A 57,671-nucleotide genomic window follows, 5' to 3' on the forward strand; every position below is an offset into this window, starting at 1 on the left:
GAGCGCTGATGAATGGATTAAGTATTTTTACGAGCAATCAAGAACCAAAGCAGCTGCAAGTGGCTTAAATATGCCAAGTTTTGAAGAATTTTGGAAAGTTGGCTATGTAGAATTTAAAGCTCCTGAAGAAGCAAAAAATTTCGTAAAAATGAAAGATTTTAGAGATGACCCTATTACAAATCGTTTAGGAACTCCAAGTGGTAAGATCGAGATATTCTCTAAAAAAATAGAAAAATATAATTTAGATGATTGTCAAGGTTTAGTTCAATTCTATGAACCAGCAGAGTATTTAGGCAATGCTAAAAAATATAAATTAAATATGGTTACACCACATCCAAAATATCGCTTACACTCACAACTTAACAATACAATAGTAAGGGATTTTGAAGAAGTTGATGGTAAAGAAGCTTTATGGATGAATCCAGTTGATGCAAAAGCTCGTGGTATTAAAAATGGCGATATTGTTAGAATTTATAATGATAGGGGCGAGATTTTAGGTGGTGTTTTAGTAACTCCTTATGTTAAACCTGGTGTAATTAGAATGCAAGAAGGCTCATGGTATAACCCTGATAAAAAAGGCTTATGCTTACACGGAGATGTGAATGTGCTTATAGCTGATATTCCTAGCTCTAAGCTTGCATGCGGTAACCAAGCTACAGCTTTAGTAGAAGTTGAAAAATATACTAAAGATATACCAACTCTTGATTTATTTAGACAACCAAAATTTAAAGCATAATTTAAACTCACTGCTTTTTAGCAGTGAGTAATTTTTATAAAGGAAATGAATGAAAAAATTAATAATTATGAGTTTAGTTGCAAGCTCGCTTTTAGCAAATACTTATGTAATGCAAAACTCATCAATAAATCAAAAAAATAAAGAAATAGGAACAATAATTATCGGAACAAAAGTTGATATTGTTAAAAAAGATAATAAAAATAGTGAAATAAAGCTTAAAGGCTATCGTCCTAAAGGTGGAAAAATTATTTATGATACTCTAGGTGTTTTATCATCTAGCGTAAATCTTAATGATGCAAAAGTTGCTAAGGTTTTAGGAGTAGAAACTGATGAATACGAAAACGAATGGGAAGTAGTAGAATTAGTTGCAAATATTGATAATGCTAATTTAGGTGAAAAAGATGTGATAAATGAGGGTAAAGAGCTTTTTGAAGAACGCTGTGGCACCTGCCATGCCCTGCATCCTTATGATGAATTTAGTAAAAACGTATGGCCAAGCACAATAAAATCAATGCAAGATAATGCAAGTTTAGATGAAAATGAATATTATAAAATGGTAAAATACTTACAAAGAGTTGCTCCTGGTGATGAATAAAAATTAAGGAATTTGAAATAGGAATTAGTTTGAAAACTAAATTCCGAATTCAAATTCTTTTTGATTTTTTATAAAAAATACACAAAATAAAAAGAATTTAAAATAGGAATTATAAATATAAATTACAAAGAGCTATTATAATTAAGCTATGCAAAGTAATTTTAAGTTTATGTTAATTATCGTATCTTTAGGCTCATTTTTAAGCACTTTAGCAATGAATCAAATCCTACCTTTGTTACCTTTTATAATGCAAGAATACGGAGTTAGCAAAGACAAAATCAGCCTTTATAGTGGCTTAGCCTACGCAGGTAGCACACTTATGATGGCACTATTTGCACCTATTTGGGGAATATTAGCTGATAAATATGGTCGCAAAAAAATGCTACTTCGTGCAAGTCTTGGAATGGGATTATGTTTATTAGTTAGCGTATTTTTAAAAACAGCAGAATCATTTATAATCTTAAGATTTATAATGGGCTTTTTCTCAGGCTTTAATTCAGCTTGTATAGCCTTAATAGCAGTTAGTGCTCCTAAAGATGAAGTTAATTATTCTTTAGCAAAACTAAGCTCATCTCAAATTACAGGCTCATTACTTGGACCTTTGTTTGGTGGGGTTTTAATGCACTTTTTTGATTTTAGAGTGCAGTTTGCAATATCGGGATTTTTATTAATTAGCATATTTTTACTTATATTATTTTTTGTAAAAGAAGAATTTAGCCCTATTAAAAAAGAAGAAAAAATAAGCCTTGGTCGTAATTTATATTTTTTCGTAATTATTTTATGTATAGCTTCATTTTTGGTTCAATATTCTCAAACTTTCATAGGTCCAATAATCGGACTTTTTGTATCAAATTTAGTTGAAAACAAAGAACTTGCAACTGGATTTTGCTTTAGCCTCGCAGGAATTGCAAGTGCAATATTTGCTCCAAGGCTTTCAAAATTAGCAAAAATCTATGGAGAAATTAATCTTATTTTAATAAGTGTTTTTTGCTTGTTAATTTGCTTAATTTTGCATTATTTTACTTGCAATAATTATATTTTATTTTGCATTACTCGTTTTATTACAGGCATTAGTTTTTGCTCAATCATGCCTAGTATCTATTCTCTAATTCGCAAAAATATCCCAAAGCAAATTAATTCAAGAATATTTGGAATTAATCAAAGTTTTTTTGGAATAGGAGCTTTTTTAGGGAGCTTAAGCGGTGGATATTTTTATAATATTTATGAAGCAAAAGTGTTTTTTATCTGCTCGGCTTTTATGTTTGTATGCTTACTTTTAATATATTTTTACAAAAAAACTAAAAGCTAATTCCTAATTCAAATTCTTACCAAATAATTATTTAATAATGCTAAAGTTTTAGCCATTAATTTATTAGGATTTGCATTGAAAAAGATTATATTTTTATTAATTAGTGCTTTTGTTTTTTCAAAGGAATTAAGTGATGAAAAGGTGTTTAAGCTAGCAGAAACAATTAGCGGAAGAAATGTTGAATGCAATGGACATGATTATTTTGTAATTTTAGATAATTATGTAAATGATTTAAACAAAGCTTACAATGATAAAAATCTTGAACCTATAAAAGATTATGATAAATATTATGATTATTTTAAATACTGGGCTTATCAGAGTTTAGGTAATAAAAGACTTTTTGATGAGTTTAATAAGCAAGCGAATAATTTTTGTAAATTACATAAAGAGCATTTCATAAAATTATCAAAAACAAATTATGAAAAATCATGCGAAAACTTCATTCAAAGATTTGGAATGAGAGCATTTGGTTCAATAAATAAATTTATTAAACTAGATGATATTTATACAGAATTTTTAAAAATTGATAATGCTGAAGATAGTATCGCTTATCTTAACGAAATTAGCCCTAATTATTATCAATTAGACTTTTTATTAAAACTAGCATTACTTGATAAAAAAGATATGAAAATAATTGAGTTTTTAACAAAAAATAATACTAATATAAATTCAGGCTATGAGAGTGCGATTTTTTATGCGCTTGATTATTACGAAGCTTTAGAATATTTATTAGAACATAATGCAAATGTAAATTATTTGAATGGTTTTGGAAAAAGTGCGATTTTTTATGCAGTAGAAATAAGCGATATTAAAACCATAAAATTATTAATCAAATATGGAGCAAATCTTAATTTACAGCAAATTGAAAGCGAAGAAGAATTAAAAACTAATCTTCCTTATTATATTTCTTTTTGCTCGTATATTCATCCATCAAAAACCTTAGTAATTCATGCAGCATCTTTGGCTGATTTAAAAACCCTAAAATTATTAATTGAAAATAATGCAGATTATAAAGTTAGCGATAATTTTGGTTTAAATGCTCTTGATTACGCAATTATTTACGATAATAAAGAAAATATAAAATATTTAAAAGAACTAGGATTAAAGGAGAAAGAAGAATGAAAACAGCTTTTGTAACTGGTGCAAGTAGTGGCTTTGGTAAGGCATGTGCTATAAAACTTTTAGAAAATAATTATAAAGTAGTTGTTCTTGCAAGACGCAAAGAAAAATTAGTTGAATTAGAAAAAACTTATAAAGATAATGTTTGCATTATTGCTTGTGATGTAAGAGATTATAAAGCTATTAAAAAAGCTGTTGATAATTTGCCTGATGATTTTAAAACAATAGATGTTTTAATTAACTCAGCAGGACTAGCGCTTGGTCTTGGAGAATTTCATAATTTAAGTATAGAAGATATGGAAACTATGGTAGATACTAATATCAAAGGTCTTTTATATGTAACTCATGAGATTTTACCTAGAATGCTTGAAAACGGCGGACATATATTTAATTTTGGTTCAGTTGCTGCTAATAACCCTTATTTTGGTGGAAATGTTTATGCAGGAACTAAGGCTTTCGTAGGACAATTTTCTCACGCATTAAGAAATGATGTAAGAAAAAATAATATAAAAATTACTGATATTGCACCAGGTTTATGCAAAACTGAATTTAGCGAAGTTCGTTTTAAAGGCGATAAGATTGCAGCAGATAAGGTTTATGAAAATACAAAATACTTAAGTGCTGATGATATAGCCGATACTATTATGAGTATAATTAATCTAAAAGATCATGTAAATATAAATAGAATAGAACTAATGCCTGTTACTCAAACTTGGGCTGGATTTTATATACAAAAGGATAAAGAATGAAATATTTAAAAATAAAAGGCAATGCAAAACTTAGTGGAAGTGTAGAGATTAGCGGAGCTAAAAACGCTGCTTTACCGCTACTTGCTGCTGCTTTGCTTATTAAAGGAAAATGCACTTTAACAAATCTTCCTTTAGTATCAGATATTAAAACAATGTTAAGACTACTTGAGAATTTAGGTGCAACCTATGAATTAAATAATCATAGCGTTACAATCGATTCAAGCAATGTTTTTAATACTAAAGCTCTTTATGATATTGTTCGCAAAATGCGTGCAAGTATTTTAGTGCTTGGACCATTGCTTAGTAGATTTAATACTTGCGAAGTATCACTTCCAGGTGGTTGTGCGATAGGTCAGCGTCCGATTGATTTGCATTTAAGTGCTTTAGAAAAAATGGGAGCTAAGATTGAATTAGTTGATGGCTATGTTAAAGCTAGTGGAAAATTAGTTGGGGCAAAAATACATTTTGATAAAATCTCAGTAGGAGCTACCGAAAATACAATTTTAGCCGCAGTTTATGCAAAAGGTAAAACCACTATTATAAATGCAGCTTGTGAGCCTGAAATAGTTAATTTATGCGATTTTTTAATGAAAGCTGGTGTAGAAATTAAAGGAATAGGGACAAATACTTTAGAAATTAACGGAGTTGATAGTTTAAAGAGTGATTTTACTTGCGAAATTATTCCTGATAGAATAGAAGCAGGAACCTATCTTTGTGCAGGTGCAATCACAAAATCAAATATAGAAGTTAAAAATATAACTCCTGAGCATTTAGGCGCATTACTTGCTAAATTTGATGAAATGGGCATTAAATACGAAAGTTTAAATAATTCTATAAAAATGTTTTCATCAGATTATAAAGCAGCAAATATTCAAACTTCTGAATATCCAGGCTTTCCAACTGATATGCAAGCACAATTTATGGCACTTTGTCTTAAAGCAAATGGAGAAAGCATTATTGATGAAAGATTATTTGAAAATCGCTTTATGCATGTAAGTGAGCTAAATCGCATGGGAGCAAACATTAAGCTAAATGGACATATTGCTAATGTTAAAAACTCTAATTTACAAGGCACACATGTAATGGCAACTGATTTAAGAGCTAGTTCAGCATTAATCTTAGCAGCACTTGCAGCAGAAGGTATAACTTATATTCACAGAATCTATCACTTAGAGCGTGGGTATGAGAATTTATGCGAAAAACTTAGCAAATTAGGTGCAGATATTACCGAATTAAAGGAAGAAGAATGAAAATTCAAGATGCCTTAAATAATATAGAATTAATTAAAGAAATAAATAATACTGAAATAATAAATTTATTTGAAGCAAAAGGAAGAGTTTTAGCAAATGATTTTTATGCTAAATGCAATGCTCCTTTATTTACAAACTCAGCAATGGATGGCTATGCCTTAAAAGCAAGTGAGTTTAATAAAGGTCTTAAAGTTATAAAAACTATTTTTGCAGGCGATATGAGTGAATGCGAAATTAAAAGTGGCGAATGCGTTAAGATTATGACAGGAGCAAAATTACCAAAAGGTGCTGATAGTGTTTTGATGGTTGAAAAATCAATCATTAAAGATGATTTAATGTATGCTACAAGCGATAGTTTAAGAGTTGGCGAAGCTATAAGATATGAAGGCGAAGAATACAAAGTAGGTGATTTAATCATTAAAAAAGGTGTAATTACTGATGAAATCATAATGATGTTAGCTAGCAACGGAGTTTTTAATATTGAAGTATTAAAAGAAATTAAAGTAGGAATTTATGCAAGTGGCTTAGAAATAATTGAGCCATATTCAAAAGGGTTTGGAGTATATAATTCTAATGCTTATGGTATTTTTTCAGCGTTTAAAGATTTTTCAAAACCAACTTATTTGGGTATTTTAAAAGATGAATATGAATATGTTAAAAATGCTTTAATAGGTGCTTTTGATAATTTTGATTTAGTAGTAAGCATTGGAGCTGCAAGTGTAGGTGATGCTGATTTTATCAAAAAGGCTTTAAATGAATTAGGCTTTACTCCTATTTTTACAAAGGTAAAAATGAAACCTGCAGGTCCTGTTAGCTTGTATCATAAAGATAATAAATATATTTTAGTTTTACCAGGTAATCCTATGAGTGCTTATATAGGAGCTTTAATTTATGCTAGAAAAATTATTTATAAAATGCTTGGAATTTCATTTAGGAATTTATCTTACGAATGTCCTATTTCACAAGATTTGAGTATTAAAAATGCTAAAGAAAATATTGTAATAGGTAATATTATTGATGATTGTTTTGTGCCTTTTAATAACGCAAAGCTTAGCAGTGGTCAAATTAGTCCATTAAGCAAATGCACTCATTATATAATTTGCGATATTGATTGTGATATAAAACAAGGCGAAAAAGTAAGAGTTTATGAACAAAACATTTAGCCTATTTATACTAAGCCTTAGCTTGTTTGCAAATAATATAAGCGAAGATTTGATAAAACACTGGAAAAAACAAGATAGTTTTTTAGAAGTTACTAGCCTTAGTTTTAAACCTGAACTTAATAATAATTGCAAAATAATTAGCTACCCAGCTCTTAGTAAGCAAGGTTTTTTTAAAGTAAATTGCGGTGAAGAAACTAAGCAAATTTCTTTTAAATTACAAGCTTTAAGCAAGGTTTATATACTTAAAAAGAATGTTTTAAAAGATGAGCTTATAAGCATTCTTGATTTAAAAAGTGAAAAGATTGATTTTTCTAAAGTTCCTTTTAATGCTTTAAGGGATTTAAATCAAGAAATTAGATTTAAAACCAAAGCAAATGCAGGAAGTATTGTAAAGTATTCAATGCTTATGCCAAATTATTTAATCAATAAAGATGATAGTGTTGTGGGGATTTTAGATGATGGGGATTTGAGTGTTTTTATTGACTTAATAGCTTTACAAAGTGGCGTAAAGGGTCAAAAAATACGCCTTAAAAATACTCAAGGACATAATCTAACAGGCGAAATAATAAATGAAAAACAGGTTTTAATAAAATGAGATTTTTAGTAGCAATCAATGGAGCTAGTGGGGTTAATCTTGCTTTAAAATTAGCAAAAGTTTTAAGTAAAGAAAATGAAGTATATTTAATCCTTAGTAAAGGTGCTTTAAAGGTTTTAAAAGAAGAAAACAATAAAAAATTAAAAAAATATATAAAAAATACAAATATTACTCTTTTAAAAAACGATGATTTAGCTGCTTCTGTTTCAAGTGGAAGTTTTAAGCTTGATGCGGCTTTTTATTATGCAAGTAGCGATTTTTTAGCAAAGGCTAGTTATGGTTTTAGCGATACTTTAATATTAAGAAGTCTTGCAGTAAATCTTAAAGAAAATAGAAAAATAATAATAGCACCAAGAGAAATGCCACTTAATGAAATAATGCTTAAAAATATTTTAAAATTAAATAAATTAGGCTGTATAATAGCCCCTGCAATTTATGCTAAATATTCAAAGAGTTCTTTTAAAGAATTTGTAATAGGAAAATGGTGTGACTTGCTTGGTGTTGAATATAAAAAATTTAAAAGATGGAAGAGCGAATGAAAAAAGCAATTTATCCAGGGACTTTTGATCCTATCACTAACGGACATTTAGATGTAATTACAAGAGCACTTAAGATAGTTGATAAATTAGTAATTGCAGTTGCTAAAAATGATAAAAAACAACCTAGCTATGATTTAGAAACTAGATTAAATTTAGTAAGAAGTGCTACAAAAAATTTAAATGTAGAAGTAATAGGCTTTAATAATTTATTAGTTGATTTTGCAAAAGAGCAAAAGATTTTTACGATAGTAAGAGGACTTAGAGCGGTTAGTGATTTTGAATACGAATTACAAATGCACTATGCAAATGCTGAATTAAACGAAGAAATAGATACTATTTATTTAATGCCAAGTCTTAAAAATGCTTTCATATCAAGCTCAATTGTAAGAAGTATAAAAGCTCATGGCGGAGATATTTCAAAGCTAGTTCCTGCAAGTATTTTAAAGGATTTAAAATGAATTATTACGCATTTGAAGGAATTGATACTTTAGGTAAAAGCACTCAAATTGAGCTATTAAAATCTTTGCCAAATTCCTATTTCAAATTCCAGCCGATTTTTGTAAAAGAGCCAGGTGAAACTAAGCTAGGAATAAAATTAAGAGAATTGATATTAAACGAAAAAATGAGCAAAAGAGCTAGAATGTTTTTGTTTTTAGCAGATAGAGCTGAGCTATTTTCTACGATTGATTTTAAAAAAGAATTTATAATAGCCGATAGAAGTTTAATATCGCATTTAGCATATGAAGTTGATAGTGATTATAAACAATTGCTAGATTTTAATCTATTTGCAACTAATAATATTTTGCCAAATCATATAATATTTTTTAAAGGCGATAAAGATTTATTAAAAGATAGATTAGCAAATAAATCTCTTGATATGATAGAGCAAAAAGGCGTAGAATACTTTTTAAAAGTTCAAGAAAATTATGAAAAAATAATAAAAGCTTTAAATATTAATGTTTTAAATATAGATGCAAGATTAAGTATAGAAGAAATAAATAAGATTGTTAAGGAGTATATAAATGATACATGCAATTAAAGGAATGAATGATTTATTAGATGAAGATGCGTTAATTTATGAAAAGATTATAAAAACTAGTGAAGAAGTAGCAAAAACTTATGGTTATAGTTATATTGAAGTGCCACATTTAGAAGTTACTCCTTTATTTAAAAGGAGCGTAGGAGAAAGTAGCGATATTGTAGGCAAAGAAATGTATGAGTTCTTAGATAAAGGCGGAGATAGCGTATGTCTTAGACCTGAAGGAACTGCTGGGGTCGTAAGAGCTTTTATTGAGCATAAAATGGATAAAGCTGGAGTTGTTAAAAGATGGTTTTATCATGGTTCAATGTTTCGCTATGAAAAGCCACAGCGTGGAAGATATAGAGAATTTCATCAATTTGGCTTAGAATGTTTTAATATAGCAAGTGTTTATGAAGACGCTAGTGTTATTATGATACTTGCTAGAATTTTTGAAAAGCTTGATATTGCTTATACTCTTAAAATTAATTCTTTAGGCTCGCCTGAATGCTTACAAAATTATAGAGCAGCACTTAGAGATTATTTAACAAAGGTTGAATCAAATTCCGATTTTAAATTCTGCGAAGATTGTGCAAAAAGAAGGCTTACGAATGTAATAAGAGTGCTAGATTGTAAAAACGATAATTGTTCAAAACATTTAGTTAATGCACCTAAATTAAGTGAGTTTTTAGATGATGAGAGTAGGGCTGATTTTGCTAAATTACAAGAGATTTTAAAAGATAATGGAATTAGTTTTGTAATTGATGAAAGATTAGTTCGTGGGCTTGATTATTATTCAAAAACAGCATTTGAGTTTGAAAGTAGCGAAATAGGTGCAAAGGCAGCAATAGCAGGCGGTGGAAGATATGATTATTTGGTTGAGTATTTAGGTGGAGCTAAGAGTTATGGAGTAGGTTTTGCTATGGGTGTTGAGCGTGTAATGGATATTTTAAAAAGCAAAAAATTAGAGCAAAAACCACAAAATACTTATTTTTGTGTGCTTGATACAGAATTATTAGAGCTCGCTTATAAATTAGTTGATGATCTACGCAAAGCAGGTAAAATAATAAACCTAAGCTATGATGCAAAAAAACTAATAAAACACTTAAATACAGCTGATAAACAAAATTATAAATATTTTATAGCAATCGGTAGCGATGAAGCTAGTAAAAATGAAGTGTTTTTTAAAGACTTAGAAAGTGGCGAACAAAAAAGCATAAAATATGAAGTTTTAAAGGAAATTTTATGAACGATTATGGCATAGATATTTGGGGAGATGATAATTTTATTATAAAAAATGGAAAGGTTTGTTTAAAATACGGAAGTGAGCCTGCTATTATTGATATAGTAAATACTCTTTTAGATGATGGTTATAAAGGTCCTATAATTTTAAGATTTAATCATTTAATCAAAAAACAAATAGAACAAATTTATACAAATTTTAATAACGCTATAAAAGAATTTGATTATCGTGGGAGCTTTAATGCTGTTTATCCATTAAAAGTTAATCAATTCCCAGGCTTTGTAAAAAGTCTTGTAAAGCTTGGAAAAAATTTAAATTATGGTCTTGAAGCTGGAAGTAAAGGTGAATTACTACTTGCTATGGCTTATAATAATGAAGGCGCTCCAATTACTGTTAATGGCTTTAAAGATAAAGAATTAATTACTATGGGCTTTATTGCTGCTGAAATGGGGCATAATATAACTTTAACTATTGAAGGTATTAACGAGCTTGAAGTAATTATCAAAACAGCAAAAGAGCGTTTTGGAATAAAACCAAAAATAGGGCTTAGAGTAAGGCTTCATTCTTTAGGAAGTGGAACTTGGGCTAAAAGTGGTGGAATTAATTCTAAGTTTGGATTAACTTCAACAGAATTAATCGAAGCAGTAGGACTATTAAAAGAAAATGATTTGCTAGATTGCTTTACTATGATACATTTTCATATAGGCTCACAAATAAATGATATTCATCCACTTAAAAAGGCTTTAAGCGAAGCAGGAAATATCTATTTTGAATTACGCAAAATGGGTGCAAATAATCTTGAAAATATTGATATAGGTGGTGGTTTAGCTATTGAATATTCTCAATTTCAAAAAACTTCACAAAGAAACTATACTTTAAGCGAATATGCAAACGATATTGTATTTATTTTAAAAACTCTAGCAGCACAAAAGCAAGAAATAGAACCTAATATTTACATAGAAAGTGGTCGTTTTGTAAGTGGCTCTCATGCTGTTTTAGTTGCTCCTGTGCTTGAGCTTTTTTCTCAAGAATACTCAGAAAGCAAAATGCAGCTAAAAGAAAAAAATCCACAATTAATAGATGAATTATGCGATTTATATAAAAACATAAAACCTAGCAATGCAATTGAATATATGCACGATAGTTATGATCATTTAGATAGCATTTTAACTTTATTTGACTTAGGTTATGTGGATTTACAAGATCGCTCAAATGCTGAAATATTAACCCATTTGATAGGCAAAAAAGCTGTTTCTATGCTTAGCCCAAAACACTTATTAAGAACTCAAAAAGAAGTTCAAGAAAGATATTTAGTGAATTTTTCAATTTTTCAAAGCTTGCCTGATTTTTGGGGCTTAGGACAAGAATTCCCTGTAATGCCACTTGATAGATTAAACACTCCGCCTACAAGATCAGCTAGTATTTGGGATATTACTTGCGATAGTGATGGCGAGATTTCTTATGATGCTAATAAAAGACCATTATTTTTACACGATGTTGATGTTGAACAAGAAGATTATTTCTTAGGATTTTTCTTAGTTGGAGCTTATCAAGAAGTTTTAGGAATGAAACATAACTTATTTACTCATCCAACGCAAGTAAGTATTGATATAGATGAAAAAGGTTATGAGATTGAAAGCATTATTGAAAGTCAATCAATTAGAGATATTTTAGAAGATTTAGATTATGATATTCGTGAAATTGATGAAAAAATTCAAGATAAAATCAATTCTTCAGAATTAATAAACGAAAAAACTAAAAAGCATATTTTAGGAGAGCTTTTTATATTTATGCATGATAATGGATATTTAAAGAAAATTTAAAAGGAGAGAGAATGCAATTTTCACAAAAAATTAAAGGTTTGGAAGAATCAATAACTTTAGCAATTACAGCTAAAGCAAAATTACTTAAAGAACAAGGTGTTAAAGTTATTAGTTTTAGTGCAGGAGAGCCTGATTTTGATACTCCACAAATAGTAAAAAATGCAGCAATTAAAGCTATTAATGATGGTTGTGGTAAATACACTCCTGTTGCAGGAACTACTGAAGTTTTAAAAGCAATTTGCACAAAACTTAAAAGAGATCATAATTTAGATTATGAAATAAGCGAAGTTATAGCTAACGTTGGAGCAAAGCATAGTTTATTTAACGCTATTCAAGCTCTTGTTTGTGATGGTGATGAAGTAATAATTCCAGCTCCATACTGGGTAACTTATCCTGAGCAAGTTAAGTATTCTGGCGGAGTTCCTGTAATCATAACTCCAAAAAATAATTTCAAATTAAGCGCTGAAGAACTAAAAGCAGCTATTACGCCTAAAACAAAAATATTAATTTTAAACAACCCTAGCAATCCTACTGGTGCTTTATATACTAAAGATGAATTAATGGCTTTAGCAAAAGTTTTAGAAGGCACAAATATTGTAGTATTAGCTGATGAAATGTATGAAAAATTAGTTTATGATGGAGAATTTGTGGCGTTTGCGAGTTTAAGTGAAGATGCGCTAAATCGCACCGTTACTATTAATGGACTTAGCAAGTGTGCTGCTATGCCAGGCTATCGTTTTGGTTATAGTGCAAGTAAAAATAAAGAATTAAATAAACTTATGAAAAATCTTCAAGGACAATGCACAAGTAATATTTGCAGTATTACTCAAGCAGCTGCAATTCCTGCTTTAGTAGGAGAAATTGATAGTGACATTGCTATGATGAAAGAAGAGTTTAAGAAAAGAAGAGATAAAGCTTGTGAAATGATAAGCGATATTAAAGGGCTTAAATTACTTTCAAAACCTAGCGGAGCGTTTTATTTATTTATAGATTGCTCTAGCATTAATCCTGATGATGTTGAGTTTTGTGCTAAGCTTTTAGATGAGAAAAAAGTAGCTTGCGTTCCTGGAAGTGGCTTTGGTATGAAGGGTTATTTTAGAATATCTTATGCAACTTCAATGGAAAATATCATAGCAGGTATAGAAAAAATAGCTGAGTTTGTTAAGGAATATAAGTGAGTAAAATTGCTATAAGTATTTTAAGTGGTGGGCTTGATAGTTGTGTAAGCACTGCTTGTGCTATTCGTGATGGTTATAAGGTTATTGCAATTCATTTTAATTATCATCAAAGAACAGAGCAAAGAGAGCTAAAAGCATTTAATGATATTTGTGATTTTTATAAAATACAAAAAATGGCAATAGATATGGATTTTTTTAAACAAATTGGTGGCTCAAGTCTAACAGATATTAGTTTAGAAGTTCCAAAAGGCACTTTAGGAGAAAATGGAAAAGTGCCTAATACTTATGTGCCGTTTAGAAATGGTATTTTTTATAGTATTGCAGCAGCAATTGCACAAAGATTTAATGCAAGTGCTATATATACAGGTTTAGTTAGCGAAGATTCTAGCAATTATCCTGACACTACTTTAGATTTTATAGAAAAAACTGCAGCATTTATTAAAGAAGGAAGTGGAGAAGATATAAAAATCATTACTCCACTAATTAAACTTAAAAAATCTGAAATCGTAAAACTTGGAATGAGTTTAAAAGCACCTTTGGAGCTTAGTTATAGTTGTTATGATAGCAACGAATTAGCTTGTGGCAAATGCGAATCTTGTCAATTAAGATTAAAAGGTTTTAGCGAAGCAGGATTTAAAGATTTAATAAAATACGAAAGTAATTCCTAATTCAAATTATTTAAATTATATATAGATTGTTTAAGTTATTTAGGTTTATTATATTTGTTAGCTATTGTAGTTTTATCTAGTTTAGACAGCAAACCTAATTCCTAATTCAAATTCTTTTTTTTGGATTAGGAATTTGAATTAGGAAATTAAAATAAAGCTTCTTTATTTTCTTCTACTTTAGGTATGAATAATTTAAGCCCACCTAACATATGAAAATGTAAATGAAATACTTCTTGTCCTGCATCAGCACCAACATTTGTAAGTAGTTTATAACCACTCTTATCAAGGCCTAGTAATTTTGCAACTTCATGAATAAAATTAGTCATTTTAGCCATTGTAGCACCATCAACTTCTTGAAAACTTGTAAATCTTTTTTTAGGAATAATCAAAATATGAACAGGAGCTTTTGGATCAATATCATGAAAAGCTAAAAATTCATCATTTTCTAATACTTTACTTGAAGGAAGCTCTCCGATAACAATTCTTTCAAAAACATTTAAATCACTCATTTTCTTTCCTTTTTTAATAATTTTAATCGTTTATTTATGTAATTTACACTAAAATTGTAAAAAATCAACAAAAAGGCTAACTCTTGGAAGATATTTTAAAAAGTTTAAATAATTGTTCTTCGCTTGAAGAATTAGAGCAAATTAAGGTGCAAATTCTTGGTAAAAAAGGATATTTAACAAGTGAATTTGCTAAGTTAAAAGACTTAGAAGGCGATGAAAAGAAACAAAGAGCAGAAATTTTAAATAAGCTAAGAGATGAATTTAATGATAATTTTGCTCAAAAACAAAAGGTTTTAAAAGATGAGTTTATAAAAGCAAAAGCTAAAAAAGATGCTTTTAACTTTGCTTATTTTGATGAAAAATCAAGTTCAGGAGCACTTCATCCTGTAATGAGCACAATGGATAAAATCATTGATTATTTTGTAAGACAAAATTTTAGCTTAGAAGAAGGTCCATTAATTGAAGATGATTTTCATAATTTTGAGGCTTTAAATTTACCTAAATCTCACCCTGCAAGAGATATGCAAGATACTTTTTATTTCATTGATAAAATGCTACTTAGAACACAAACAAGCCCAGTTCAAATAAGAACAATGCAAAAACAAAATCCACCTATTAGAATGATTGCACCTGGTGCTGTGTTTAGAAGAGATTTTGATATGACTCATACACCGATGTTTCATCAAATTGAAATGCTTGTAGTAGAAGAGGGTGATAAAATATCTTTTGCTAACTTAAAATATGTATTAGAAGAGTTTTTAAGATATATGTTTGGTGATGTTAAAGTTAGATTTCGTCCTAGCTTTTTCCCATTTACTGAACCTAGTGCTGAAGTTGATATTTCTTGTGTATTTTGTGGCGGTTGTGGTTGTAGAGTATGTAAAAAAACAGGCTTTATAGAAGTTATGGGTTGTGGAATGGTGCATCCTAATGTATTTAAAAATGTAGGTTATAAAAATGTTAGTGGATATGCCTTTGGTTTAGGTGTTGAAAGATTTGCTATGTTACTTCATAAAATTCCTGATTTAAGGTCGTTATTTGAAGGAGATTTAAGATTATTGGAGCAATTTAAATGATTATTAGTAAAAATTGGTTGAATGAATTTATAGATTTAAAAAATATAAGTACAGATGAATTAGTAACAACTTTAAATAGTATAGGATTAGAAGTAGATGGCGTTCATACTCTAATAGCTCCTGCTAAAGTAGTAGTAGCAAAAGTTTTAAGCAAAGAAAAACACCCAGATGCTGAGAAATTAAGCGTATGCCAAGTAGATGTTGGTAATGAGACTTTACAAATAGTTTGTGGCGCTAAAAATGTGGAAGCAGGACAATTTGTAGCAGTTAGTTTAGAAGGTGCTAAAATAGGTGAAATTATTATTAAAAAAGCCAAATTACGCGGAGTTGAGAGTAATGGTATGATATGCTCATCAACCGAGCTTGGTTTTGCAAAAATCAATGATGGAATAATGGTTTTAGATGATAGTATAGGAGAGCTTGTTTTAGGAAAAGAACTTCGTGAATATTCTTTATTTAATGATGAATTAATTGAAATTGAACTTACCCCTAATCGCGGGGATTGCCTTAGTATAAATGGAGTTGCTAGGGATTTAAGTGCTGCATTAGACATTAATCTAAAAGAAAGAAAAGCTTTTAAAGATATTGATAATGCAGAAGGCATTAGAAGAATTTTAAATGTTCATTTTAGCGATGGAATAGATGGTAATGTAAGTATAAAAGCCATTGAATTATTAGAAGATATTGAAAATTCTTTAAAAGTAAAATTAAGATTAGCAAGCATTGAAGAGCTTAAATCAAATTCTATTGAAAATTTATTATCATATTCAACCCATGCAAGCGGTGTATTATTTAATGCTTTTGATTTAAACAAAATATGTGATGAATGCGAACAAATTAGCCTTGATGTTAAAACAAAAGAAAATAAAGAATTTGCAATTAGATTTAAAGACAAAGAATTAGCTGTTTTAGGAATTACTCAAAATGAAGATTTTAAAATCAGCAATGAAAGTAAGAAGATATTAATAGTAGCTAATTATGTAAATCCAAACATTGTAGCAAATACTCACAAAAACTATAAAAATACTGATATTTATAGAAGTTTTAGAGGTAGTGAGCCTGAGTTAAATATCGGAATTGATTATTTATTTAATCTTTTACAGCTTGATAAAAATATTAAAATTTATGGAAGCTCATGTCAAAACACTCCAACCAAAGAAAAGCTTTCAATAAGTTGCAATATTTTAGAATTAGAAAAAATGATAGGTCAAACTTGTGAGAAAAACGATGTTGTAAAAATATTAAAAAGATTAGGCTTTGAGCTAAGTATTGCAGAAGATAATATATATCTTAAAATTCCTTTTTATAGGCACGATATAAGCAATTCAGCAGATATTTGCGAAGAAATTGTAAGAATGATAGGAATTGATAATATAAAGCCAAAACCTTTAGAATTTTATGAATCAAATAGAACAAATAAAACTTATTTAAATTATCAAAAATCTTTAGAGCTTAGAAAAAGAGCTTTAATGAGTGGATATTTTGAAAGCGTTGGTTATGTGTTTGATAGTAAAGAATTCTTAGAAAAATTAGGATTAAAATATATTAAGAATGAAATTATAAATCCTATTACAAGTGATATGAATACTTTAAGAAGTTCTATCATGGCTACTTTATTAAAGCAAGCTCAATTTAACTTTAATAACTCAAGAAAATCAGTTAAATTATTTGAAGTCGGCAGCACTTTTGATGAAGTAGGTAATGAGAGTAAAAAAATTGCTTTTATTAGTTCAGGTTTAAATGAAAGCTCAAATATTAAAAATCATGCAAAAGCAAAAAATATTGATTTCTTTACATTTTTAAGTGAATTAAAGACAATTTTAAAAGAATTTGAATTAAGAACTAGCGATTTTCATTTATTTAGTGAATTTGAAAGAGCTGATATTTATAAAAATGGAGTAAAAATCGGAGTAGTTGGAAGACTTGATTTACATTTAGAAAATGAATTAGAATTACCTATTACTTATTTGTGTGAAATTGATTTTAATGCTTTAGTTTATGATTTCATTCAAGCAAAATCTTATTCTAAATTCCAAGGAACAACAAGAGATTTAAGCATATTAGTACCTAAAAACTATGATTATTCAATTATTAAAAACTTAATTAATAATCTAAATATTAAAAATCTAAAAGAGTTTAAAATCATTGATTTATATCAAGATGAAAGCTTAAAAGATTTTGAAAGTTTAAGTATTAATTTTAGTTTTGTAGATGATGAAAAAGTATTGAAAAATGATGATGTAAATAATGAAATTAGTCAAATCATAAGTGAATTAGAAAAAATAGGATTAAAATTAAGATGAAAATTCCAGCAATAAAAAAAGAATTTAATATAGCTTTAGAAAATATAGCAGCCGATAAATCAATATCACATAGAGCTGCTTTGTTTTCTTTACTAACTAACGGCGAGTGTAGGGTGCTTAATTATTTATATGCGCAAGATTGTTTGCATACTTTAGAAGTAATAAAGCAATTAGGTGCAAAAGTTCAAATTAAAGAAGATGAATTAATAATTACTCCACCTGAAGAATTAATTTCTCCTAATGTAGTTCTTGATTGCGGTAACTCAGGAACTTTAATGAGATTACTTATAGGTTTTTTAGCTAGTTCTAAAGGTTTTTTTGTTTTAAGCGGAGATGAATATTTAAATAAAAGACCTATGAAAAGAGTTAGTGCTATATTAAATGATTTAGGTGCAAATATTTACGGAAGAGATGAAGCAAATTATGCACCTTTAGCGATTGCTGGAAAAAATATAAAATACTTTAAATACCATAATCATTTAAAATCAGCTCAGGTAAAAACTGCTTTAATTTTAGCTGGATTGTTAAGTAATGGTTGTGAAGTTAGCGAAGATGAATTAAGTAGAGATCATTCTGAAAATCTATTAAAACTAATGAATGCACCTATAAAAGTAGAAAATAATATAGTTAAGGTTGAGCCAATGACTCAAAAATTAAGGCCATATTCAATAAAAGTGCCAAACGATCCTTCTTCAGCATTTTTCTTTGCAGTTTTATGTGCTATTAGCAAAAACTCTACATTGAAATTAAAAAATGTATTGTTAAATAAAACTAGAATTGAAGCTTTTGTTGTTTTAGAAAAAATGGGAGCTAATATTAAATATGAAATTAAAGAAAATAATTATGAATGCATAGGGGATATTACAATCAAAAGCTCTGAGCTTAAAGCAGTGGAAGTAAGCGAAAATATTTCTTGGCTAATTGATGAAATACCAGCACTTTCAATAGCGTTTTTATATGCTAATGGAAAATCTATTGTAAAAAATGCAAAAGAATTAAGAGTAAAAGAAAGCGATAGAATAAAAGCAGTGCTTGAAAATTATAAACTTTTAGGTGTTGAATACGAAGAATTTGAAGACGGATTTAGCGTTATTGGAAAAAGCGTTAAAGGAAATAATTTTAATTTAAAAAGCTTTGCGGATCATAGAATTGCTATGAGCTTTTCTTTACTAGCAAAAGACTATGAAATTAATATAGATGACACAAAATGTATAGATGTATCTTTTACTAATTTTTATGATATTTTAAATAATTTTGGTATTAATAATGAAAATTGAATTAGCTAAAAGTTATGGATTTTGTTTTGGCGTGAAAAGAGCTATAAAACAAGCAGAAAAAACAAAAGATGCTGCAACAATTGGGCCATTAATTCATAATAATGATGAAATAACAAGATTAAAGAATGATTTTAATGTTAATACCTTAAATGATATTAGCGAATTAGGAAATGAAAAAAAAGCGATAATTAGAACACACGGAATTACTAAACAAGATTTAGATAATTTAAAAACAAGTGGTAGAGAAATTATTGATGCAACTTGTCCTTTTGTTAAAAAACCACAAGAAATAGTTGAAAAAATGAGTAGTGAAGGGTATGAAATAGTAATTTTTGGAGATAGTAATCATCCTGAAGTAAAAAGTGTTAGAAGTTACGCAACTACTAATAATTATGTGGTTTTAGATGAAAACGAATTAAACGAAGTAAAATTTAAAAATAAAGTAGCTTTGGTTAGTCAAACAACAAAAAAAGTAGAAAAATTTATGCAAATTGCAAATTATTTGATGTTAAAAGTAAAAGAAGTAAGAGTTTTTAATACAATTTGCGATGCAACTTTTAAAAACCAAGAAGCAATTAAGTCGCTTGCTATGAAAAGTGATGTGATGATTATAGTAGGTGGAAAAAATAGCTCTAATACAAAACAATTATTTTTAATTGCAAAAGAACATTGTGAAGATAGTTACTTAATTGAAAATGAAAATGAATTAGATTATAGATGGTTTAATAATAAAAAACTATGTGGAGTAAGTGCTGGAGCTAGTACACCTGATTGGATTATTGAAAAAGTAGTAAAAAAAATTGAAAATTTTTCATAGATATTTATTACTTGTAAGTTAAATAGTGATAGAATAGGGCATAATCATTTCTTAATTTGATTAATTTTATTACAAAAGGACCAAAATGGCTAAGTTAAATGGAGCTCATAACAATTTAGAAGATTTAGAAAACATTGATTTCGCGACAATGTTAGATGAGTTTGAAAGCGAAAAAAACCCTGAAAATATTGCAATTATTGAAGGTAAAATCATTAAAATTGAAGGCGATGAAGTTTTTGTTGATATTCAAGACAAATCAGAAGGTGTTTTAAATATAGCAGAAATAACAAAAGATGACAAATTATTATTCAATATAGATGACACTATTAAAGTTACTATCGTTGGTAGTAGTAATGGTCGCAGAATTTTATCTTATAAAAAAGCACTTAGAAAAGAAAAAGTTGTTGAATTTATAAAAAATTATAATGAAGATAACAATGAAATTTTTGATGTTAAAGTAATAGGTAAAAATCGTGGTGGTTTTGTAGCAGTAGATGCTAATGAAGTAGAATTCTTTTTACCAAAATCTCAATGCTCACATAAAGAATTAAATACTTTAATGAACAAGAAAATTAAAGTTAAAATTTTAAAAATAGATGAAGAAACACAAAGTATTGTAGTTTCTAAGAAAAAAGCGAACGATGAAGAACGCAAAAAAAGAAAAGAACTAATTACAAATATAGTAAATGACACTGAATTAAAAGAAGGTGTTGTAAGGAAACTTACAAGTTATGGTATGTTTGTTGATATCGGTGGCGTTGATGGATTAGTTCATTATAGTGAAATCTCTTATAAAGGGCCAGTTAATCCTAGCACTCTTTATAAAGAAGGTGATAAAGTAGTTGTAAAAATTGTTGGTTATGATGAAGAGAAAAAACACATATCATTATCAATCAAAGCAGCTCTTAGTGATCCATGGGATGAAATTAAAGATAGCTTAGAAATAGGTGATGTTTTAAAAGTAGTTGTTTCTAACATTGAAAATTATGGTGCTTTTGTAGATTTAGGAAATGATATAGAAGGATTTTTACATATTAGTGAAATTTCATGGGATAAAAATGTTAAAAATCCAAGAGATTACTTAAAAGAAGGTCAAGAAATTGATGTTGAAGTAATTGAAATAGATTGTGAAAAACGCCGCTTAAGAGTATCTTTAAAAAGCTTATTACCAAAACCATTTGATGGTTTTAGTGAGAAGTTTAAAGTTGGAGATATAGTAGAAGGTGAAATCAGCACAATTACTAATTTTGGTGCATTTGTAAAAATTGATAATGTTGAAGGTTTATTATTAAATGATGATATTTCTTGGACAGAAAATGAAACTTGCAAAAAAGTTTACAAAGTTGGTGATAAAATTAAAGTAAAAATAAGAAAAATAGATTCAGAAAATCAAAAAATATCTTTAAGCGTTAAACACCTAGAAGAAAGTCCTAGTGCATTATTTGCAAAAGATCACAAGCTAGGTGATATTATTAAAGGTGTAGTAAGTGATATTAAAGATTTCGGAGTTTTTGTTAAGGTAAATGATAAAGTAGAAGCTTTAATTAAAAATGAAGATTTAGGAGAAACTAAGCCTAATATTGGAGATGAAATTGAAGGAGCTTTAATATTTACAAGAAATGGAAAAATCCGTCTAAGTGTAAAAAAATTAAACATCATCAAAACTCGCGAAGATTTAGAGAAATTTAATTCTGATGATAAAATAACAATTGGAGATATTATTAAAGACCAATTACAATAATAATGAAAAGTAATTTACTTTATTTAATATTCGGTATTATCTCAAGTATTTTGATAATATCACTTATTTTAGTATTGAAATCTGTAAATCCAAAAGATATACAGATTTCTAAAATTATAGATGAAAAAGTAGAGAGTATTAAAAAGGTTATTGCTAATAATGATTGGTATTTGAAATTAGCAAATGCTAATTCAAATGATTTTTTTCCTATATCTAATGAGCTTTATATTCATTTTGAATTGCAAGATACAGGAAATTTAAGTAAAAAGAAATTTTTTAAGTTAAATATTGATAAAAGTGACACATATTCAATGTTTTGTGTTAAACAAACAATATCTAACTTAAACCTTAAATATTTTTTAATTAATAATAAAAAATATTCACAAATAGTTATTGATACAAATAACATTTCTTTGCTACATTACTTAGTAGATAGCTTAAAAAGTTATAATATCAATTCTAATTTTGAAGAAATTTGGATTTAATTTAATAAAAGGAAATAAAATGGCATCATATTCAATGGGTGATTTAAAAAAAGGCTTAAAAATTGAAATAGAAGGTATTCCATATAAAATTGTTGAATATCAACATGTAAAACCTGGCAAAGGTCCTGCTTTTGTAAGAATAAAAATCAAGTCTTTTGTAAATGGTAAGGTTTTAGAAAAAACATTCCACGCAGGCGATAAGTGTGAATCTCCAAATCTTATAGAAAAAGAAATGCAATATCTTTATGATGATGGTGAATTCTGCCAATTTATGGATACTGAAACTTACGAGCAAGTTGCGATCAGTGAAGAAGATGTAGGCGAAAGTAGAAAATGGATGATTGATGGAATGAATGTTAGTGTATTATTCCACAATGGAAAAGCAATAGGTGTTGAAGTTCCACAAGTTGTTGAGTTAAAAATCGTTGAAACTCAGCCAAACTTTAAAGGTGACACTCAAGGCTCAAACAAAAAACCTGCAACTTTAGAGAGTGGAGCAGTAGTTCAAATACCATTCCATGTTTTAGAAGGTGAAGTAATTAGAGTAGATACTCAAAGAGGTGAGTATATAGAAAGAGCTAATAAGTAATATGAATGATAAGGCAAAGCGTGTTAAATATTTAAGAGCACTTGAAAAAGTTGCTCATCGCTTTGTTTTAGCTCTAAAAAAAGAAAATTTTTCTCAAGAATTATTTAAATTAAGTATAGAGCAAAATATAAAATTAATCAATAAATGCGAATCTACTTATCTTGATTCTTCTTATACTAAAGAACTTGAAAATTTTGTAAATTTATGTTGTTTTTCTGAATTAAGCAAAGAAGAATTGATTAATAAGTATAACAATTTAGAAAAAATTAAAAAACAAAATCAATATAAAAAAATCAAACATAAAAATCAAATATATAATGATTATTAAAGGTAAGTAAATGGATGAATTTGATAAATTATTTGAAACAACCCCTGAAGAAAAATTAATTGATGTATTACAAAATGCACCAAGAGGTGCAGTTCATAATAGTGTTGTAAATTATTGCAAAGAAATTGTAGCTTTAAGAACATTATTAGAAAAAAACAATATTGATAGCTATCAAATAGAAAAATTTATGTTTGAAAACGATGCATTATTAGAAGATAAGGCAAATGATGTTTATATAGAGTTTTGTGCAAAAATTTTAGGACATGAAGGCTAAAATGAAATTAAATTTTGGTGATATTGTTGAAATTGTTGATGATAGTTTAAATAATGAAGAAATATTGCAAAAAGCAATATTTTTAAAGCCTTGGAGAAAAGGACCTTTTAAGATTAATGATTTGCTCATAGATAGCGAATGGAGAAGTAATGTAAAATTTAATCTTTTAAAAGATCATTTAGGCTGTATTGAAAATAAAGTAGTAGCAGACATAGGATGTAATAATGGATATTATATGTTTAGAATGCTTGACTTTAAACCTACAAAAATCGTTGGCTTTGATCCTAGTAAAAGATGTTATGAACAATTTCAATTTTTAAATTCTTTATTTAAAACAAACATAGATTTTGAACTTTTAGGTGTGGCTGATGTTCCCAATTATAAACATAAATTTGATGTAATATTTTGCTTAGGTGTAATTTATCACAGAAGTGATCCAGTTCAAATGTTAAAACAAATCAAACAAAGTTTAAATAAAGATGGAGTAGTGTTTCTTGATACTATATATATTGAAAACGAGCAACCTTTTGCACTTGTTCCTGATACAAGTTATGCAAAAATGTCTAATGTGTATTTTATACCGACAATAAGTGCTTTAAAAAACTGGTGTAAAAAAGCTAATTTCAAAGATTTTGAAGTTTTAACAACTTGTAAAACAACAATTGAAGAACAAAGAAAAACCAAATGGATAGATGGGTTTAGTCTAGAAGACTTTTTGGCTGATGATGATTTTACCAAAGAAGGTTATCCTGCACCAAAAAGAGTTTATGTAAAATTAAAGGTTTGATATGGCAGAAGAAAAAGTAGAAACAACAGAAGGTGAAGTAAAAACAAATATTGAAGCTTGTCCTTCTATTAACAATGAATTAAGCGGATATATAACAGAAATAGAAGAAAATAGGGCTGTTCTACAATTAAAAATAACTTCTGAGCTTATATGCGATAGCGAAGGTCTAGCACATAATGGTTTTATTTATTCATCTGCTGCTTATGTAGCGCAAGCTGCAATTAATAAGAAAAATACTTGTGTAATTGGCTCAAGGACAAGTTTTTATGCTCCAGCAAAAGTTGGAGATGTTTTAACTTATGAAGCAAATGCTAAATTTGATAATAGTAAAAAAAGAGAAGTAGTTGTAAAAGCCTATATAAGAGATGTTTGTGTTTTAGAAGCTGTTTTTCATGTAATAGTAACAGAAGAGCATATTTTAAAAATGCAAAAAAGCGAATTGGCAAAATATCAAAGCAAAAAGCAAGATTAATAAGTTAGCTTAATGGCTAACTTAGAATATATTATTAAAATTATAATTAGTATTGAAAACTATAATTTTCACATTTTAATTTTTTTACTCTTTTAATAGGTTTGATCCAAGAAAAAGATGTATTATTTGTGCTCTTTATTGTTTTTTAGTTTAAATAATTTAAATTGATTTATAGATTTATTTATTAGTATTCAATTTTATTATGATTGCAATTAAATTACAAATAGATATTTTTTAATTTTCAAATATTTAATTTTATAAATATATTTGCTTAAAAATAATTTAATAAATACTCATTTGAATTGCAGTATTTTTAAAATTATGTATTAAAAATACGAAAATTAGTATAAATCATATTTTAATCATATTATTTTATGTATAATTATATGTAAAATAATCATATAAAATTACTTATAATTTTCAAATTATTTTATGATTTAAAAAAGTATTGAAAACAATAAAAATTTTTAATAATCTTAATCTAAGTATATTATCATTATAAAATCTTAAAATAAATACTTTAAAGGATATATATGAAACACCCGCTTGATTGTGAAGATAATTTTTCTAATTCATTATTGTTTTGGATTGCAAGGTATTTAAAACATAAATTAAATTCCTTATCTAATAAACTTTTAGAAAAAGCTGAAGAGTTAAGAGAAATTAACATCGCATTAAACACCTTGCATAATATTGAAGAATTAGATGAGCTAGCTAAAAAAGCAAGGAATATTGGAATGATAGGAATAAATACATACTTTAACCCTATTAAAAAGTTTTATGAGCAAATCATTCATTATAAGCCCTACTCTTTAAAACAAATTGATGAAGAACTAGTAATTGAAATTTTATCAACTATTACTGCAGGTTTAAGTGATGCGAGTAAAAAAAATTACAAAATAGCTATTGTAAATTTCTTTAAATATTTAAGCTCGCAAAACAAAGATGAAGAAGGAAGCCATTATTATGAAATTGAGCTTAAAAACTGGTCTGGACTAAACTCAAGCTCGGGAACTAAACTTCCTGAATACATGAGTGAAGAACAAATGAAATTATTTTTAAGCACTTTAAATGATTTTCAATACAAAAGCAATAGCGATAGAAACAAACTAGCAATTAAAATCATATTATTTACTGGTGTTCGTGTGAATGAGGTTTTAAGGCTTAGACTAAAAGATATTAGCTATGAAAATGATTTGATTAGCCTTAGGATTCATGCTAAAGGTAATAAATATAGAGTTGTTTTGCTTAATGTAAATTCAATAAAAGAGCATTTAGAATATTTTAAGCAAATTGCTAGTCCTGATAATTATTTATTTACAAACAAGCAAGGCAAACCGCTAACTCAAGCATATATTTCAAGACTAATTGAAAATGTTTTAATGCAAGCAGGCATTAGAAAAGAAAAAAACGGAGCTCACATGCTAAGGCATAGCTTTGCTACCCTACTTTATAAAAAAGAAAAAGATTTGTTATTAGTCCAAGAAGCTTTAGGACACGCATCGTTAAATACTTCTAGGATTTATACGCACTTTGATAATGATAAGCTCAAATTAGCTGCAAAAATAGCAAATAATTTAAAAAACGATTAATACAAATTCCTGTTTCAAATTCTCATAATTTTTAAAGGAATTTGAAAACGGAATTTGGATTTATTTTATATCTTAAAAAGTTTTAATATAGCCTTATTTGCTTTAAAAGCTTTAATTTCATTAGGCTTTAAGGTTATAAAAGTATTTAAAATTCCTATTTCGAATTCTTTTTAAAATCTGCTTTGGATTAGTTATGTAACTTTCTCCTTATTAAACTTTTCTTCTATAAGCTGTGATTGCGATTTTTGTAAAATCACCCTTTATATTATCATCATCTATTAGATTTGTAATGACTGCTTTATATGTTTTATTTTCAGGTATAAAGTAAAATCCAAGAGGTCTCATCCCTACAGTAACTTTTTTATTTTTTATCTTCATGACTCTAGTTGTATTTACCTTTGTCTTTTCATTTGGTGTAACAACTTTATCAAATACTAATATCTCATCACCATCTTTAGTAAGCTCATAAATTTTAATATCTATTCCTAATGGATAATAAGGATTATCTCGTATATTATCTTCTATTTTTTTATCATATAAATCAACTGAATAAAAATCCTTGCCACCTATTTCACCATAGTAAAAATTTAAAGGATAAAAAACATAAAATCCTAAATGCTCTCCTATATCTTTTCTTTGTGGCTTAAAGATTATTTCAATTTTAGATCCTTTTTTGCTTAAATCAAATAAAGTATATATAGGAGTTTTTGGTGTTTTATCTTTATGAAAAAACTCAAAAGCATTTAAACTAAAAAATAGCATAAGCAATAAGCAAATCTTTTTAAGCATTTAAATTCCTTTATATAAGCTCAAATTCCTATTTCAAATTCTCATGATTTTTCAAGGAATTTGAATTAGGAATTAGAAGTTTTATACCCTACTTTCTTTTATTTATTATGTTTTTTATTTTCATTAATTTCATCAATCTCTGCTCTTATTCTTTTTCTTAATTCTTTTTCATTAGGACAAGAATTTTCTAAAACTTCTAATATTTCTAAACTTGTTCCAGTAAAAGAACTAGAATAATTTTTTGTAGTTTTTACATAATCAATAATTTTTTGAAAATTATCGTATATTTCAAATATATCTTTTTTATAACATATATCTTGTGGAATTATTGCTGGTTCAATCATTTTTCCGTTTTCATCACCTTGTAAATTTAAGTATATATCTTTAGCATGAAGCATAATCACTGTATTTATATATAAAGCATAAAAAAATTCCTTTGACTTTTGCGAATCAAAGTATCTTTTATAAGCCATATCTAAATATTTATATACTTCATCATGTTTATTTGATTCTTCTTTTAAATAATATATAAATCTATCAATATCTAAATGTGTATATATTAAAACAAGCCTTAACATGGTTGCAAAGCGATTTTGATTTAGCTCAATATTATCAAAATAATTTTTCCCATATGGTAAGCGTTCAATCATTGAATAAATCTCATTAAAAAATTCATCTTTATAAGTATTTGCAACATACTTAACATACGATAAATCATCACTTTTAAAAAACATATTTCTATTTAAAATCATCCACCATAAAATATCTTCTATGCTATCTTTTGGTAAAAGCTCTTTACCTTCTTTAAATTTATCATTCATTTGATTTATAAGAAATACCATTATAAAATTATCATAATTCAAATATGTATGCAATAATTCAATAACAATTCTATATTCCATCGCATTTACAAATTTAGCAGAAGCTTCTGGGTTTTTACTATATTGTATGTCAAAAGTTTCTTTTTGAGTTTCGCTAACCATTGCATAAAAACTTCCTATAATAAGAAAAATTATAGTAAAGATAAAAGCTATTACTTTTTTTAAAATGATTTTTAAATATTTTTTGTGATTTACTTGCATATTTAGCCTTATAAAATAAATAGTTTAAATTATAATAATATATAAAAATAATTATTAAAATTATTTAATCAAATTCCTATTTCAAATTCTAAGGATTTTGCAAGGAATTTGAAATAGGAATTAGGACTTATTTTACTAAGCCCTTTTTTAAATCTCTTATTAAAAATCTAGCAGGATGAAGTGCGTGTTCGTATCTTTTAAACATTCCGCTAGGTGTGTTATTAAAATAACTAGTAATTAATCTAGCCGATGTTAAGGCACTTGCAAGTCCCCTTGAGCCATGAGCTGTGCTAATAAACACCCTACTTCTTGGAGCGTTGGTCTGAGGTTTGTGTTTATCAAACTGAAGAGCTTTATAAGTGCTTTTGTATTTATTCTCATTAAAATAAGCTCCTACGATAGGGAATCTATCCGATGAATAACTTCTATAACCTACCCTATTTCCTATAATTAAATGAGAATAATCAGCTTTAAAAATCTCTTTAAAATTATTAATATTAACTTCATCATAAACACTACTAGCATCTGCGATAAGATTTCTATCATAAGTAGCACCTAATAATACAATGCCATCTTTAGCACCTGTAATATAGGCTTTTGAGCTTATTGGGTGTTTGTATTTTACTTGATTTTTTAGCCAAGTTGCTTGACCCCTTACTACTGATAAAGGAAGATTATTAAATATTTCTTTAGAATAAGCTCCTGTTGCAAAAATCACTGCATCAAAAGTCATTGTTTTGTTTTCAAAATCTAATTCTACTCTATCATAAAATTCTCTAAAGCCATTAAGCTTGTAGTTTAAAAATATCCTAGCATTTGATAAGGCAAATATTTTAGGAACTAATTTACAAGGCTCTAGCGTTCCGCCGTCTTTTAAAAAAGCAAAATCAAAATGTAATTTAATTAAAGGATTATCCTTTTGCATTTTAAATCTATCTTGCAGTTCTTTTGTATAAGCATGCTCTAAAACCCCTTCTAATTTGTAGCCTAATTTTTTGTATAGTTTTGAACTATGCCAGAACGAAAACTGACTAAATTCTCCTAATAAACTTGAAGGATTTTGTATAAGAGCTGTTAATAAGCCGATTTTATTACCGCTGCCTTCGTTTGCTAAAGTATGACTTTGCTCAAATACGCTTATAGTTTTACCTAATTTTGATAATTCATAAGCCAAAGTTGCACCAGCTATTCCACCACCTATTATTGCGATATTATTTACTTCTAGGTAGTTTTTATGAAAATAACCATCAAGCTCTTCTTTTTGAACTTTATTTTTTAATATTGCTAAAGTGCTTTCTCTTTTAATACCTATTTCTATATTATTAATTTCAAAACCTAGTTCAATTAGGGCTTTTTTAAAATTAGAATTTGAACTATAACTTATTAATTTACCATTTGGTTTTAAAAGTTTTTTTACTTTTTCTAAAGTATTGATTGAAAACATTTCTTGATTTTTGCTAGGAGAAAATCCATCAGCATATACAACATCAGCTAAAAAATCCAAATCATCTAAAGCCACATCAACATCTTGAAAAACCAAATCAAGAGTAATTCCATCAAATTCAATTCTATAAATACCATTTTTACAAGGCGGATAGTCGTTTATGAAGCTTTTGTTTAGTTCTATATTAAATTTTTTGCAAAAAAACTTAATATCTTCAATGCTTTGATAATGATTTTCTATTGCTACATAATTTAGTTTTATTCCTTGTTCTATTGCTTTTTTTGCACTTAAAAAAAAGTTAAGCCCAAGACCAAAACCTAATTCTAATATAGTTAATTTATTATTTGCATTTAAAAAAGCATTCTCAACATAAATGCCATTTCTTTCTTTTAAAGGCTCTTTAATATTGTAATAAAAATCATCAAAATCTAAAGAAAAAATTTCATCGTTTTTTAATACCCAATTAGCCTTTCTCATATAATTCTCCTTTATTTGTTCTTAATAAAATAATTTTCTATCCCATTAACAATACCATTTACTAAAAAATCTTGATATTTACTATCTGCTATATTTTTCCCTTCAATAGGATGAGAAATATAGCCTATCTCAATCAATACAGCAGGCATTAAAGCTCCAACTAACACCCAAAATGGTGCTTCTTTAACCCCACCATCTTTTTTAAGATAATTTTTAGGAATTGAACTTAAAATCCCGCCTTGTATATCAATGGCTAGTTTATTAGATGATATTATTTTTTCTCTATTTAAAAAATTTAAAAATGTTTGCTTAGAAAAATAATTCATTTCTTCTATATCACTTTTGTTTTCAATAGCTGCAGCATTTTTGCTTCTTTCACTTCTTGCTGGTGAGAGAAAATATGTTTCTATACCATAAATTTTATCTGTTTTTGACTTATCAGCAATTGAGTTTGCATGTATGCTTATAAACAAATCACTCTTTTTATCATTTGCCATTTTTGTTCTATCACGAAGACCTATATATATATCTTTATTTCTTGTTAAAAATACTTTATAGCCCTTATTTTTCAATGCTTTGCTAAGCTTTAATGCTACCGATAAGGTAATATCTTTTTCATTTCTTCCAAAAGCATTTGCCCCTGTGTCTTTTCCACCATGCCCTGCATCAATTGTAATTAACAAATTCGCTTTATTAAAACTCGCTTTACTTGATTTTAATTCTTCAGTAGAAAAAACAACTCCATTATCATCAATATTAAAAAATAGCTTTTGCTGTGCTTTAGCATATAAAACTACTCTTGTTTTTTTAGGATTAAATTGAAGAATACTAATAGAATAATTTTTAAAATCATAGTTTTTTCTACCACCTAGCAATACTCCATCAAATTCAATTATTTGATTTGTTCCATAGTTTATTGTTTTGATATTTTCTATTTCGTAGCTTGTATTAAATTTAATACCATTATTTGTTTTTGTAACTTTACTTATGTTATTAGTGCCTTTTATTTCTGCTTTTTCTTGATTTTTTTCTTCTATTTTTAATGAAGGCTTGATTATTTCTTCAGTTTTTTTGCTTTGAATATTTGCTGGTTTTTCTTCTTTTTTTACCGATGGTTTTTCTTCTTTTTTATTTACTATATTTTGTGTTTTTGATAAAACTTCTATATTAAATCCATTATCAATATTATATTTTATATCTATTTCATCTTTACTTCTAGCTACAATTCTAATTCTTTTCGGATTAAATTGCACTATACTTATTTCATAATTTTTATCAACAAAAGTTTCTTTTTTAGCATCTAAAATGCCATCAAATTCAAGGATTTTATTGTTTATTTCTTTGGTATTATAAGTGCTTAAAGATATTGATTTTTCATCAATATTTCCTTTAATATTAAAATTAATTTTATTATCTTCTTTAATGATTTTTGTAATATAAAAATTACTATTAGTTTGAACTACCTTTTCACTAACTTTTGTAGTATCAGTTGGCTTTTGTATAGGCTTTTTGGTATCGTTTGTCTTAAAACTTAGTTTTTTAGCATTAATCCCTAATTCTTCTAATTCTTTTTGATAAGTAGAAGAATCAAGTTTTAATATATTTGAACTTAAAACTATTCTTTTTAAAACTTCTTTTTTAGTATCTAAATCGCCTGAAATTATACTTTTTATATAAATAGTTTTAAGTTTTTGATGAGTTGCTAATTGCTCTGTTTTGCTAGAAACTAGAAAATTCTTATCAAAATTTTTCAAATCTTCATCAAAGCTTCCAGCAAATAAAGCAATACTAAAAATTAGCAAAAAGAGCTTATTCATCTTCGCCATTAACTAATTTTTCAATTAACTCTTTAACACTAATCAATTCATTTAATCTATAACCATTAGCACCTGTAAAGAATAATCCACTCTCAACTTTTCCACTATAAGCATCATAAAGTCTTTCAGCTATACAATAGCCCACTTTTTTAGCTCCCCTACCACGCTCACATGGTGCAACACAGTTTGCTACACAAGATATTTTTGGAGCTGTGCCTTCTTCTATCATTTTTTGAAGATTAGTTCTAATTCCACGAGCTGGATAACCCACTGGGCTTTTTAATAATTCAATATCTTCTTTTTTAGCATTAAGTAATACTTGTTTAAACTCTAATGCAGCATCACACTCATGAGTTCCTATAAAGCGAGTTCCCATTTGAACCCCATTAGCACCTAAGCTAATTGCATGTAAAATATCATTCCTATTCCAAATTCCACCCGCTGCAATTAAAGGAATATTATTTCCCCATTCATCAAGCTCTGCTCTTACTTCAGGTATTAATCTATCTAATTGATAATTAGGGTCTAAGCATTGCTCGTAGGTAAAGCCTTGATGACCCCCGCTAAGTGGTCCTTCTAACACAACAGCATCAGGTAATCTATCATATCTTTGAGTCCATCTTTTACAAATTATCTTAAGTGCTTTTGCTGATGATACGATAGGAATTAGTGCAACTTCTGGAAAATCCTTAGTAAATTCAGGTAAATTTGTAGGAAGCCCTGCACCGCTAATAATCGCATTAAAGCCTACATTACAGGCATCTTTTACTATTCTTTCATACTCATTTGAAGCATGCATTATATTGCAACCCAGTGGTGCATCATTGCAAATTTTTCTTGCATTAGTGATTACTGCTTTTAAACCCTTACTTGAATAAAAGTTTTCACTTCCGTAAGGTTTGCCATTTAGCTCTTTATTTATATGAGCTCTATTTTCATAAAAACCTGTTCCAACTGAAGAAATAATTCCTAAAGCACCATTTAAACTAACATTACCAGCCAATCTATCCCAACTAATTCCAAGCCCCATTCCACCTTGAAATACAGGAACTTTTAAAGTAAAATTTCTTATTTTTAATTCTGGTAAGCTCATTTTTATCCTTTAATCATTACTTTTGCGAATTTTCTTTTTCCTACTTGAATAATAAATTCGCCATTATTTAATTTTAATTGCTCATCACTAATCTTTTCGCCATTAACGCTAACTGAATTAGCTTTTATTGCTCTTCTTGCTTCACTTCCTGAACTTGCAAGATTAGTATCCTGCATTAATTTTACAATCCATTGCTCTTCATTAAAATTAAACTCAGCAATATCACTTGGAAGTTCATTTTTGCTATGAATATTATCAAATTCTTCTTTAGCTTTAAGAGCTAATTCTTTACCCCAAAACCTTTCAACAATTTCTAAAGCCAAATTTTCTTTAGCTATTTTTGGATGTAAAGAATTATTGTTAATGCTTTCAAATATTTCATTAATTTCTTTTGTAGTTTTAAAACTTAAATAATCATAATAATTTTTCATAAGCTCATCGCTAATACTAAGAACTTTTGCATACATAGTATTAGGTTCTTCGCTAACTCCTATATAATTACCTAAGCTTTTACTCATCTTATTTACACCATCAAGCCCAACTAATAACGGCATCATTATAATACCTTGTTCTTTACCTGTATTATAAGTTCTTTGTAAGGTTCTTCCCATTAATAGGTTGAATTTTTGATCAGTTCCACCCATTTCAATATCGCATTTTAATGCTACGCTATCATAACCTTGTAATAATGGATATAAAAATTCGCTAATAGATATAGGACTTTGTTCTTTAAATCTTTTTGTAAAATCATCACGCTCAAGCATTCTAGCTACACTAAAAGTTGAAGTTAATTCAACAATACCAACTGCACCTAATTCATTTAACCAAGTTGAATTAAATTTTAATTCAGTTTTATCTTTATCTAAAATCTTAAAAACTTGCTCTTCATAAGTTTTTGCATTTTTTAAAACTTCTTCTTTACTTAGTTGTTTTCTTGTTGCACTTTTGCCTGTTGGATCACCTATTTGAGCTGTAAAATCACCTATTAAAAATTGAACAATAGCTCCATGGTTTTGTAAAAATCTCATCTTATTTAAAACCACACTATGACCTAAATGTAAATCAGGTGCTGTTGGATCAAACCCTGCTTTTACATAAAAATGTTCGCCTTTTTCATAGTAGTTTTTGATTAAATTTTTTATTTTTTCTAAATCTATAAATTCAGAAACTCCACGTTCTAAATCTTCATATATTTCATTTAAATTCATTTTCTATCCTTTATTCGCTATAAGCATCATTTAATGATACAAATTCGTAGATTTTACATTTTGATTTAATTTTTTCTTTTGCTATTTCAATATTTTGATTATCAGGAACTTCAAAAATTATTTCAAAATATTCTAATAAACTATCAGTATTTTTAGAAATATTAATACTGCTTATATTAATTTGAAGTTTTAATAATTCTGATAATAAAGCTAATAATGTACCTTTTTTATTTTCTAGTGAAAAAATCATTTTGTAATTTTTAGGCGCATGTTTTGACCATTTTATAAGAACCATTTCCGCCTTATTATCTTCCATTAATTTACTTGCTCTTTCACATAATTTATTGTGTATAGTAACAGAATGATTATGTTTAAAAGCAATAATATCATCTCCTCTTTTTGGATTACAGCAATAATCAAAATCTATATTATTGATTTTGTAATTTGAATAAACTACAAGATTTTCAATTCTTTGTTTTTTTAGATCATAGTTTTTTACAAGCCAAATTCTTTTTGCGTATTTTTTTAAACTATCAATTGCTTTACTTAAGGTTATATTATCACTCGCACATTTTTTAACAATTTTTGACAATTTTTCATTATTAATCCAAGTATTAATTTTTTCTTCATCAGCACTAAAAATAGTTTGCAATAATCTTAAGCCTACTTTTTGATCTATACTTGAAATTCTTTGCTTACAATGTGATTTAATCATAGCCTTTGCTCTAGCTGTTACAACACTATCAAGCCACGAACATCTTGGCTTTGCATTATCATCAATTTCTATTCTTACAATATCTCCATTTTTAAGGCTTGTAAGCAATGGCGATCTAACTCTATTAATATAAGCATGGCTTGCTTTAAGACCAATTTGTGAATGAACTTCAAAAGCAAAATCAAGCGCAGTAGAACCCCTAGGAAGTGTAAAAATTTCGCCTTTAGGAGAATATACTGCAATATCTTCTACATACAAACTATCTTTCGCGTATTCGTAAAATTCTAAATCATTGTCCTTTTCTTCTAAAGAATTATTTGTAGCAATATCACTAACCCAATCAGCCTTAAAGTCTTCTTTGTCATTTTTATATTTCCAGTGAGCTGCAATTCCTAATTCTGCAGTTTCGTGCATTTTATAAGTTCTAATTTGTGCTTCAATAATTGATTGAGCATCAAATAAAGTTGTATGAATTGTCTGATAGCCATTTTGTTTTGGTAATGCAATATAGTCTTTAAACCTTGAAGCAAGTGGGTTAAAATGAACATGTAAAAGTCCTAAAACAATATAACAATCTTTTACATCTTTTACTAATATTCTAATACCCAATAAATCAAGAACTTCTTCAATACTAACGCCTTTTCTTTGCATTTTTAAATATATTGAATAAACATGCTTAATTCTTTTTTCTATTTTAAAATCCACATCTTCAATATATCCATTATCACGCATAAGATTTATGATTTTTTCTATAAAATCATTTAGGGTTAATTGCAATTGAACATTATTTGCTTTTAAATAATCTGCAATCTCCTTAAACTCAGTTGGCATTAAGTATTTAAAGCTTAAATCTTCTAAATAGTTTTTAATACTTGAAATCCCTAATCTATGAGCTATCGGAGCATAAACCATTAAGGTTTCTTCTGCAATTCTTTTTTGTTTTGCTTCTTTTAAAGCATCAAGAGTTAGCATATTGTGTAGTCTATCACATAATTTAACTAATAAAACTCTACTATCTTCAATGCTTACCATTAGCATATTTCTAAAAGTCATTGCTGATTTTCTAAGTTTTTCATTAGATTCTGAGCTAGCTAGATTATCCCCACGAATTTCAACAATTTTAGTCATACCTTCAACCAAAATGCCAACCGAATGACCAAACATATTCACAAGCTCTTCTTGAGTGCATTCTGTATCTTCTACAACATCATGCAATAATGCAGCTAATATCATACTTTCATCTTTTGAAAAGAAAGCTACAAAACAAGCCACTAAAATAGGATGAATAGAATAAGGTTCTCCACTCTTTCTAAATTGTCCTTCGTGAGATTTTATACAAAAATTTAAAGCCTTTTCAAGCATAGGAGTGCTTGAAAATAAAGAATATAATAATTCCTTAGCTTTATTTAAATCATTGCAGTATCTAACATCTTCTAATAATGTTTCAAAACTTAGAATATTTTTCATTGTATTATTCGTTAATTACACCATCAAAAATTATTTTTTCTTCTGCAACTTCTAACATTGCAATATCGCTAAACTTCATTTTACCTTTTTCTACTTTTACTAAAGGAGTTGCACCATCACTTAACTCTCTAGCTCTCTTTGCTACTATTAAAGATAAAATATATCTATCATTTCCTACTTTTTCTAATGCTTTTGCTGCTATTTGTTCTGTTCTCATATAAATTCCTTTAAAATTATTGATTTTTTACTATTGAGCAATTACTAAAATCATCTTTAATAATTTTTAAAATATTACCTTCTTCAAACATATTGCAAACTACAATAGGAAGTTTATTATCTTTTGCAAGTGCGATTGCTGTATCATCCATCACCTTAATATCATCGCCCATTGCAAGCTCATAACTTAATTCATCATATCTTTTTGCATCTTCAAATTTCATAGGGTCTTTATCGTATACACCATTAACTTTTGTTGCTTTTATAATCATTTCAGCATTAATTTCAATAGCTCTTAATACTGCTGCAGTATCTGTTGTAAAGAATGGATTTCCCGTTCCAGCTGCAAAAATTACAACTCTACCTTTTTCTAAATGTCTTTGAGCTCTTCTCATAATGAAAGTTTCACAAAATGCTTCCATTTGAATAGCACTTTGAACTCTTACGCTAATTCCACAGCTTTCAAGCGCTTCTTGCATAGCAATAGAATTAATCACAGTAGATAGCATTCCCATATGATCGCCACTAACACGCTTTATAATACCATCTTTTGCAGCACTAACACCACGAATAATGTTACCACCACCGATTACTATACCTATTTGTGTGCCTTCATCTACTAATTGTTTTATTTGTTCTGCAATAAATTTTAAAATATGTGTATCAATGCCAAAACCTTGCGAACCCGCTAAAGCTTCGCCTGAAAATTTAATTAAAACTCTTTTAGCCATAACTTCTCCTTGAATAATAAACGCGATACTACAAAAAAACTTTTAACGCTTAAACTCAAGCAAAAATTTTTCAATTTGATATCTATCTCTATAAGCAGAACTCATTAAATGTATTAAACAATCTCCTAAATCAAGAACACTCCACTCATCAGCACACTCTTCATAATATACTTTGCTATTATGTTTTTTTATTAATTCTTTTATATCTTCTATTAAAGCAATAGATTGCTTACTTGATATCATAGTAGCTATTATTACTTCATCTACAAAATATTCACTTCCTTTTAAGCTAATTAACTCTACATTTTCAGCTTTTTTCTCATCTAAAAGCTTAATTATCTCTTCGTTTCTACTCATTTTTTTCCTTTGTAAAATTCTTTTACTTCATCTTTTATTTTTGGATTAACTTTTTCTAAAACTAAATTATCTCTTATAAAACTTGATGATATATCTTCGTTAATATCAAGCTTTAAATAATCATTAGGTATAAAAATATTATCCCTACTTGCTATTACAAAAACAACATTTCTTGATAATTCTTCATAATTATGCCATTTATGTAAAGTTTTTAAATGATCTGCTCCTATTATAAAATAAATTAAACTAGGATTTAGTAAATTTTTAAAATACATTACACTATCAAAGCTAGGAACAGGTCTATTTTGTTTAACTTCATAATCACTTATTATTAATTTGTCACTTTTTGTAAAAATTTTTTCAAGCCATGAAATTCTTAACTCAGGACTTGCACTAAAATTTTCTTTGAACAAACTAATATAAGTAGGTAATATTATAAGCTTATCAATATCTAATGTATTTAACGCTACATTTACTACTTTTTCATGACCTAAATGCACAGGGTCAAAACTACCGCCAAAAATTGCTATTTTCAAAATCTCTTAACCTTTTTTTATTAGTATTATCTCAAATTTTTTAAATAAAGGGTTAAAAATGGGAGTAAATGTAGCGATAAATGGATTCGGAAGAATCGGAAGATGTCTTAGTAGAATAATTCTTAGCGAAAACAAGCTAAATTTGGTGGCAATTAACTGCTCGTGGGATATGAAAAGTATTAAATATCTTCTAAAATACGATAGCGTTCATGGGAATTTCAATCAAGAAATTGATAATGATGGAGAAGATGTATTAATAGTAGGAAATAAAAGAATTCAAATCATTAGAAGTAGAGAAATTGAAAATATTGATTTTGCTAAATACGGAGCTAGTTTAGTTTTTGAATGCACGGGAGCTTTTTTAACGCAAGAAAAAACTAAAGCTTATTTAGATAATGGTATTAAAAAAGTAATTATGTCAGCACCACCAAAAGATAATACTCCTATGTTTGTAATGGATGTAAATCATAATAATTATAAAGGTGAAGCAATTATTTCAAACGCAAGTTGCACCACAAACTGCCTTGCACCAATGGCAAAAGTTTTAGATGAAAATTTTGGCATTAAAAAAGCCTTAATGAATACAATTCACGCTTATACAGCAACTCAAGAGCTTTGCGATACAAAATGCCCTAAAGATATTAGAAGGGGTCGTGCAGCAGCACTAAACTTAGTTCCTTCAAGCACAGGTGCAGCTAAATCAATAGGAAAGGTTATACCAAATCTTTTAGGTAAAGTTGATGGTCAAAGCGTAAGAACTAGCTTAGCAAATGTTTCAATGCTAGATTTAACACTATTATTAGAGAAAAAAACTTCAAAAGAAGAAATAAACGAAACCTTTATAAAAGCTAGTAAAAATATGAGCGAAATATTAGCAATTGATTATGATTGCTGCGTTTCAAGTGATTTTTGCACTAGCACTTATGGTTGTGTTTTTGTTCCTGATTTAACTCAAATAATTGATGAAGATTTTGTAAAAGTTCTAGCTTGGTATGACAACGAATACGGGTATTCATATCAATTAAATAGACTAGCTCAACATATTAGCAAGGAGTTGTAAAATGCCTTTAATTTCCATAAAAGATGTTGATTTAACAAATAAATGTGTTTTTATTAGATGTGATTTTAACGTTCCGCAAGATGAGTTCGGAAATATTAGCGATGATAGAAGAATAAAATCTGCAATTCATACTATTAAATACTGCCTTGATAATGATGCTAGAGTAATTCTTGCAAGCCATTTAGGTCGCCCAAAAGAAGTAAGTGATAAATATTCATTAAAACCTATTGCAAAAAGACTTTCAAAATTACTAGGAACTGAAGTGATTATGGCAAACGATGTTATAGGAGATGATGCTAAGGCTAAAGCTAGTGAATTAAAGCAAGGTGAAGTTTTATTGCTTGAAAATCTAAGATTTATTAAAGGCGAAACAAAAAATGATGAAGAATTAGCTAAAAGCTTGGCTTCAATGTGCGATGTGTATTGTAATGATGCTTTTGGGGTTTGCCATAGAGCGCATTCAAGCGTTGAAGCAATTACTAGATTTGCTAAAGAAATTTGTGCAGGATTTTTACTACAAAAAGAATTTAATTTCGCTCAAGATTTATTAAAATCACCTGCTAGACCATTCGTAGCTGTTGTTGGTGGTAGTAAGGTTAGCGGAAAATTACAAGCTTTACATAACCTACTTCCTAAGGTAGATAAAATTATCATAGGTGGTGGAATGGCATTTACTTTTCTTAAAGCAAATTGCTTAAATGTAGGCAATTCTATCGTAGAAGATGATTTAATTGAAGATGCTAAACAAATTATGCAAACAGCAAAAGAACTTGGAGTTAAGCTATATTTACCTGTTGATGTGCTTGCAGCTCAAAGCTTTTCAAATGATAGCGTTGTTAAAAAAGTTAGTGTTCAAGAAATACCTAATGGCTGGATGGGGCTTGACATTGGACCTGCTAGTTCAATATTATTTAAAGAGATTTTAAGTGATGCTCAAACTATATGGTGGAATGGACCTATGGGAGTTTTTGAGTTTGATAAATTTTCTAAAGGTAGCTTTAAAATGAGCCACTATATAAGCGATTCTTACGCAACTAGCGTTGCTGGTGGTGGAGATACTGCTGATGTTATAAATCGTGCAGGAGATGCTGATGATTTTAGCTTTATTTCTACTGGCGGTGGAGCTAGCTTAGAACTAATTGAAGGTAAAGAATTACCTGCTATAAAACCACTTATATTAAAGGAAGAATATTAATGATTATTGCTGCAAATTTTAAATGTAATCACACTAGAAAAGGCTTTGCTGAATATGCAAAAAAGCTTAATGCTTATCTTAGATTTAGCGACTTTTCAAACCTAGAAGTTATAGTTGCTCCGAGCGCAACTTCATTTATTGATAGTGAGTTTAGCTTCATTCAAGCTGCACAAAATATATACCCAGCTTATAATGGAGCATTTACAGGAGAAATAGGATTATCTCACTTGCAAGAATTTGGGATAAAAACTATTATTTTAGGTCATTGTGAAAGAAGAAATTTGGGCGAAAATGATGAATTTTTGGCACAAAAATTTGATTTTTGTGCTGAAAACGATTTAAGAGTTATTTATTGCATAGGAGAAGATTTTGCTACTTATGAAAAGAACAAAAGCATAGAATTTTTAGAAAAGCAACTTAAGGCAATTGATTTAAAATACAATAAATTAATTCTAGCTTATGAGCCAATTTATAGTATCGGCAAAAGCGCTGCAAAATTAGAAGATATTGAAAAAATTATGCAATATCTAAAAAGCAAAACAAAACAACCTATTTTATATGGTGGTAGTGTTAATTCTAGCAATATTGCTGAGATTAATAGGCTTTGTGATGGTGTTTTGGTTGGTGGGGCTAGTCTTAATGTAGATGGCTTTATAGATTTAATAAATGCTGCAATAAGGGGCTAATTTGATAGGCTTAATCGGCGGGATGAGTTATGCTAGCACTATAACTTATTATAAATTAATAAATGAGTTTAGCCAAACTCATCATAATTCTTTATCTCGTGCAAAGATTTTAATATCAAGCGTAGATTTTGATGAGATTGAAAAATATCAACATAATAATGAGTGGCAAAAAGCTGCAGGTTTATTAAACGAAGAAGCAAAAAGATTAGAAAAAGCTGGTGCAAGTATAATCGCACTTTGCACAAATACTATGCATAAAGTTGCAAATGAATTGCAAAAAGATTTAAAGGCAAAGTTCATCCATATAGCTCATTCAAGCCTTGACGAGCTAAACCTTAATAATATAAAAGATGTTTTATTGCTAGGCACTAAATACACTATGCAAGAAGACTTTTATAAAAAAGAGCTAAAAGGCTTAAATGTTATTACTCCAAATAACGATGATATAAATACGATAAATGATATTATTTTTAATGAGCTTTGCAAAGATTTGATAATGCAAAGTAGCAAAGAAAAATTTATAAATATCGTAAATAAACATAAAGTTCAAGGAGTTTTACTAGCCTGCACTGAGATTTCACTACTAATTAACGAAAGTGATTTTGATAATTTAAGGGTATTTGATACAACTTACATTCATGCTAAAGATATTTTTAATCAAAGCTTAAAGAATTTGAATTAGGAATTAGCTTTAGGCTAATTCTTTTAAATATGTGTTTTAATTAGTACTTACACTTATAAAATGCTTTTTGTTTTATCGCTTGATTATTGTTATTGTATCCTTGATAATACTCATCTTTAGAATATTCAAAAAACTCAAGATAAAAATCTATATGCTTATTTTGTGTTTTTATGTTTTTCATCATACTGCAAATTTCATTGCTTGTAGCTTTATCTACATTATTATAAATATCTAAATAAATATTATTAAAAGCCAAATCATATAAAATATAAGCTTTATTACCACAATCTTCTTTAGAGTTGCAATAATTATTTTCAATAAGAATTTCTTGTATTTTATCAATTGATAAACTAACAGTATCTATAATCTCACTATCAGCTTTGCCATAACTTAAAAAAACTAAAAAACCAACAATAAAAAAGATTAAAAAAATCATTATATATAATACAGTTTTAAACAATTTAAGTATTTTCATCAAACCATACCTTTAGCTATTAATCAAACCAATTATAACGCTTGATATTGTGGTTTTGCAAAATTTCAATGAAACTATTAAGCTCATCTTGAGAAAACAATTCTTGATTTATATGTAAAGGTAATTTAAATTTTTTAAATTTTAACATCAAAGAACACATAACACCACAATTAGGCAAATAAGATTTAAACTCATTATAATAAAATTTTTGCATAAAAAATGCTCGCCTAATTGCAAAATAATCTTTATAACAAACAATAAATTTAATATCAAACAAGTAAAAAAATCCATAAAAAGTAAAAAATATTAAAAATATACCAACGATTTTTGCAAGAATACTTTCTAAAAGTATAGAGCCAATGCTAAATAATAGCATTGTTAAATACACGATAATAGCAAGTGTGTAATAAATAAAAAGCGATTTTTTTCTAGTCATTATAAATATAGTTTCATTATCATTCTTCATTTTCTCTCCTTGTTTATGTTAATTTTAAAAAGAATTTGAAATAGGAATTAACTATCTTTTATAACCTAAATCTACCTTTAGAACTTATTGCTTTATATCTATTTTCAATATAACCACAACTATCTATAAAAAACTCTTCACTAACTTCTTTAAAATCATTATTTTCATCAAAGTAATAATACTTCACAAACAATCTTTCAGATTCAAAAACAAATGAAGTTTCATTATAAAAATATTTATCATTTTTTATTACTAGCTCATTATTAAATTTATTTATTTTTGAAGTTTTTAATAAGTCTTTGTTAAATTCTTTTATTTCTTTTATTTCATCTATACTTTTATAATTTTGAACTTTTTCTAATTTTTCTACATTTGCATGGCGATTAAAATAATCTTTTATAGCGAGTTTTTGTCGTTCTAGGTATTCAATTCTACACTTATAGCCGAATTTATTATAATCTATTTTATAAGTTTTATCGGTATTAAAATCATAATAGCTCAAATTATTCTCACTTAGGTCTGCTTCAATTCTATATAATTTTGATTTAAGTTCATTAAATTCTTTTAATGGGTCGGTGTTATTACTTATAAAATAAGTTAATGCAAAATAACACAAAGCAAGTATTAAACATAATAAACCTATAACAAATATCAGTGTTTTTATTAATTTAACTATTCTAAAAAACATTTAAAATCCTAATAATTATTAATTATTTTCATATTATCTCTTTTACTACATACGCTCAATATAACCACAATCATCTATTAAAAACTCATAATTTTCTTCAAGCAAATTATTATTAAAATCAAAGTAATAATATTTTACAAATAATTTTCCATCTTTAAAAATAAAAGAATTTTTATCATAAAAATGCCCAAAGCCATCAATTGTTAGCTCGTAATTAAATTCATAGATTTGTGAAGTTTCTAATAAATCTTTGCTAAATTTTTTTATTTCTTTTATTTCATCTATACTTTTATAATTATTGATTTTTTCTAAATGCGTTTGTAGGTATCTCACAAAAAAATTTTGAATAGCGTATTCTTGTTTTTGTAACTCATCAATAATGCAACCATATCCAAATTCATTGTAATTTACCTTATATGTTCTGCTGTCACCAAAATCATAATATGGTTTATATCCTTGCTTTAATAAAATTTCTTCAACTTTTTTTAATTCCTTTGTTACCTTAACAAAATCACTATGATCGTAAGGTTGAAAAAAATTATATATCGCCATAGAAATAATACCAATCATTAAAATTATTAATGCAAAAAGAAGTACAAACAAATAATATAATGATTTTCTTATAAACTCTATCAGCTTAGAATACATTTATCGCTCCGTTTATTTAAATTGCAATAATATATCTAAAAATAATTATTAAAATTATTTAATCAAATTCCTATTTCAAATTCTAAGGATTTTGCAAGGAATTTGAATTAGGAATTTGCTTTGTAATGAATCTCTTCAATTCTTTTATTTTTATAAATTAAAGTTATGAAAATTGTCTTGCCAAACACTATATTTTTATAACAAATATTAGCGTTTTTATAACATCTTAGCATTTTAAATTCTTTAAAATATTCATAAACTTCATAAGGGCTTTTATTCTTTATGTTTTCATTAAGGGCTTTAATTAAATTGATATCATCTACTAAAAAATAATCATTAAAATTAATCTTTTTAGCTTTTATAATCTGCATTACAAGTTCATTTGGCTGTTTTAAAAAATAATCATAACATTTATAAGCACAAAATACCAATAATAAAGCCAAAGCAAATGCTTGATTTTTAACTACATTCTTACTAAAAAGCTTATAAATTATGAAAAACAAAATCGCATAAATAAGATCTAAAATAAAATCATTTTTTACATAAAGATTAAACAAGGCATTAGCTAAAGCAATAAACATTACATAAAATGATAAATGCTTTAAAACACTATAAAACCTATCTTTTAAATATATTTCAAAGCTTTTTGACCTTTTAGAAATTATGCAGTAAAGCATAAAACATAAGCTTGAAATTATAAAATAAATTATGAAATCTAAGTGATTATTAAAGCTTAGTGGATTTACATAAACTAAATAAAACAAAACTAAAGCTACAAAAAAACAAAGCCAAGCTAGATAAAAAAGCATATTTTTAATTAAGAAAATAAAATCATTTTTAAAAGCCATTTCATTCCTTTATACCTTACCCCAAAAGCCTAATTCCTATTTCAAATTCTTTTATATTTTTTGTAGTTTTTTTATCTCATCTCTATAAAATGCCGCTTGTTCAAAATCAAGTTCTTTTGCTGCAAGGTGCATTTTTTCTCTTAATTCTTTTACTAATTTTGCTCGCTCATTTGCTGGCATTTTTTCTATTTTGCTCTTTTTAAGAGTTTCGTCAGTTTGTTTTAATGTATGCTCTAATTTTCGCTCAACACTTCTTGGAATAATTCCATGTTCTTTATTATAAGCTTGTTGAAGACTTCTTCGCTCACTCGTAATATCTATTGCTTCTTGCATTGATTTTGTGATTTTTTTAGCATATAAAATCACTCTACCATTGACATTTCTTGCTGCTCTTCCCATTGTTTGAATTAAACTCGTAGTTGAGCGCAAAAAGCCTTCCTTATCAGCATCTAAAATAGCTATAAGGCTAACTTCAGGTAAATCAAGTCCTTCACGAAGCAAGTTAATTCCTATTAAAACATCGAAATCGCCATTTCTAAGACCAATTATTAATTCATTTCGCTCAATCGCATCTATATCTGAGTGCATATATTTGCACTTTATTCCTAATTCTGTGTAGTATCTTTGCAGCTCTTCTGCCATTTTTTTAGTTAGTGTTGTAATTAACACACGCTCATTTCTTGCGATTACCTTTTTAATCTCATCATATAAATGCTCTATTTGGTTTTCACTATCAACTATACTAATTTCAGGATCAAGCAGTCCCGTTGGACGCATAATCTGCTGATATACACACTCACCACTAAGTTCTAGCTCTAATTCAGCCGGAGTTGCACTAACAAATAAGAAAAAGCAATCTTTATTAATAAATTCATCAAATTGCAGTGGGCGATTATCCAAAGCACTTGGCAAACGAAAGCCATAATCAACCAAAACTTCCTTTCTAGCCCTATCTCCCGCATACATTCCCCTAAATTGTGGCAAACTAACATGACTTTCATCTATAATTACTAAAAACGGCTTTTGTTTAATCTTAAAATAATCAAATAAAGTATAAGGAGTCTCCCCTGCATTAAGCCCACTTAAATGCCTTGAATAGTTTTCTATTCCTTTAGTCATTCCGGTAGTTTCTAGCATTTCTAAATCAAATTCCACTCTTTGCTCAAGGCGTTGAGCTTCTAATAATTTGCCTTGCTTTTTAAAATATTCAAGCCTTTCATCAAGCTCGTTTTTTATATCTATACAAGCTTTTTCAAGCGTAGGTTTTGCTACGATGAATTGATTTGCAGCATAAAGAGTAAATTTATCTAAATCTTTGATTTTTTTATTATCAAATGTATTAAAAGTATAGATTTTTTCTAATTCATCATCAAAAAACTCAAGTCTTATAGCATCATCTTCATAATAAGCTGGATAAATATCTATTATTTCTCCATTTACACGGAAATTTCCCCTATCAAAAAACGCATCATTTCTATTATATCCCATAGCTACTAGATGAAGTAATAATTCTTTTTGTTTATAGCATTTGCCTACTTCAAAAAACTCTACCATTCCTATATATTCAGCAGGATTTCCTAAACCATAATTAGCACTTACACTTGCAATGCAAACACAATCATCATAAGCTAAAAGCGAAGCGGTTGAACTTAGGCGAAGTCTTTCTAAATCACTATTAACTGCACTATCTTTTTCTATAAATGTATCGGTTCTTGGAATATAAGCTTCAGGCTGATAATAATCATAATAACTTATGAAATACTCCACATGATTTTTAGCAAAAAAGCCTTTAAATTCGCTATATAATTGAGCGCAAAGTGATTTATTATGGCTCATTATTAGTGTTGGCATTTTAAGTTCATTTATAACATTTGCCATAGTAAAGGTTTTACCTGAACCTGTAACACCTAAAAGAGTTTGATATTTATTACCATTCTTTATACCTTTTACAATTTTTTCTATTGCTTGTTTTTGATCTGGTGATGGTGTGTAATTACTTGTTAGTTCTAACATTTTTATCCTAAAAACATTTTTTTTCTTATTATATTAACTATAAATAATTAAAATCATAGCTTTAAAATTTTACTAAGGATAAACAAAATGAGCGATAACATAACAAACACTTTAAGCCAAAAAATAGTTGAATTAATGGAAAAATATAAATACCTTGTTAGTGAAAATGAAAGACTTATGAATGAACTAACACAAGCAAAAGCAAAATGTGAAGCACAAGCTTATGAAATAAGCAAATTAGAAGAAGAATTATTAAATAAGAATTTAATAGAAGAAGAAACATTAAGATCAATCGAGCAACTACTTGGAAACAACTAAGTTTACGATAACCCTAGGAGCTAGGGGTTATAATTTCAATGTTCCGACTAAGGATTTTTTAGCTTATTTAAATGATGATATTAAGAAAATTAATCCTAGTAATGGCAATATTGAAATTCCACAATTTATTAATTTATACCTTAAGAAGTGTTACTCACACTTTCAATTAATGCAAGAATTTGAAAAAGCAAAAGAAGAAAACGAAAGATTAAAATCAGAATTACAAAACTTAAGAAATGAATTGGTAGATATTCTAAATATTCTTAATCATAAAGGAAAAGCAGATGAAGAAAGCCTTTAGTATGATAGAAATGATTTTTGCAATTGCTGTTATAGGAATATTATCAGCGATTGCGATACCTAAAATGATGGCAAACAGAGAAACAGCTCATATTGTTAAATTAAAAGAACAAGTTGAAGCTATTAGAAAAGGTATTGAAACCTACGCAGGAAATCAATATCTTGAAAAAGGATTTAAAGAATATCCAAAGAATACTTTATGTGCATATAAAAATCCAGCATTTTATAACAATATGACTTGTAAAGGAGCTAAAGTTTTTGCGGATAAAGTAGCTACCGGAATACACAGAAGAGCTGCTAATTCTATTGGTTGGGATAATTTTGATGAAGATTTAATTTTTGTAACAAATTCAAAAAATAAAAGAGCTGTTTTCTTTAATTATGATGAAAATTTAGGAACTTTTAAATGCGATACAAGTAAAGCTAGGGGTGGCTGGGCAGCAGAAAATTGTTCTATTATAGGAGAGTAATATGAAAAAAGCTATGAGTATGATAGAAATTATTTTCGTAATTGTAATTATAGGAACTTTAGCAGGAGTTGCAATACCGAAATTATTCGCTGGTCGTGATGATGCTTATGCTTTAAGACTAAAAGAACAACACGCTTTAATCATCACTAATTTAGAGCAATATTCTCAAAGTATGCTTTATGAAACAGGTTCAAAAAAATTCCCTAAAAATATATATTTTGGAAATAAAACTGGGGTAGTTACGGATAGTGAAAATTTGGTGTTTAACAAATTAGCAGAATGCAATTCTTCTAAATCAAATGCACCTTGTTGGACTTCAGTAAATAATGGCACAGGAGAAAATACTATAACATTTTATTTTAATAACAAAAAGAGCATAAGTTTTGCATATTCACAAACTAATAAAAGTTTAATTTGTAATAATATTAGTGAGTGTAATAAATTAAAAATAGGAAAATAAAGTGAAAAAAGCTTTTACTATGATTGAATTAATATTTGCCATTGTAATAATAGGAATATTATCAGCTGTTGCATTGCCTAAATTTTTTGATTTAAGATTTAAAACAGAATTAGCAAGTTTAAAAACAGGAATAGATACAATTAATTCTAAAGCTAACAACCAACTGCTTAAAAATATAATAAAAGGTCAAAATGAAAGTTATCAAGATTTTGAAACAGCTACGGCAGATACTAGTAAAATTTTTACAAATTTATTTAAAGATGGTTTAGATAGAGGGGATGAAGATAAGGGTTGGTTTTTTCTTGGCTTAAAAGAAAAAGCTAAAGACACATTCATACCTTGGGACGCTACTTATGATCCTGAATTAGATTATGGAAAGTATTTAGCGGGAGTTAGCGATAGAACCCAAGATGGAATTTATTTAATCTACAAATATTCAATTAATAGTAATATTTATTTTAATTTAATTTACAAAAGCTTAACTGGCAAATTCGAATGTGCAAAAGCAACTTGCAATGGTTGCAATAGAAGTAGAATTGATTCAATTAACAATCTAATACCTTGCTTTGAACCCGCAACAATATAATGTATTTTTATAAAGTAGCTATCCTAGGTCATAATTTAGAAGAATTAACCTACGAAAGCTCTTTAGAAATAAAATTATTCACTAAAGTTGAAGTTGAACTTAGTAAAAAAATAGTTCAAGCCGTTATAATTTCTAAATGTGAAAAACCTGAATTTAAAACAAAAGAAATTATTAAAATATACGATGATAGTCTAAGCCCTACTCAAATTGAATTAGCTAATTTTATGAGTAGATACTATGCTGCTAATATTTCATTATGTCTTGATAGCTTTGTTTTTAGTAAAAATTTAGAAAAAAATACAACTAAAATTTGTAGCGAAATTAACATAGAGCTAAATGAAAAACAAGAACAATGCTTAAAGAGTATTCAAGAAAATAAAATGAATTTAATTTTTGGAGATACAGGCAGTGGCAAAACCGAAATATACGCAAAATTAATAGATGAATGCATAAAAAGTGGCAAACAAGCTTTGTTTTTAATGCCTGAAATTAGCCTAACTCCACAAATGCAAAAAAGAATGAAAGTATATTTTAAAGATTCATTCATAACTTGGCATAGCAAAATAACTAAGGCAAAAAAACAAAAAGATTTAATAGAATTTGAATTAGGAAATAAGCCTTTAGTAATCGGAGCAAGATCAGCACTTTTTTTACCTTTTACTAATCTAGGCTTAATCATAGTAGATGAAGAACACGATAATTCATATAAATCTTCAAAATATCCTTGTTATAACGCTAGAGATTTAGCCATTTATCTTGCTAGTATTTCAAATGCTAAAATAGTCTTAGGTTCTGCAACACCAAGTCTTCAAAGTTTTTTTAATACTAATATTAATAAGTTTAGACTGAAAGGAACTTATTTTAAAAGCGAAAAAGAAATTCTTTTTGATAGCGATAATGAAATAATAAGTCCATATTTACTAGATTTATTAGAAGAAAATTTAGAGAAAAAAGAACAAAGTATGATTTTCTTACCAGTTCGTGGAAATTATAGGCAAGTAGTTTGCAAAGACTGCAATACAAGAAAAATTTGCCCTAATTGTTCTGTTCCAATGAGCTTACACAATAAAACTTATAAGTGCCATTATTGTGGTAAAAAAGAATATTTAAAAAACACTTGTGAAAATTGTGGAAGCACAATGCTTGAGAGTAAAATAATAGGCACAGCACAATTATGCGAAAATCTTAAAATCGCCCTACCTAGTGCAAGAATAGCTAAATTAGATAGCGATGAGCTAAGCTCAAACACAAAATTAAAAGAAATCTTAGAAGAATTTGAATTAGGAAATATAGATATTTTAGTAGGAACTCAACTTATCTCAAAAGGACATGATTATAAAAATGTTACATTTTGTGCGATTTTAGGTCTTGATGAGTATTTATTCTATCCTGATTTTAAAGCTCGTGAAAATACACTTGCACTTGCTATTCAAGTAGCAGGTCGTGCAGGAAGAAGCAAAAAAGCAAAAGTTTTAATCAATACTCAAAATAAAGATTTTTTTGAAAAATATCTAACAAATTATGATGAGTTCTTAGAAGATGAAAAATTATATAGAAACAATTATCCACCATTTAAAAGATTATTAAGGCTAATAATATCATCAACAAATGAAATGGAAGCTTCTAATTTGTGTGATGAACTAGCAAATCATCTAAAAAATAGTAAAGAAAATTACGATGATTACGAAATTATTGGCTATGGAAAATGCGCCATTGAAAAGATTGATAAAAAATACAGATATTATGTATTGATTAGATCAAGTAAGAAAATTTTGTTAAGTAAATTAGCAAGCCATTATAAAAAGTTACAAAAAGTAACAATAGATATTGACCCCATTCATTTTTCGTAAAAATATACTAATTCATTATTTAAATAACCTACAATTTTTAAAAATTTTAAAGGAGTTAACATGGCATTTTTAGATGAATATCAAAAATTAGTTGATGAGCGTGCGGCTTTAAATGTCCCTGCGCTAGCGTTAAATGTAGAGCAAACTAAGAAATTATGTGAGTTGTTAGAAAACAACGATAGTAATAGCGAAAAATTAAAAGATTTATTAGCTAATCGTGTTGGTGTTGGTGTTGATGATTCGGCATTAATTAAGTGTGATTTTTTAGAAAAAATCTTATTTGATAAAAGCAAATGCACCTGTATATCAAAAGCTGAAGCAATTTCAATGCTAAGCACAATGCTAGGTGGATACAATGTAAGAGTATTATTAAAAGCATTAGAAAATAATGAAATCGCTGAGCTTGCTGCAAATGCTTTAGAAGATATTATTTTCGTTCATGATGGTTTTGATAAAGTTGTAGAATTACACAAAAATGGCAATAAATACGCTACAAAAGTTCTTACAAGCTGGGCAAATGCTGAATGGTTTATCAAAAGAGCTGAAGTTGCAAAGCAAATTGAATGCGTTTGCTTTAAGGTAAATGGCGAAACAAATACCGATGATTTAAGTCCTGCTAGTGAAGCATTTACAAGAAGCGATATTCCATTGCACGCTCAAGCAATGCTTGTAAGAAGACAAGAAGGAAGTATTGAAAAAATCGCAGAACTTAAAAAAGCAGGAGTTGAAGTTGCTTATGTAGGTGATGTTGTAGGAACTGGCTCAAGCCGTAAATCAGCAATAAATTCAGTTCAATGGCACTTAGGTAAAGATATAAAAGGAGTTCCAAATAAACGCACAGGTGGTGTTATTTTAGGTCAAACTATTGCTCCAATTTTCTTTAATACTGCCCAAGATAGTGGAGCCTTACCTATTGTTTGTGATGTAACAAGCCTTGAAATGGGTGATAAATTTATAATAGATATTGAAAAAGGCGAAATAAGAAAAGAAGGAAAGGTAATTTCTACTTTTGAACTTACACCTAATACGCTTTTAGATGAAGTTCGTGCAGGTGGTAGAATCCCGCTAATTGTAGGTCGTGGATTATGCGCTAAAGCTAGAGAGGTTCTAGGAATGCCAAAAGAAGAAATATTTAAAAAACCAGCTCAACCTGAAGTTAAAGTTAAAGGCTATACCTTAGCTCAAAAAATGTTAGGTCGTGCTTGCGGCTTAGAAGGAGTTGTTCCTGGAATGTATATTGAGCCAAAAACAACTACCGTTGGCTCACAAGATACAACAGGACCAATGACAAGAGATGAGATAAAAGAACTTGCAAGCTTAGGATTTAATGCTGATTTTGTTATGCAAAGCTTCTGCCATACTGCAGCTTATCCAAAATCAAGCGATGTAAATACTCATCAAACTCTACCTGGTTTTATGAGTTCAAGAGGTGGGGTATCGCTTAAGCCTGGCGATGGTGTTATTCATAGCTGGTTAAATCGCTTTGCTATGCCTGATGAGGTTGGAACTGGTGCTGATTCACACACAAGATTTCCAATAGGAATAAGCTTTCCAGCTGGAAGTGGTCTAGTAGCGTTTGCTGCTGTTACAGGGGCTATGCCACTTAACGTACCTGAGAGCATTTTAGTTCGCTTTAAAGGTGAATTACAACCTGGAATTACTCTTAGAGATTTAGTAAATCTAATCCCTTATGTAGCAATTAAAGAAGGTTATTTAACAGTTGAGAAGAAAGGCAAAAAGAATATTTTTGCAGGTAAAATCTTAGAAATTGAAGGACTTGAAAATCTAAAAGTAGAACAAGCATTTGAATTAAGCGATGCAAGTGCTGAAAGAAGTGCGGCAGCTTGTTGTGTTAATCTTAGTAAAGAAAGCATTGCTGAATACTTAAAATCAAATATAAGCTTAATTGATGCAATGGTTGAAGCAGGTTATAATGATAAAAACACGCTTTTAAGAAGAAAGGCAAGAATGCAAGAATGGCTTAACAACCCTACTTTATTAAGAGCTGATAAAGATGCAGAGTATGAGCATATCTTTGAAATAGACTTAAATCAAGTAAAAGAGCCTATTTTAGCATGCCCTAATGATCCTGATGATGTTGCAACTTTAAGCGAAGTTTTAGCTGATAACAATCGCCCTAAGAATATTGATGAGATATTTATAGGTTCTTGTATGACAAATATAGGACATTATAGAGCTTTAGGTGAGATTATAAAAGGTAAAGGTATGCTTAAAACTCGCCTTTGGATAGCACCTCCAACAAAAATGGATAAAGCTCAACTAACAAATGAAGGATATTACTCAATCTATGGTGCTGCAGGAGCAAGAATTGAAGTTCCTGGTTGTAGCTTATGTATGGGTAATCAAGCTCGTGTAAATGATGGAGCTATTGTATTTAGTACAAGCACAAGAAACTTTGATAATAGAATGGGAATAGGAGCTAAAGTTTATTTAGGAAGTGCTGAGCTTGGCGCTGTTTGTGCTATCTTAGGACGCTTACCAAATCCAAGCGAATATCTTGAGCTTGTAAATGATAAATTAAACGATAGCAAAAAAGCAAATATCTACAAATACCTAAACTTTAATGAAATTGAAAACTTTAAAGTAGATTAATACTCTAGGGCTTAATGCCCTAGAATAATTATTAATAAACTTTTATAATAATTAAGCCAAATCAATAAAACAAACAAAAAAGACAAATATAATCTCATTTAAAAATTACGAAAGGAAAAATATGGAAAGTTTATATCCATTTGCACTTATTATTCATGTTTTTTGTGCGATTATTTTTGTTGGTTATTTGTTTTTTGATGTTGTTATTTTTAGTAAAGCTAAAAAGAATTTAAAACAGGAATTAAGAACTGAAGTTCAGGAAGTAATTACTAAAAAAGCTATTAAAATCATGCCTATTTGTGTGCTATTATTGCTACTTACAGGCGGAATGATGATGAGTAAATGGGTTGGTAGTCAAATCGGATATTTTGATACTACCTTTCAACAAATTTTTATGCTAAAAGTTTTCTTTGCTTGTTTGATTTTTATCATGGTTGCACTTAGTTTAAGTTATAAATTTATTCTTAAAAAACCAAATCCTTTAAATAAAATCATTCATCCATTAGCTTTAATTTTAGCGATATTAATTGTGCTTTGTGCAAAGCTTATGTTTTATGTATAAATTTCTTATATCTTTAATAATCTTAGATGCAATTTTATGCTTAATATTTGCTAGTTTGAGTGCGTTTTTTAGCATTCAACTAGCATTTTTTGCAAATACTTTAATACCATTAATTAGCTATATAAAACTAAAAAAATCTTTACCAAAGTTTCAAATAGCTTGTATGCCAAGATTTTTTTTATATAATCCTTTAGAAATTGAACTACCAAAAAAAGGCATAAAAGAAAGCTTAAAACATTTAAAACATTTTAATGTATTTATAAATTTATATAAAATTTTTGCATATATTATTTTTATAATTCTAACTGGAATTTTAATTAAGAATAATCTTTTTCATGTTAGTGCATTTTTTGTAAGCTCAATATTAATATTATTAAGCATTACGATACTAAAGGCTAAAAATGGTTAAAACTATAAATTCTTTAAAAGCTTTATTATTTGCTTCACTTTTATTATTTGTAGGCAACTCGTTTTTACTTAGCACTAATCCTATATTATTAAAAGAATTAGGTTATAACGATTTTTACATAGGCTTAATTAGTTCTTGCATATATTTAGGAGCATTAATTAGCACTTTTGCATCTCATACTTTAATTCAAAAAGTAGGACATATTAGAAGTTTTGGTTTTTTTACTTCATTATTTGCAATTGCAACCATACTGCATATAGTGATTAAAGATATATATTTATGGGCAATCTTAAGATTTATCATAGGATTTTCATACTATACATTATTAATCATCATTGAATCATGGATAAATCAAAAATCAAAAAACGAAATCCGTTCAAGAATGCTATCAATTTATGAAATAGTATTTTATTCAGGCTTTGCCATAGGTGTATTATTAATGTATTTAAAGCCTAGTTATAATAATGTTTTTATAATTGCGGTTTTGGTTATTTTATTATGTTCTTTGCCACTTAATTTATTAAAAATAAAGCAACCTAAACTAAAAGAAAGGAAAAAAATCAGCGTTCCAAATATTTTCAATGTATCAAAATTAGCTTTTATAGCTGCTTTTGTTGGTGGATTTTTGATGAATGGGTTCTTTTCTATGTCGCAAACATATTTTCTAGCACTAAATTATAATATTCAAGATATTTCATTGCTTATTTTTACTGCTATGCTTGGTGGATTTATAGCTCAGTTATTTATGGGAAGATTATCTGATGTTTATGGAAGAAAAATTGCTATTTTATTTTGTGTAAGCCTTGCTTTTGTTTCTAGTGTTGGTTTATATTTTTTAGCTAGTAATAAAATAGCTATTTTTATTTTTTGCTTTTTTCTTGGAATGGGGCTTTTTTGCATTTACGCATTAGCACTTGCAAGAGCAAGCGATAGGGCAAAAGAAAGCTCACAAATACTTGAAATAGGAAGAACGCTAATGTTTGCTTATGTATCAAGCTCTGTTGTATCTCCTATAATTTTAGGATATGCGATTAATACTTTTGGTGCAAATGCTTATATTTTAGTTTATATTATCTTATTATTTGGCTTAGGTGTTTTTACACTAACTCAGCCAAAAATAGATGCAGCAAATAGAATTGAATACGAACAAAAACCTAGCCAGTTCGTTCATTTAGGCAACGATGAATAATATTAACACTACTTTAAATTCTTTAGTAAATAGCGATTTAGGACTAAAGCAACAAGGTGCAAACCTAAAACCAAATAATACTAAAGATATAAAAGAACCCATAAAAGAAGGAAGTTCTTTAATAAACGAAGCCATAAGCGAAGATGAAACTCTTGAGCTTGGCATTAAAAAAATTGTAAATAAATTACTAGATAGCATAAAAGCTAGTAAAGATTTAAATCAATTAGGTGAAAATGCAAAAAACATTAATATTTCTAAAAATATAGCCGAAGATTTAAAGGAATTAAAATCAATACTTAGCAAGGATAAAGATTTAGAAGTTTTTGTAAAAAAGCTTGATAATTTATTAAATACCAAAATGCAAGATTCAAAAGCATTATTTCAAGCCTTGAATAATTCTGGTATTTTTTTAGAAAGTAAATTAAGGGCTAATCTAAACGAACAAGTATTGCCACAAAGCTTCTTTAGGCTAATTTCTTTTATGAAAAATATTAAAACAAGTGAGTTAAAAAGTGAGATTTTTAAGCTTGGACAAGAGAAAATGGATGCTAAAGAATCACTTTTAAAACTTGAAAATTTTATAAATGAAAAACTAGAAAATAAAGGCACAAATACTAATAATTCTATTATAAAAACATTTGAATTATTAAAAAACGCAAGAGCGTATTTGCAAAAAAACAATGAACCATTAAAGCTAATAGAAGTAGCGAATAAGCTAGAGAGCAAAATCAATAACGAAATAAAAAATCTAATAAACATAGAAGTTAAAAATGATAAATTAAAAACAATATTGCCAAAACTAGCAAGCCTAAAATCAAGTTTGCAAGATATTAAAAACATAGCGAAAGAATTAGTAAATAACCCAGCAAATATGCATAATAATTATAAAAAGCCAAATGGGGAAAACAATATCTTAAATAAGCTTGAAAATATCAAAGAAATTCTTAAAAATAATCACGAAATCTTTAATAAATTAAGCGATATTAATAAAAACCTAAATGAAAAAGTAGAAATAAAACAAGAAAATACCTTAAATAAAACTCAAGAAAATAAAACAAATACAATCACAAAAGAAGATATTAAAGAGCAAATCAAGCTACCACAAAATAAAGAAGAGATAAAAACAAGTGAAAAGCCTATTGTAAAAACAAATGATGAGATTAAAAATGATTTAAAAGCATTGCAAGAAATCACAAAATCTCAAGATATTAAAGAAGAATTAAAGCTAATTTCAAATCCAGAAATCAAGCAAGTAATAAATCAAAATCAAATTATAAGCAATGTATTAAATGCAGAAAACCTAAGCCTACAAAACAAAATTGAAAACCTTACAAGATTACTTAGTGCAAACCTAAAAAACGAAGAAAGTTTTAAAAATTATGTAAGCACAAACGAGCTAAAAGGATTAAAAACTCATCTAAATCAAGCAAAAAAAGATATGGATAACATAAGCCCTAGAAATAACGAGCATATTAGCAAAGCCGTATCAAATGATGCAAAAGCGATTTTGCTTCAAACTAGCAAAATGGCTTTAGCAAAGGATAATAAAGTAGCTTATGAAATGAGTCAAAAACTATTAAATCAAATTGAATTAAACCAAATAATCTCAGTAGCAAATAACGAAGTTAATACTTATTTGCCCTACTCTATTGATGATTTAGATGAATCAAATATAAGTTTTAGAAGTGATAGTGAAGATAGATTTTACGCTCAAATTAAATTAAAATTTAAAAAATTAGGCTCTTTAAATATAATGCTTGGGCTAAATAAAGATAAATATTTAGATATAAATATGATGATAGAAAATGATGTTTTTAGGCAAACTTTGATAAATCATGCAAAAATGTTTAAAAAGGACTTAAGAAAAGCGGATTTGATAGTTTCTAATTTCTTCATTAGCAAACTTAGAGAAAATAAATATGAAGAAGAATATAAAATAAATATAGGATTTGATAAAAAAATATGAATAAAATTAAAAAAGCTCTA

Annotated in this window: 61 protein-coding genes (2 of these 61 cut by a window edge); 43 read left to right on the top strand and 18 right to left on the bottom strand. The window is 27.8% G+C overall.

Annotation, left to right across the window (positions count from 1 at the left end):
- The 15 genes from AC1B00_RS00565 to queC all read left to right on the top strand — a co-directional run.
- Nucleotides 1-736, top strand: partial view of a molybdopterin-dependent oxidoreductase gene (locus tag AC1B00_RS00565; protein WP_488847625.1) — the 3' portion only. 1,748 nt of this gene lie to the left of the window's left edge; the window shows 736 of its 2,484 coding nt (coding positions 1,749-2,484); its start codon lies beyond the left edge, outside the window; the stop codon is at nucleotides 734-736.
- 49 nt (nucleotides 737-785) lie between these two features.
- Nucleotides 786-1,331, top strand: coding sequence for a hypothetical protein (locus tag AC1B00_RS00570; protein ID WP_488847626.1), 546 nt, complete (start codon nucleotides 786-788; stop codon nucleotides 1,329-1,331).
- Between the two features lie 169 nt (nucleotides 1,332-1,500).
- Nucleotides 1,501-2,640, top strand: coding sequence for an MFS transporter (locus AC1B00_RS00575; protein WP_488847627.1), 1,140 nt, complete (start codon nucleotides 1,501-1,503; stop codon nucleotides 2,638-2,640).
- 75 nt (nucleotides 2,641-2,715) lie between these two features.
- Nucleotides 2,716-3,762: an ankyrin repeat domain-containing protein gene (locus AC1B00_RS00580; RefSeq protein ID WP_488847630.1), complete on the top strand. Its 1,047-nt coding sequence runs from the start codon at nucleotides 2,716-2,718 to the stop codon at nucleotides 3,760-3,762.
- Entirely contained in the window at nucleotides 3,759-4,508 is a 750-nt protein-coding gene (locus AC1B00_RS00585) for an SDR family NAD(P)-dependent oxidoreductase (RefSeq protein WP_488847631.1), read from the top strand. The genes AC1B00_RS00580 and AC1B00_RS00585 overlap by 4 nt, the downstream gene beginning before the upstream one ends.
- Nucleotides 4,505-5,758 carry a UDP-N-acetylglucosamine 1-carboxyvinyltransferase gene (gene murA, locus AC1B00_RS00590; RefSeq protein ID WP_488847632.1) on the top strand — a complete coding sequence of 418 codons (1,254 nt, stop codon included), beginning with the start codon at nucleotides 4,505-4,507 and terminating at the stop codon, nucleotides 5,756-5,758. The genes AC1B00_RS00585 and murA overlap by 4 nt, the downstream gene beginning before the upstream one ends.
- The gene (locus AC1B00_RS00595) at nucleotides 5,755-6,921 is read left to right on the top strand and encodes a molybdopterin molybdotransferase MoeA (RefSeq protein WP_488847633.1); all 1,167 of its coding nucleotides are present in this window, start codon (nucleotides 5,755-5,757) and stop codon (nucleotides 6,919-6,921) included. Before murA ends, AC1B00_RS00595 begins: the two co-directional genes overlap by 4 nt.
- Nucleotides 6,905-7,516: a flagellar basal body P-ring formation chaperone FlgA gene (gene flgA, locus AC1B00_RS00600; protein ID WP_488847634.1), complete on the top strand. Its 612-nt coding sequence runs from the start codon at nucleotides 6,905-6,907 to the stop codon at nucleotides 7,514-7,516. The genes AC1B00_RS00595 and flgA overlap by 17 nt, the downstream gene beginning before the upstream one ends.
- Entirely contained in the window at nucleotides 7,513-8,055 is a 543-nt protein-coding gene (locus tag AC1B00_RS00605) for a UbiX family flavin prenyltransferase (RefSeq protein ID WP_239816770.1), read from the top strand. Before flgA ends, AC1B00_RS00605 begins: the two co-directional genes overlap by 4 nt.
- On the top strand, nucleotides 8,052-8,513 hold the full coding sequence (coaD, locus tag AC1B00_RS00610) for a pantetheine-phosphate adenylyltransferase (protein ID WP_488847635.1): 462 nt from the start codon (nucleotides 8,052-8,054) through the stop codon (nucleotides 8,511-8,513). The genes AC1B00_RS00605 and coaD overlap by 4 nt, the downstream gene beginning before the upstream one ends.
- Nucleotides 8,510-9,094: a dTMP kinase gene (gene tmk / locus AC1B00_RS00615; RefSeq protein WP_488847636.1), complete on the top strand. Its 585-nt coding sequence runs from the start codon at nucleotides 8,510-8,512 to the stop codon at nucleotides 9,092-9,094. The genes coaD and tmk overlap by 4 nt, the downstream gene beginning before the upstream one ends.
- Nucleotides 9,078-10,322, top strand: coding sequence for a histidine--tRNA ligase (gene hisS / locus AC1B00_RS00620; RefSeq protein ID WP_488847637.1), 1,245 nt, complete (start codon nucleotides 9,078-9,080; stop codon nucleotides 10,320-10,322). The genes tmk and hisS overlap by 17 nt, the downstream gene beginning before the upstream one ends.
- Nucleotides 10,319-12,139 (top strand): biosynthetic arginine decarboxylase, encoded by a 1,821-nt coding sequence (speA, locus tag AC1B00_RS00625; protein ID WP_488847638.1) that lies wholly within the window; start codon nucleotides 10,319-10,321, stop codon nucleotides 12,137-12,139. The genes hisS and speA overlap by 4 nt, the downstream gene beginning before the upstream one ends.
- A gap of 11 nt (nucleotides 12,140-12,150) precedes the next feature.
- Nucleotides 12,151-13,317, top strand: coding sequence for a pyridoxal phosphate-dependent aminotransferase (locus AC1B00_RS00630; protein WP_336611113.1), 1,167 nt, complete (start codon nucleotides 12,151-12,153; stop codon nucleotides 13,315-13,317).
- Nucleotides 13,314-13,985: a 7-cyano-7-deazaguanine synthase QueC gene (gene queC, locus AC1B00_RS00635; RefSeq protein WP_488847639.1), complete on the top strand. Its 672-nt coding sequence runs from the start codon at nucleotides 13,314-13,316 to the stop codon at nucleotides 13,983-13,985. Before AC1B00_RS00630 ends, queC begins: the two co-directional genes overlap by 4 nt.
- 146 nt (nucleotides 13,986-14,131) lie before the next feature.
- Here queC and AC1B00_RS00640 read toward each other — a convergent pair whose 3' ends face one another.
- Complete coding sequence (locus AC1B00_RS00640; RefSeq protein WP_488847640.1) at nucleotides 14,132-14,494, bottom strand: histidine triad nucleotide-binding protein; 363 nt, start codon at nucleotides 14,492-14,494, stop codon at nucleotides 14,132-14,134.
- A gap of 92 nt (nucleotides 14,495-14,586) precedes the next feature.
- On the opposite strand from AC1B00_RS00640, the gene pheS reads away from it, so the two are divergent.
- The 12 genes from pheS (at nucleotide 14,587) to AC1B00_RS00700 (ending at nucleotide 26,235) form a co-directional block, all read left to right on the top strand.
- On the top strand, nucleotides 14,587-15,570 hold the full coding sequence (gene pheS, locus AC1B00_RS00645; RefSeq protein WP_442862386.1) for a phenylalanine--tRNA ligase subunit alpha: 984 nt from the start codon (nucleotides 14,587-14,589) through the stop codon (nucleotides 15,568-15,570).
- Nucleotides 15,567-17,873: a phenylalanine--tRNA ligase subunit beta gene (gene pheT, locus AC1B00_RS00650; RefSeq protein ID WP_488847641.1), complete on the top strand. Its 2,307-nt coding sequence runs from the start codon at nucleotides 15,567-15,569 to the stop codon at nucleotides 17,871-17,873. The genes pheS and pheT overlap by 4 nt, the downstream gene beginning before the upstream one ends.
- Entirely contained in the window at nucleotides 17,870-19,150 is a 1,281-nt protein-coding gene (gene aroA / locus AC1B00_RS00655) for a 3-phosphoshikimate 1-carboxyvinyltransferase (protein WP_488847642.1), read from the top strand. The genes pheT and aroA overlap by 4 nt, the downstream gene beginning before the upstream one ends.
- Nucleotides 19,140-19,967 carry a 4-hydroxy-3-methylbut-2-enyl diphosphate reductase gene (locus AC1B00_RS00660; protein WP_488847643.1) on the top strand — a complete coding sequence of 276 codons (828 nt, stop codon included), beginning with the start codon at nucleotides 19,140-19,142 and terminating at the stop codon, nucleotides 19,965-19,967. Before aroA ends, AC1B00_RS00660 begins: the two co-directional genes overlap by 11 nt.
- Before the next feature lie 85 nt (nucleotides 19,968-20,052).
- The gene (locus AC1B00_RS00665) at nucleotides 20,053-21,708 is read left to right on the top strand and encodes a 30S ribosomal protein S1 (protein ID WP_239816782.1); all 1,656 of its coding nucleotides are present in this window, start codon (nucleotides 20,053-20,055) and stop codon (nucleotides 21,706-21,708) included.
- Between the two features lie 2 nt (nucleotides 21,709-21,710).
- A complete protein-coding gene (locus AC1B00_RS00670; RefSeq protein ID WP_488847645.1) occupies nucleotides 21,711-22,193 on the top strand; it encodes a hypothetical protein in 483 nt (160 codons plus the stop codon).
- A gap of 19 nt (nucleotides 22,194-22,212) precedes the next feature.
- Nucleotides 22,213-22,782 (top strand): elongation factor P, encoded by a 570-nt coding sequence (efp, locus tag AC1B00_RS00675; RefSeq protein ID WP_239816784.1) that lies wholly within the window; start codon nucleotides 22,213-22,215, stop codon nucleotides 22,780-22,782.
- Between the two features lies 1 nt (nucleotide 22,783).
- Entirely contained in the window at nucleotides 22,784-23,110 is a 327-nt protein-coding gene (locus AC1B00_RS00680; RefSeq protein WP_488847646.1) for a hypothetical protein, read from the top strand.
- Between the two features lie 10 nt (nucleotides 23,111-23,120).
- Nucleotides 23,121-23,384 carry a DUF2018 family protein gene (locus AC1B00_RS00685; protein WP_488847647.1) on the top strand — a complete coding sequence of 88 codons (264 nt, stop codon included), beginning with the start codon at nucleotides 23,121-23,123 and terminating at the stop codon, nucleotides 23,382-23,384.
- Nucleotides 23,374-24,171 (top strand): tRNA 5-methoxyuridine(34)/uridine 5-oxyacetic acid(34) synthase CmoB, encoded by a 798-nt coding sequence (cmoB, locus tag AC1B00_RS00690; protein WP_488847648.1) that lies wholly within the window; start codon nucleotides 23,374-23,376, stop codon nucleotides 24,169-24,171. Before AC1B00_RS00685 ends, cmoB begins: the two co-directional genes overlap by 11 nt.
- A 1-nt stretch (nucleotide 24,172) precedes the next feature.
- Complete coding sequence (locus tag AC1B00_RS00695) at nucleotides 24,173-24,643, top strand: hotdog fold domain-containing protein (protein WP_239816787.1); 471 nt, start codon at nucleotides 24,173-24,175, stop codon at nucleotides 24,641-24,643.
- A 533-nt stretch (nucleotides 24,644-25,176) separates the two neighbouring features.
- Nucleotides 25,177-26,235, top strand: coding sequence for a tyrosine-type recombinase/integrase (locus tag AC1B00_RS00700; RefSeq protein WP_488847649.1), 1,059 nt, complete (start codon nucleotides 25,177-25,179; stop codon nucleotides 26,233-26,235).
- Between the two features lie 210 nt (nucleotides 26,236-26,445).
- Here AC1B00_RS00700 and AC1B00_RS00705 read toward each other — a convergent pair whose 3' ends face one another.
- The 11 genes from AC1B00_RS00705 to nadD form a co-directional block, all read right to left on the bottom strand.
- Nucleotides 26,446-27,024 (bottom strand): hypothetical protein, encoded by a 579-nt coding sequence (locus tag AC1B00_RS00705; protein ID WP_488847651.1) that lies wholly within the window; start codon nucleotides 27,022-27,024, stop codon nucleotides 26,446-26,448.
- A 98-nt stretch (nucleotides 27,025-27,122) separates the two neighbouring features.
- Nucleotides 27,123-28,106 (bottom strand): hypothetical protein, encoded by a 984-nt coding sequence (locus AC1B00_RS00710; protein WP_488847652.1) that lies wholly within the window; start codon nucleotides 28,104-28,106, stop codon nucleotides 27,123-27,125.
- Nucleotides 28,107-28,233: 127 nt separating this feature from the next.
- Nucleotides 28,234-30,027: a bifunctional tRNA (5-methylaminomethyl-2-thiouridine)(34)-methyltransferase MnmC2/FAD-dependent 5-carboxymethylaminomethyl-2-thiouridine(34) oxidoreductase MnmC1 gene (mnmC, locus tag AC1B00_RS00715; protein ID WP_336611102.1), complete on the bottom strand. Its 1,794-nt coding sequence runs from the start codon at nucleotides 30,025-30,027 to the stop codon at nucleotides 28,234-28,236.
- Between the two features lie 11 nt (nucleotides 30,028-30,038).
- Nucleotides 30,039-31,844, bottom strand: a complete 1,806-nt coding sequence (locus AC1B00_RS00720; protein WP_488847653.1) for an N-acetylmuramoyl-L-alanine amidase family protein — start codon at nucleotides 31,842-31,844, stop codon at nucleotides 30,039-30,041.
- Entirely contained in the window at nucleotides 31,837-32,937 is a 1,101-nt protein-coding gene (locus tag AC1B00_RS00725) for a nitronate monooxygenase (RefSeq protein ID WP_239816793.1), read from the bottom strand. The genes AC1B00_RS00720 and AC1B00_RS00725 overlap by 8 nt, the downstream gene beginning before the upstream one ends.
- Before the next feature lie 2 nt (nucleotides 32,938-32,939).
- Complete coding sequence (tyrS, locus tag AC1B00_RS00730; RefSeq protein ID WP_488847654.1) at nucleotides 32,940-34,145, bottom strand: tyrosine--tRNA ligase; 1,206 nt, start codon at nucleotides 34,143-34,145, stop codon at nucleotides 32,940-32,942.
- A 10-nt stretch (nucleotides 34,146-34,155) separates the two neighbouring features.
- Entirely contained in the window at nucleotides 34,156-36,327 is a 2,172-nt protein-coding gene (locus AC1B00_RS00735; protein WP_488847656.1) for a RelA/SpoT family protein, read from the bottom strand.
- Nucleotides 36,328-36,331: 4 nt separating this feature from the next.
- Complete coding sequence (locus tag AC1B00_RS00740) at nucleotides 36,332-36,544, bottom strand: DNA-directed RNA polymerase subunit omega (RefSeq protein WP_239816796.1); 213 nt, start codon at nucleotides 36,542-36,544, stop codon at nucleotides 36,332-36,334.
- Nucleotides 36,545-36,560: 16 nt separating this feature from the next.
- Complete coding sequence (pyrH, locus tag AC1B00_RS00745; RefSeq protein WP_239816797.1) at nucleotides 36,561-37,274, bottom strand: UMP kinase; 714 nt, start codon at nucleotides 37,272-37,274, stop codon at nucleotides 36,561-36,563.
- Nucleotides 37,275-37,316: 42 nt separating this feature from the next.
- The gene (rsfS, locus tag AC1B00_RS00750) at nucleotides 37,317-37,631 is read right to left on the bottom strand and encodes a ribosome silencing factor (protein ID WP_239816798.1); all 315 of its coding nucleotides are present in this window, start codon (nucleotides 37,629-37,631) and stop codon (nucleotides 37,317-37,319) included.
- Complete coding sequence (gene nadD / locus AC1B00_RS00755) at nucleotides 37,628-38,167, bottom strand: nicotinate (nicotinamide) nucleotide adenylyltransferase (protein WP_336611097.1); 540 nt, start codon at nucleotides 38,165-38,167, stop codon at nucleotides 37,628-37,630. Before nadD ends, rsfS begins: the two co-directional genes overlap by 4 nt.
- A gap of 58 nt (nucleotides 38,168-38,225) precedes the next feature.
- Between nadD and gap the strand changes: the two genes are divergently transcribed.
- The 4 genes from gap to AC1B00_RS00775 are packed head-to-tail and all read left to right on the top strand — an operon-like array spanning nucleotide 38,226 to nucleotide 41,790.
- Entirely contained in the window at nucleotides 38,226-39,227 is a 1,002-nt protein-coding gene (gap, locus tag AC1B00_RS00760; protein WP_336611096.1) for a type I glyceraldehyde-3-phosphate dehydrogenase, read from the top strand.
- Nucleotide 39,228: 1 nt separating this feature from the next.
- Nucleotides 39,229-40,422, top strand: a complete 1,194-nt coding sequence (locus AC1B00_RS00765; RefSeq protein WP_488847657.1) for a phosphoglycerate kinase — start codon at nucleotides 39,229-39,231, stop codon at nucleotides 40,420-40,422.
- Nucleotides 40,422-41,108, top strand: coding sequence for a triose-phosphate isomerase (locus tag AC1B00_RS00770; protein ID WP_488847658.1), 687 nt, complete (start codon nucleotides 40,422-40,424; stop codon nucleotides 41,106-41,108). Before AC1B00_RS00765 ends, AC1B00_RS00770 begins: the two co-directional genes overlap by 1 nt.
- Nucleotide 41,109: 1 nt before the next feature.
- A complete protein-coding gene (locus AC1B00_RS00775; protein ID WP_488847659.1) occupies nucleotides 41,110-41,790 on the top strand; it encodes an aspartate/glutamate racemase family protein in 681 nt (226 codons plus the stop codon).
- Between the two features lie 40 nt (nucleotides 41,791-41,830).
- Here the strand turns inward: AC1B00_RS00775 and AC1B00_RS00780 are convergent, their stop codons facing one another.
- The 6 genes from AC1B00_RS00780 to uvrB all read right to left on the bottom strand — a co-directional run bounded on the left by AC1B00_RS00780 (nucleotide 41,831) and on the right by uvrB (nucleotide 46,928).
- Nucleotides 41,831-42,265, bottom strand: a complete 435-nt coding sequence (locus tag AC1B00_RS00780; protein ID WP_488847660.1) for a hypothetical protein — start codon at nucleotides 42,263-42,265, stop codon at nucleotides 41,831-41,833.
- 19 nt (nucleotides 42,266-42,284) lie between these two features.
- The gene (locus AC1B00_RS00785) at nucleotides 42,285-42,731 is read right to left on the bottom strand and encodes a hypothetical protein (protein WP_488847661.1); all 447 of its coding nucleotides are present in this window, start codon (nucleotides 42,729-42,731) and stop codon (nucleotides 42,285-42,287) included.
- A gap of 58 nt (nucleotides 42,732-42,789) precedes the next feature.
- A complete protein-coding gene (locus tag AC1B00_RS00790) occupies nucleotides 42,790-43,419 on the bottom strand; it encodes a hypothetical protein (RefSeq protein ID WP_488847663.1) in 630 nt (209 codons plus the stop codon).
- A 45-nt stretch (nucleotides 43,420-43,464) separates the two neighbouring features.
- Complete coding sequence (locus AC1B00_RS00795; protein ID WP_488847664.1) at nucleotides 43,465-44,067, bottom strand: hypothetical protein; 603 nt, start codon at nucleotides 44,065-44,067, stop codon at nucleotides 43,465-43,467.
- Between the two features lie 107 nt (nucleotides 44,068-44,174).
- Nucleotides 44,175-44,915 (bottom strand): hypothetical protein, encoded by a 741-nt coding sequence (locus tag AC1B00_RS00800; RefSeq protein WP_488847665.1) that lies wholly within the window; start codon nucleotides 44,913-44,915, stop codon nucleotides 44,175-44,177.
- Nucleotides 44,916-44,966: 51 nt separating this feature from the next.
- Nucleotides 44,967-46,928, bottom strand: coding sequence for an excinuclease ABC subunit UvrB (gene uvrB, locus AC1B00_RS00805; RefSeq protein WP_488847666.1), 1,962 nt, complete (start codon nucleotides 46,926-46,928; stop codon nucleotides 44,967-44,969).
- Nucleotides 46,929-47,015: 87 nt separating this feature from the next.
- Between uvrB and AC1B00_RS00810 the strand changes: the two genes are divergently transcribed.
- The 12 genes from AC1B00_RS00810 to AC1B00_RS00865 form a co-directional block, all read left to right on the top strand.
- On the top strand, nucleotides 47,016-47,246 hold the full coding sequence (locus AC1B00_RS00810) for a hypothetical protein (RefSeq protein WP_239816810.1): 231 nt from the start codon (nucleotides 47,016-47,018) through the stop codon (nucleotides 47,244-47,246).
- Nucleotides 47,233-47,547, top strand: coding sequence for a bZIP transcription factor (locus AC1B00_RS00815; protein WP_336611086.1), 315 nt, complete (start codon nucleotides 47,233-47,235; stop codon nucleotides 47,545-47,547). The genes AC1B00_RS00810 and AC1B00_RS00815 overlap by 14 nt, the downstream gene beginning before the upstream one ends.
- Nucleotides 47,531-48,016, top strand: a complete 486-nt coding sequence (locus AC1B00_RS00820) for a type II secretion system protein (protein ID WP_336611085.1) — start codon at nucleotides 47,531-47,533, stop codon at nucleotides 48,014-48,016. Before AC1B00_RS00815 ends, AC1B00_RS00820 begins: the two co-directional genes overlap by 17 nt.
- A gap of 1 nt (nucleotide 48,017) precedes the next feature.
- Nucleotides 48,018-48,476 carry a prepilin-type N-terminal cleavage/methylation domain-containing protein gene (locus AC1B00_RS00825; RefSeq protein WP_488847668.1) on the top strand — a complete coding sequence of 153 codons (459 nt, stop codon included), beginning with the start codon at nucleotides 48,018-48,020 and terminating at the stop codon, nucleotides 48,474-48,476.
- 1 nt (nucleotide 48,477) lies between these two features.
- Nucleotides 48,478-49,062, top strand: coding sequence for a type II secretion system protein (locus tag AC1B00_RS00830; RefSeq protein WP_488847671.1), 585 nt, complete (start codon nucleotides 48,478-48,480; stop codon nucleotides 49,060-49,062).
- Nucleotides 49,062-50,912 carry a primosomal protein N' gene (locus AC1B00_RS00835; RefSeq protein WP_488847672.1) on the top strand — a complete coding sequence of 617 codons (1,851 nt, stop codon included), beginning with the start codon at nucleotides 49,062-49,064 and terminating at the stop codon, nucleotides 50,910-50,912. Before AC1B00_RS00830 ends, AC1B00_RS00835 begins: the two co-directional genes overlap by 1 nt.
- Before the next feature lie 60 nt (nucleotides 50,913-50,972).
- Complete coding sequence (locus AC1B00_RS00840) at nucleotides 50,973-53,525, top strand: bifunctional aconitate hydratase 2/2-methylisocitrate dehydratase (protein ID WP_488847674.1); 2,553 nt, start codon at nucleotides 50,973-50,975, stop codon at nucleotides 53,523-53,525.
- A 121-nt stretch (nucleotides 53,526-53,646) separates the two neighbouring features.
- Nucleotides 53,647-54,087: a copper resistance protein CopD gene (locus tag AC1B00_RS00845; RefSeq protein WP_488847675.1), complete on the top strand. Its 441-nt coding sequence runs from the start codon at nucleotides 53,647-53,649 to the stop codon at nucleotides 54,085-54,087.
- Complete coding sequence (locus AC1B00_RS00850; RefSeq protein ID WP_239816818.1) at nucleotides 54,080-54,496, top strand: hypothetical protein; 417 nt, start codon at nucleotides 54,080-54,082, stop codon at nucleotides 54,494-54,496. Before AC1B00_RS00845 ends, AC1B00_RS00850 begins: the two co-directional genes overlap by 8 nt.
- Nucleotides 54,489-55,685, top strand: coding sequence for an MFS transporter (locus AC1B00_RS00855; RefSeq protein WP_239816819.1), 1,197 nt, complete (start codon nucleotides 54,489-54,491; stop codon nucleotides 55,683-55,685). Before AC1B00_RS00850 ends, AC1B00_RS00855 begins: the two co-directional genes overlap by 8 nt.
- Complete coding sequence (locus AC1B00_RS00860) at nucleotides 55,678-57,651, top strand: hypothetical protein (protein WP_488847676.1); 1,974 nt, start codon at nucleotides 55,678-55,680, stop codon at nucleotides 57,649-57,651. Before AC1B00_RS00855 ends, AC1B00_RS00860 begins: the two co-directional genes overlap by 8 nt.
- Nucleotides 57,648-57,671, top strand: partial view of a FlhB-like flagellar biosynthesis protein gene (locus AC1B00_RS00865; RefSeq protein ID WP_239816821.1) — the start only. Its footprint extends 246 nt past the window's final position; the window shows 24 of its 270 coding nt (coding positions 1-24); its start codon is at nucleotides 57,648-57,650; its stop codon lies beyond the right edge, outside the window. Before AC1B00_RS00860 ends, AC1B00_RS00865 begins: the two co-directional genes overlap by 4 nt.

This window comes from Campylobacter sp. DY7 (assembly GCF_057802535.1).

Bases quoted from the DNA above. Each gene is read 5' to 3' on its own strand.
- AC1B00_RS00570 (WP_488847626.1), top strand. From the start codon at position 786: ATGAAAAAATTAATAATTATGAGTTTAGTTGCAAGCTCGCTTTTAGCA.
- AC1B00_RS00575 (WP_488847627.1), top strand. From the start codon at position 1,501: ATGTTAATTATCGTATCTTTAGGCTCATTTTTAAGCACTTTAGCAATG.
- AC1B00_RS00585 (WP_488847631.1), top strand. From the start codon at position 3,759: ATGAAAACAGCTTTTGTAACTGGTGCAAGTAGTGGCTTTGGTAAGGCA.
- murA (WP_488847632.1), top strand. From the start codon at position 4,505: ATGAAATATTTAAAAATAAAAGGCAATGCAAAACTTAGTGGAAGTGTA.
- AC1B00_RS00595 (WP_488847633.1), top strand. From the start codon at position 5,755: ATGAAAATTCAAGATGCCTTAAATAATATAGAATTAATTAAAGAAATA.
- flgA (WP_488847634.1), top strand. From the start codon at position 6,905: ATGAACAAAACATTTAGCCTATTTATACTAAGCCTTAGCTTGTTTGCA.
- AC1B00_RS00605 (WP_239816770.1), top strand. From the start codon at position 7,513: ATGAGATTTTTAGTAGCAATCAATGGAGCTAGTGGGGTTAATCTTGCT.
- coaD (WP_488847635.1), top strand. From the start codon at position 8,052: ATGAAAAAAGCAATTTATCCAGGGACTTTTGATCCTATCACTAACGGA.
- tmk (WP_488847636.1), top strand. From the start codon at position 8,510: ATGAATTATTACGCATTTGAAGGAATTGATACTTTAGGTAAAAGCACT.
- hisS (WP_488847637.1), top strand. From the start codon at position 9,078: ATGATACATGCAATTAAAGGAATGAATGATTTATTAGATGAAGATGCG.
- speA (WP_488847638.1), top strand. From the start codon at position 10,319: ATGAACGATTATGGCATAGATATTTGGGGAGATGATAATTTTATTATA.
- AC1B00_RS00630 (WP_336611113.1), top strand. From the start codon at position 12,151: ATGCAATTTTCACAAAAAATTAAAGGTTTGGAAGAATCAATAACTTTA.
- AC1B00_RS00640 (WP_488847640.1), bottom strand. From the start codon at position 14,494: ATGAGTGATTTAAATGTTTTTGAAAGAATTGTTATCGGAGAGCTTCCT.
- pheT (WP_488847641.1), top strand. From the start codon at position 15,567: ATGATTATTAGTAAAAATTGGTTGAATGAATTTATAGATTTAAAAAAT.
- aroA (WP_488847642.1), top strand. From the start codon at position 17,870: ATGAAAATTCCAGCAATAAAAAAAGAATTTAATATAGCTTTAGAAAAT.
- AC1B00_RS00660 (WP_488847643.1), top strand. From the start codon at position 19,140: ATGAAAATTGAATTAGCTAAAAGTTATGGATTTTGTTTTGGCGTGAAA.
- AC1B00_RS00665 (WP_239816782.1), top strand. From the start codon at position 20,053: ATGGCTAAGTTAAATGGAGCTCATAACAATTTAGAAGATTTAGAAAAC.
- AC1B00_RS00670 (WP_488847645.1), top strand. From the start codon at position 21,711: ATGAAAAGTAATTTACTTTATTTAATATTCGGTATTATCTCAAGTATT.
- efp (WP_239816784.1), top strand. From the start codon at position 22,213: ATGGCATCATATTCAATGGGTGATTTAAAAAAAGGCTTAAAAATTGAA.
- AC1B00_RS00680 (WP_488847646.1), top strand. From the start codon at position 22,784: ATGAATGATAAGGCAAAGCGTGTTAAATATTTAAGAGCACTTGAAAAA.
- AC1B00_RS00685 (WP_488847647.1), top strand. From the start codon at position 23,121: ATGGATGAATTTGATAAATTATTTGAAACAACCCCTGAAGAAAAATTA.
- cmoB (WP_488847648.1), top strand. From the start codon at position 23,374: ATGAAGGCTAAAATGAAATTAAATTTTGGTGATATTGTTGAAATTGTT.
- AC1B00_RS00695 (WP_239816787.1), top strand. From the start codon at position 24,173: ATGGCAGAAGAAAAAGTAGAAACAACAGAAGGTGAAGTAAAAACAAAT.
- AC1B00_RS00700 (WP_488847649.1), top strand. From the start codon at position 25,177: ATGAAACACCCGCTTGATTGTGAAGATAATTTTTCTAATTCATTATTG.
- AC1B00_RS00705 (WP_488847651.1), bottom strand. From the start codon at position 27,024: ATGCTTAAAAAGATTTGCTTATTGCTTATGCTATTTTTTAGTTTAAAT.
- AC1B00_RS00710 (WP_488847652.1), bottom strand. From the start codon at position 28,106: ATGCAAGTAAATCACAAAAAATATTTAAAAATCATTTTAAAAAAAGTA.
- mnmC (WP_336611102.1), bottom strand. From the start codon at position 30,027: ATGAGAAAGGCTAATTGGGTATTAAAAAACGATGAAATTTTTTCTTTA.
- AC1B00_RS00720 (WP_488847653.1), bottom strand. From the start codon at position 31,844: ATGAATAAGCTCTTTTTGCTAATTTTTAGTATTGCTTTATTTGCTGGA.
- AC1B00_RS00725 (WP_239816793.1), bottom strand. From the start codon at position 32,937: ATGAGCTTACCAGAATTAAAAATAAGAAATTTTACTTTAAAAGTTCCT.
- tyrS (WP_488847654.1), bottom strand. From the start codon at position 34,145: ATGAATTTAAATGAAATATATGAAGATTTAGAACGTGGAGTTTCTGAA.
- AC1B00_RS00735 (WP_488847656.1), bottom strand. From the start codon at position 36,327: ATGAAAAATATTCTAAGTTTTGAAACATTATTAGAAGATGTTAGATAC.
- AC1B00_RS00740 (WP_239816796.1), bottom strand. From the start codon at position 36,544: ATGAGAACAGAACAAATAGCAGCAAAAGCATTAGAAAAAGTAGGAAAT.
- pyrH (WP_239816797.1), bottom strand. From the start codon at position 37,274: ATGGCTAAAAGAGTTTTAATTAAATTTTCAGGCGAAGCTTTAGCGGGT.
- rsfS (WP_239816798.1), bottom strand. From the start codon at position 37,631: ATGAGTAGAAACGAAGAGATAATTAAGCTTTTAGATGAGAAAAAAGCT.
- gap (WP_336611096.1), top strand. From the start codon at position 38,226: ATGGGAGTAAATGTAGCGATAAATGGATTCGGAAGAATCGGAAGATGT.
- AC1B00_RS00765 (WP_488847657.1), top strand. From the start codon at position 39,229: ATGCCTTTAATTTCCATAAAAGATGTTGATTTAACAAATAAATGTGTT.
- AC1B00_RS00770 (WP_488847658.1), top strand. From the start codon at position 40,422: ATGATTATTGCTGCAAATTTTAAATGTAATCACACTAGAAAAGGCTTT.
- AC1B00_RS00780 (WP_488847660.1), bottom strand. From the start codon at position 42,265: ATGAAAATACTTAAATTGTTTAAAACTGTATTATATATAATGATTTTT.
- AC1B00_RS00785 (WP_488847661.1), bottom strand. From the start codon at position 42,731: ATGAAGAATGATAATGAAACTATATTTATAATGACTAGAAAAAAATCG.
- AC1B00_RS00790 (WP_488847663.1), bottom strand. From the start codon at position 43,419: ATGTTTTTTAGAATAGTTAAATTAATAAAAACACTGATATTTGTTATA.
- AC1B00_RS00795 (WP_488847664.1), bottom strand. From the start codon at position 44,067: ATGTATTCTAAGCTGATAGAGTTTATAAGAAAATCATTATATTATTTG.
- AC1B00_RS00800 (WP_488847665.1), bottom strand. From the start codon at position 44,915: ATGGCTTTTAAAAATGATTTTATTTTCTTAATTAAAAATATGCTTTTT.
- uvrB (WP_488847666.1), bottom strand. From the start codon at position 46,928: ATGTTAGAACTAACAAGTAATTACACACCATCACCAGATCAAAAACAA.
- AC1B00_RS00810 (WP_239816810.1), top strand. From the start codon at position 47,016: ATGAGCGATAACATAACAAACACTTTAAGCCAAAAAATAGTTGAATTA.
- AC1B00_RS00820 (WP_336611085.1), top strand. From the start codon at position 47,531: ATGAAGAAAGCCTTTAGTATGATAGAAATGATTTTTGCAATTGCTGTT.
- AC1B00_RS00825 (WP_488847668.1), top strand. From the start codon at position 48,018: ATGAAAAAAGCTATGAGTATGATAGAAATTATTTTCGTAATTGTAATT.
- AC1B00_RS00835 (WP_488847672.1), top strand. From the start codon at position 49,062: ATGTATTTTTATAAAGTAGCTATCCTAGGTCATAATTTAGAAGAATTA.
- AC1B00_RS00840 (WP_488847674.1), top strand. From the start codon at position 50,973: ATGGCATTTTTAGATGAATATCAAAAATTAGTTGATGAGCGTGCGGCT.
- AC1B00_RS00845 (WP_488847675.1), top strand. From the start codon at position 53,647: ATGGAAAGTTTATATCCATTTGCACTTATTATTCATGTTTTTTGTGCG.
- AC1B00_RS00850 (WP_239816818.1), top strand. From the start codon at position 54,080: ATGTATAAATTTCTTATATCTTTAATAATCTTAGATGCAATTTTATGC.
- AC1B00_RS00855 (WP_239816819.1), top strand. From the start codon at position 54,489: ATGGTTAAAACTATAAATTCTTTAAAAGCTTTATTATTTGCTTCACTT.
- AC1B00_RS00860 (WP_488847676.1), top strand. From the start codon at position 55,678: ATGAATAATATTAACACTACTTTAAATTCTTTAGTAAATAGCGATTTA.